This window comes from Mesorhizobium prunaredense, assembly GCF_900156895.1.
Classification (GTDB): Bacteria; Pseudomonadota; Alphaproteobacteria; order Rhizobiales; family Rhizobiaceae; genus Mesorhizobium; species Mesorhizobium prunaredense.
In genome coordinates this window covers 710,658-758,168 of the sequence record NZ_FTPD01000045.1, presented here as the reverse complement: position 1 = coordinate 758,168, position 47,511 = coordinate 710,658, and the positions used below count along the sequence as shown (strand labels likewise).

30 protein-coding genes (1 of these 30 cut by a window edge) are annotated in these 47,511 nt (G+C 63.8%); 3 read left to right on the top strand and 27 right to left on the bottom strand.

The genetic code is table 11. The features are described 5' to 3' along the window. Positions 1-461: 461 nt before the first annotated feature. Genes BQ8794_RS27325 through BQ8794_RS27315 form a run of 3 tightly spaced genes read right to left on the bottom strand, consistent with a single transcriptional unit; the run spans position 462 to position 5,532 of the window. The gene (locus BQ8794_RS27325) at positions 462-2,633 is read right to left on the bottom strand and encodes a WD40 repeat domain-containing protein (RefSeq protein WP_077381645.1); all 2,172 of its coding nucleotides are present in this window, start codon (positions 2,631-2,633) and stop codon (positions 462-464) included. Continuing rightward, positions 2,630-4,675, bottom strand: coding sequence for a caspase family protein (locus BQ8794_RS27320; protein WP_077381644.1), 2,046 nt, complete (start codon positions 4,673-4,675; stop codon positions 2,630-2,632). Before BQ8794_RS27320 ends, BQ8794_RS27325 begins: the two co-directional genes overlap by 4 nt. After that, positions 4,672-5,532 carry an alpha/beta fold hydrolase gene (locus BQ8794_RS27315; protein WP_077381643.1) on the bottom strand — a complete coding sequence of 287 codons (861 nt, stop codon included), beginning with the start codon at positions 5,530-5,532 and terminating at the stop codon, positions 4,672-4,674. Before BQ8794_RS27315 ends, BQ8794_RS27320 begins: the two co-directional genes overlap by 4 nt. Before the next feature lie 1,166 nt (positions 5,533-6,698). On the opposite strand from BQ8794_RS27315, the gene BQ8794_RS37475 reads away from it, so the two are divergent. Beyond that, positions 6,699-7,106: a DUF1937 family protein gene (locus BQ8794_RS37475; protein ID WP_077381642.1), complete on the top strand. Its 408-nt coding sequence runs from the start codon at positions 6,699-6,701 to the stop codon at positions 7,104-7,106. Here the strand turns inward: BQ8794_RS37475 and BQ8794_RS35180 are convergent. From BQ8794_RS35180 to BQ8794_RS27265, 10 genes are all read right to left on the bottom strand, one after another. Continuing rightward, positions 7,068-7,745 (bottom strand): hypothetical protein, encoded by a 678-nt coding sequence (locus BQ8794_RS35180; protein ID WP_143744699.1) that lies wholly within the window; start codon positions 7,743-7,745, stop codon positions 7,068-7,070. The two genes, BQ8794_RS37475 and BQ8794_RS35180, sit on opposite strands and share 39 nt — an antisense overlap. 1,229 nt (positions 7,746-8,974) lie before the next feature. Next, positions 8,975-9,838 carry a hydroxymethylglutaryl-CoA lyase gene (locus tag BQ8794_RS27305; protein WP_077381641.1) on the bottom strand — a complete coding sequence of 288 codons (864 nt, stop codon included), beginning with the start codon at positions 9,836-9,838 and terminating at the stop codon, positions 8,975-8,977. Then, positions 9,838-11,340: a sugar ABC transporter ATP-binding protein gene (locus tag BQ8794_RS27300; protein WP_077381640.1), complete on the bottom strand. Its 1,503-nt coding sequence runs from the start codon at positions 11,338-11,340 to the stop codon at positions 9,838-9,840. The genes BQ8794_RS27305 and BQ8794_RS27300 overlap by 1 nt, the downstream gene beginning before the upstream one ends. Continuing rightward, positions 11,337-12,479, bottom strand: a complete 1,143-nt coding sequence (locus BQ8794_RS27295; protein WP_077381639.1) for an SMP-30/gluconolactonase/LRE family protein — start codon at positions 12,477-12,479, stop codon at positions 11,337-11,339. Before BQ8794_RS27295 ends, BQ8794_RS27300 begins: the two co-directional genes overlap by 4 nt. Further along, positions 12,476-14,590 (bottom strand): ABC transporter permease, encoded by a 2,115-nt coding sequence (locus BQ8794_RS27290; RefSeq protein WP_077381638.1) that lies wholly within the window; start codon positions 14,588-14,590, stop codon positions 12,476-12,478. Before BQ8794_RS27290 ends, BQ8794_RS27295 begins: the two co-directional genes overlap by 4 nt. A gap of 71 nt (positions 14,591-14,661) precedes the next feature. Beyond that, positions 14,662-15,666 carry a sugar ABC transporter substrate-binding protein gene (locus tag BQ8794_RS27285; RefSeq protein ID WP_077381637.1) on the bottom strand — a complete coding sequence of 335 codons (1,005 nt, stop codon included), beginning with the start codon at positions 15,664-15,666 and terminating at the stop codon, positions 14,662-14,664. Positions 15,667-15,698: 32 nt separating this feature from the next. Beyond that, positions 15,699-16,673 (bottom strand): ABC transporter permease, encoded by a 975-nt coding sequence (locus BQ8794_RS27280; protein ID WP_077381727.1) that lies wholly within the window; start codon positions 16,671-16,673, stop codon positions 15,699-15,701. Positions 16,674-16,729: 56 nt separating this feature from the next. Then, the gene (locus BQ8794_RS27275) at positions 16,730-17,482 is read right to left on the bottom strand and encodes an enoyl-CoA hydratase/isomerase family protein (RefSeq protein WP_077381636.1); all 753 of its coding nucleotides are present in this window, start codon (positions 17,480-17,482) and stop codon (positions 16,730-16,732) included. Then, the gene (locus tag BQ8794_RS27270) at positions 17,483-18,721 is read right to left on the bottom strand and encodes a CaiB/BaiF CoA transferase family protein (protein ID WP_077381635.1); all 1,239 of its coding nucleotides are present in this window, start codon (positions 18,719-18,721) and stop codon (positions 17,483-17,485) included. Between the two features lie 129 nt (positions 18,722-18,850). Then, complete coding sequence (locus BQ8794_RS27265) at positions 18,851-20,170, bottom strand: hydroxymethylglutaryl-CoA reductase, degradative (RefSeq protein ID WP_077381634.1); 1,320 nt, start codon at positions 20,168-20,170, stop codon at positions 18,851-18,853. 118 nt (positions 20,171-20,288) lie between these two features. On the opposite strand from BQ8794_RS27265, the gene BQ8794_RS27260 reads away from it, so the two are divergent. Together BQ8794_RS27260 and BQ8794_RS27255 are read left to right on the top strand one after the other, a co-directional pair. Further along, positions 20,289-21,686: an aminotransferase-like domain-containing protein gene (locus BQ8794_RS27260; protein ID WP_077381726.1), complete on the top strand. Its 1,398-nt coding sequence runs from the start codon at positions 20,289-20,291 to the stop codon at positions 21,684-21,686. A 683-nt stretch (positions 21,687-22,369) separates the two neighbouring features. Then, the gene (locus BQ8794_RS27255) at positions 22,370-23,062 is read left to right on the top strand and encodes a LuxR C-terminal-related transcriptional regulator (protein WP_077381633.1); all 693 of its coding nucleotides are present in this window, start codon (positions 22,370-22,372) and stop codon (positions 23,060-23,062) included. A gap of 84 nt (positions 23,063-23,146) precedes the next feature. Here BQ8794_RS27255 and BQ8794_RS27250 read toward each other — a convergent pair whose 3' ends face one another. The 14 genes in view from BQ8794_RS27250 to BQ8794_RS27185 are tightly spaced (at most 39 nt apart) and all read right to left on the bottom strand, a layout consistent with a single transcriptional unit that may run on beyond the window. Then, complete coding sequence (locus BQ8794_RS27250; RefSeq protein WP_143744698.1) at positions 23,147-23,932, bottom strand: hypothetical protein; 786 nt, start codon at positions 23,930-23,932, stop codon at positions 23,147-23,149. 10 nt (positions 23,933-23,942) lie between these two features. Beyond that, positions 23,943-30,917: a hypothetical protein gene (locus BQ8794_RS27245; RefSeq protein WP_077381631.1), complete on the bottom strand. Its 6,975-nt coding sequence runs from the start codon at positions 30,915-30,917 to the stop codon at positions 23,943-23,945. Between the two features lie 2 nt (positions 30,918-30,919). After that, positions 30,920-33,049: an ATP-binding protein gene (locus tag BQ8794_RS27240; protein WP_077381630.1), complete on the bottom strand. Its 2,130-nt coding sequence runs from the start codon at positions 33,047-33,049 to the stop codon at positions 30,920-30,922. A 4-nt stretch (positions 33,050-33,053) separates the two neighbouring features. Next, entirely contained in the window at positions 33,054-34,904 is a 1,851-nt protein-coding gene (locus BQ8794_RS27235) for a hypothetical protein (protein ID WP_143744697.1), read from the bottom strand. A gap of 39 nt (positions 34,905-34,943) precedes the next feature. Next, a complete protein-coding gene (locus BQ8794_RS27230) occupies positions 34,944-35,168 on the bottom strand; it encodes a hypothetical protein (RefSeq protein ID WP_077381628.1) in 225 nt (74 codons plus the stop codon). Then, positions 35,168-35,413, bottom strand: coding sequence for a hypothetical protein (locus tag BQ8794_RS27225; RefSeq protein WP_077381627.1), 246 nt, complete (start codon positions 35,411-35,413; stop codon positions 35,168-35,170). The genes BQ8794_RS27230 and BQ8794_RS27225 overlap by 1 nt, the downstream gene beginning before the upstream one ends. 14 nt (positions 35,414-35,427) lie before the next feature. Then, complete coding sequence (locus BQ8794_RS27220) at positions 35,428-37,485, bottom strand: hypothetical protein (protein WP_077381626.1); 2,058 nt, start codon at positions 37,483-37,485, stop codon at positions 35,428-35,430. A 25-nt stretch (positions 37,486-37,510) separates the two neighbouring features. Continuing rightward, a complete protein-coding gene (locus BQ8794_RS27215) occupies positions 37,511-39,427 on the bottom strand; it encodes a hypothetical protein (protein ID WP_077381625.1) in 1,917 nt (638 codons plus the stop codon). After that, positions 39,424-42,015 (bottom strand): YncE family protein, encoded by a 2,592-nt coding sequence (locus tag BQ8794_RS35960; RefSeq protein WP_174654531.1) that lies wholly within the window; start codon positions 42,013-42,015, stop codon positions 39,424-39,426. The genes BQ8794_RS27215 and BQ8794_RS35960 overlap by 4 nt, the downstream gene beginning before the upstream one ends. A gap of 12 nt (positions 42,016-42,027) precedes the next feature. Continuing rightward, the gene (locus tag BQ8794_RS27205; protein ID WP_077381623.1) at positions 42,028-44,229 is read right to left on the bottom strand and encodes a phage tail protein; all 2,202 of its coding nucleotides are present in this window, start codon (positions 44,227-44,229) and stop codon (positions 42,028-42,030) included. Then, positions 44,229-46,241 carry a putative baseplate assembly protein gene (locus tag BQ8794_RS27200; protein WP_210189867.1) on the bottom strand — a complete coding sequence of 671 codons (2,013 nt, stop codon included), beginning with the start codon at positions 46,239-46,241 and terminating at the stop codon, positions 44,229-44,231. The genes BQ8794_RS27205 and BQ8794_RS27200 overlap by 1 nt, the downstream gene beginning before the upstream one ends. After that, positions 46,238-46,654 (bottom strand): GPW/gp25 family protein, encoded by a 417-nt coding sequence (locus BQ8794_RS27195; RefSeq protein WP_210189866.1) that lies wholly within the window; start codon positions 46,652-46,654, stop codon positions 46,238-46,240. Before BQ8794_RS27195 ends, BQ8794_RS27200 begins: the two co-directional genes overlap by 4 nt. Then, the gene (locus BQ8794_RS27190) at positions 46,651-47,412 is read right to left on the bottom strand and encodes a hypothetical protein (RefSeq protein WP_077381622.1); all 762 of its coding nucleotides are present in this window, start codon (positions 47,410-47,412) and stop codon (positions 46,651-46,653) included. The genes BQ8794_RS27195 and BQ8794_RS27190 overlap by 4 nt, the downstream gene beginning before the upstream one ends. 11 nt (positions 47,413-47,423) lie before the next feature. Further along, positions 47,424-47,511: the final stretch of a phage baseplate assembly protein V gene (locus tag BQ8794_RS27185; protein ID WP_077381621.1), read on the bottom strand. 428 nt of this gene lie beyond the right edge of the window; 88 of the gene's 516 nt are visible here — the last part of the coding sequence; its start codon lies off the right edge, out of view; it ends in the stop codon at positions 47,424-47,426.

Here is a 47,511-nt window from a genome sequence, read left to right as displayed (position 1 = left end):
CCCGCATCGAAAAACCTTCACCAATGCTGACATCTGGTGGCACTTTGCGCCGCAATGGTCGATGATAATCACTCGACACTAACGCATTCCCTTTATCGGCACGGCGGTTACTGGATAGAGTGATCTTGAGTGCTCGGCCTTTGGAGGCCGCATGACCGAAGAGACGAACACCAGGATCACCAGGCGCCTTGCTGCGATCCTCGCCGCCGACGTTGCCGGCTATCCTGGCCCGACTCGGACATACAAGCAAAGGGATGGGTCATGCCGTCCGTTGCCGATCGGCGGGTATTGGGAGGCCGCTTGGCAGCCTCACTTTGGTTTAGGTGGTCAAGCGCAAGATCAGCAACTTTGCGCGCAACCGTCACCAGCATGCCATTGGACCGCAGCCGACCAGCCGCCAGCGTAGCCGTCGTACTCGTGGTCCGCCGCGCACGCCACCCCGAAACACAACGCCATTGGGGTTAGGAGGTTGCCGCGCTCATCCTCAACAACACCATGCCGGGGCCGCTGACGGCGACAGTCACTGCGCCGTCCGTAGCCTCGTGGACTGCCATAGCGGCTATTTCAGTGCCAAACGGGACCTCCGAGACCTTACGGCCGGTGCGCGGGTTCCAGACTCTGACGGTCGCGAAGTGCGCGGTCACGAGCAACTCGCGGTCGCCTACGCGTACCCACGCGATCCCGTTGGCGGTGTTCGACATTTCCAGCGGGGGAAGCGTGAGCTCGCCTGACCGTAGGTCGTAGAGTCGGAGCCCGCCGGGGTCGAGTGCAGCCAGGACTTCGGCGCCGTCGAGGTGACAGACGGAGGCGTGCCTTGGCAATGTGCCCGGTAGGGGGTCGTAGAGAGGCTCGCCCGTCTCCGCGTCCAGCAGGTGCACACCGCGCTCGCCCTCGACGGCTAGGAGCGCGCGCCCCGGGGACGGCACAAGGCCGAGCCGGGTCGCTCCTCGCAGATGTGTGTGGACCATCACCGCGTCGTCTATTAGGTCGACGACGTGGACCGTACCCGACGAGTCGGCGGACGCCACGAGCGCTCGGTCGCCGATGACGTCGACGATGTGCCCCTGGCTCGCGGTGGTCTCGCCGCGCAGCACCGGCGCGTGTAGGTCGGGCAGATCCCAGATGGCGACCCGTCCACGATAAAGCGTGGTGAGGGTGCGTCGGCCTTCGACGGAGCCCAGTCGCACTTGCACACCGGGGGCGCGGCGCGTCTTGTATAGCTGCTCGTCGCCCGGCTCCACCGTGAATGTGTGGTAGGGGTTGCCCGATGCGCGGTCCCACAGCCGGACGGAACCGCCTTCGACTCCCGCGACGACGATGCCCGCGTCCAAGCCGACCGAGGGCAGCCATCCCTCGACGGCCACTCGGGCTGCCGACGGCCTCACCGGGTCCCAGAGCCTGGTGTTGCCGTCGAGACAGCCGGTGGCAAGCATCATCCTGCCCTCGACTTCAGCGAAGGCGACGTTCTCCACCGGTGCCGGATGCGGGAACGGCGCTCCGATCGGGGAGCTGCCGTGGGGATACCAGACCCGAGCGGTGCGGTCGCTGCTCCCGGTAGCAAGTAGCTGCGAGTGGCCGGTGGTCGTCAGCGCCACCGACCGCACCTCATCCCCATGGAGAAACGGCTCCGAGACGGGACGGCCGCTCAGCGCGTCCCAAACCCGAGCCGTTCCGTCCGCGGACCCCGCCGCCAGCAGTAGCCGGCCCTCGGCCCGCCCGAGGGTGACGGCATTGATCTCGCGACCAAGCGAGACCTCATGTGCCAATGGTGTGCCCGATGTAAGGTCATAAACCTGGATCTGTCCGTTGCCGTATCCGATCGCCACGTACAGCCGTCCGTCAGCCGCGGTGGCGAGGGCGGCGTCCCGCACCGGTGCATGTCCCTGCACCATGTGGACTTGATGGCCGCTGTCGAGCGATCGCACATGCAGCACACCGCTCGTCCCACCTGCGGCGAATACCCAAGCGCCGTCGAGTTCGCCCACTGCCAGGGCCCGGGGCCCCGGCTCGGGGATATCGATTGTGGTCACCTGTAGGCGTGTCACCGCGTCCCATACAATGACGCGTCCGCCATCGCAGGCTGCGACCAGGTACCCTGGTGTGCTCGCTATGACCAGCGTGCGCACCCGGTCGGGCGCCACCAGCGGTTCGCCGATCGCCTGTCCCGTTGCGGGGTCCCAGAGCCGGATCTGCCGTCCCCCCTCCAATGTCGCCAGCACGGGTACCCCCTGCGGACTTCCGACAGCGATTCGGAGTGGACCACGCGCGTTGGAAGCCACGATCGTTCCGCCCGACTGCCATTCGACCCAGAGCGGTTTCCAGGTGAGCCGTGACGTCGTGGGGCGATGTGGAGTTTCCCCACCACCCGCGGCCAAGTAGGCCACATCGAGCGCCACGGCGTTCGCGTCCAGGTCGTCCCAGGACCAACGGTGACGGACCGAGCGCCACGCGCTCAACAGCAGCCACTTGAGCGTGTTGGGCTCCGCCTCGGTTAGCCGCAGTAGGCTTGAGAGCCTCGCCTGATCGAGGTAGGGCAGCGTTTCAAGGTTCAGGACCTCGTCGAGTATGCCGCCTGCAGCCGCATGGGCCGCCAAGTGGCGGCGGGCGTACGGATGTGGCGGCCGGTGGATCATCCAGCCCCCCAGGTTGCGAGGGGCAGCAGGGTCAGGGCAATGCGTCGCTGAGCCTCCGCCTGATCCATTACGCCCGCCGTCCCGTCGCTATCTAGGGGCGCTCCCTCGGCGAGCACGCGGCGGAGTTCGTCATGGAACGGTCGATAGACAGTCAGGCCGTCCTCGATGTCGCGCACCAGGTAACCGCTCAGTCGGTGTCCGAGGAGCCAAGCGACGTCGCTGTCACCGTAGCTGGAGTTGGGCGCGATAGCTGATGCGAGGAGCGGCCAGATGCGTACGGGCACTCCGCGGCCGTTCGCGAGCGCGCAGGCTCGGAGCAGGATGGACGCGCGACGACGATCGCGGGCGTCATGCAGAGAGGTGCGCAGGTCGTTCGCGACGAGCTGAGCGGACCCTTGCGCGAGCACGACATCGAGCCGTGGGTCGCCTGCCGCGAGCGCCTCCGTGGATTCGGCGAGCGTCCGGGCGGTGAGTCCTGCCACGAGGTAGGAGCGGCCGGCCTCGCTCTCCACCGCCGCTGCGACCGAGGGAATCTGGGCGGGACCGTAGGGAGAACCGGGCTGCGCGAGCACTTGGCCCACGTATGCCCTCAGGTCGCCGGGGTCCCACCAGTCGTCCGCGTCGATCCGGATCTGCCGGGCCCCGAGCAGTCCTATGGTGACAGACGCGAGCTCGCGGGCCGGCTCGTCGGTCTGTTCACCGCCGCTCGAGCGCACCCCGAGCAGCAGGCGCAGGCTCGGGTGCCCCCGAGGATTTAGCCGCTCGAGCACGGTGCTCAGCACGGCGCTTGGATCCGAGGCCTCGTCGAGCGCGTCCACCACCAGGGTTAACGGCCGGTCCCGTCCGGCGATGACCGCACGGATGTTGTCGACCCAACCCTTGGCCGCCGTGGTGGCCTCCGGTCGCGGCCCCTGGACTCCAAGCACGCGGCCGATTTGCTGGGCGATCTGCTCAGACGTCTTGCCCGTCGCGAGAACGGCGATGTCGACGGCGCCCTCGGGCGGCACCGGTGTGGCGATCGCCAGCACATCCGCATGGTCGGCCCGGAATCCCGGGTCGCTGCAAGTGACTAGCCGCGCCAGGACCGAGGACTTGCCGCTGCCCGCGCGGCCGCTGACAACAAACGTCCCGGGTGGGCCGGTGGCGGCGTCGATGAGTTCCTGCATGACGACGGTCCGGCCCGTGAAGACGGGTCCGACCCCGGCCAGCACGGGCGCGCGAACCGCCCAGTGCGTCGTCATATCCTGCTTGAGGATCGCGAGGTCTCTGCGGGCGGGGTCGGTGACGACCTGTTCGAGCCCGCCCGGCTCGTAGCCGGGGTTTGGGAGACACACCGAGGGCTGGTAGGGCTGGGTGAGGATCAGCGGCTTCTGCAAGTCATGGTCGCGCAGATAGTTCACCACCGGCTTGATGAACCTGTACGGCTCAAGGTACTCATCCGCTCTCGCCACTGCGTCCGTGGAGTGGCGCAGGTGCTCGACGAACTCAGCCACCGCACCGCTGAAAGCCCCGAGTTTGGCGTCGACGCCCGCGTGCGCGCTGAGGATGACGAACCACCCTTCAGGCAGGTCGCGAGTCAGAACCGCTGGCAGGTTGTCCGCGAGTTGACCCGCCTGACAGACGTCGATGATGATCATCGCCTGAGTCAGTCCCTGATGGGCCGCCAGCCACCGAATCAGGTCGGCGGTCCGGAGAGCGTCCGCCAAGTCTAGCGGGTCGGTGTCGTGCAGAACGATAAAGTGGCCGTTATCCGTCGCTGTGATCCCGTGCCCCGTCACGTAGACCACGACGGCGTCGCCATCCGTGAACCGCCGCTGCTTGAGGATGCTGTGCTTGATCTGGTCGAGCGACGGGCGGTGCGCGAGAGCGGCGTACTCCTCAGCGTCGAACCTACGTGCACCGAGGGCCTGGTCGGTGAGCCACCCTCGGATGCTCGCGACCTCTTGGTCGACGTCCAGCGCCGCGAAGGTGCCGTTCGCCTCGTACACGTCGGTCGCGATGGCAATGAAGTACCGCCGCAGGATTTCGCTGTCGTCGATCATGAGAGGGCAACTGAAATGGCTTCGCCCGTCACCTTCTTGCCGAGGTAATGCAAGACGGCGTGAGCGCTCTTGCCATTGTCGACTGTCGCATCCTCGACTTCGGGCCAGTACTCCGCCAGTCCCCCCGCGAGCGAGACCGGGTCGCGGGGGTCGTAGATGTTGACCCAGCGGACCACGCCGGGTGGCAGATGCGGCAGGCGACGGAGCGCCGGCGGGCGAAGAGCCCCGCGGATGCTGCGCATGCCCAGCGGCGACCCGAGCGTGATCAGCGTATGGACACTGTGATCGGGAACCATGCACAGAGCCTCGAAAGCCACGATGCTGCCGAGCGAGTGGCCGACAAGCACGCGTGGACCGTCCGCGAGCAGCTCGCCCAGCCGGTCCAACACCCGCGCAGCGAGCGGGTCGTCGCGCTGGAACCGTCGTACCTGGACGAGATCACCGAAGAACAGAAGCTTTCCGGCGACGCCGAACCGGCGTTCGAGCAATGCGCCCAGGCGGGTCACGCTCCGCGGCAGCCCCTTGGTGGTACCAGGGATCTCAGGCTCAAGCGCCTCGTGGGGGTCGACGACCTCGTCCTGAACGCGTTCGAGGAAGGACACGAGGTCTGCGTCGAAGTTCTCGAAGTCCCCCGACTTGCCCGTGCCGGACCCGCCCGTGTCCAGTGCGCCCTTGTTGCCGTCCGTGTCCGTCAGAAAGAGATCGCCGTAGTACGCCAGATTGAGCGACGGCTTGGGAAAGTCGCGCCCGCGCGCCCGCTCGACTCCGTCGTTCAAGCCCGCCTGCCAGTCGGGCAGCATCTGGTTCCGGCCGCTCTGCTGCTGGCCGATGCCGTGTAGACCGAGCACGTCGACCATGCGCACTCCCATTCCCGTAACAGGTACAGTGTCCGTCCGTCGATCCGTGTTAGGAAAGACCTTAAACGCGGTGCCGTCAAGATCATGAGTGGTGACGAGTGTCATGGTCAGTGACTCGATGAACGCCTCGCGGATGCCCTCGTTTGCAAAAGCATCCGGCCTCGGTCGATTGCCGGTTCTTGTCAAACGTATGCCACATGGCGGAGATGCGAGGCATAGGCAGGTCAGCGACAGGATAGCACCGAGGTGGTGTCGCGGCGCAACTTTGACCTACAGCGTCGTTGACGGCAATGTCTGCTTCCAGGAAGCAGCAAAGCTGATTTCTACGGCCGACTTGCGGCGCAGTGCTGACCGGCGGTATCGGGCCCGATTCCGTACGGACAGCTTTCAGCGGCTAGGAAGGCAATTTCAGACGTTGAACCAAGCGGATAGGTCTGGGATTGACCCCATCGGTGACTTTCCCGTCCGCGTCGCGAATGATCACAATGTGCCGCATGTAGGCCCTTCGCTAGCGGCCGCGATTTCGCGAGACCGGCTTTTCGTTTCGGCGCTGATTGAGCGACGGCCTACATAGTGTCTGGAATCCGCGTGCCCATGCGCTTAGAGAGAACTGGCGCCACACGCCTTTTAGATCGATCTGGCGAAGCTCAGCGCGCCGACATCGTGAGAGCGAGATAGCGGCCGATCCCCGCAATACCCGGTCAGCCGCCGAAGAAACTAAGATCAACTTGCACGACTTCCATTTGGCGATGAGCGTCGTCGGCCTTTGGTCGAATTATGGACCACCGCCCCAGCGCAGCCAAATGCAGCAGCATATTTCAGAATCGCCTTTATGGAGGCGGCGACGACCGGTAGTTACGCATGGCGGTAGCTGATATCGCCCGCCCCTGGGAGTGAGCCGCGTCACCTTTTACCAGTACTTCCCTCAGGCGCGGGCCCGATGGATGAACCTAGCGAAGTGAACGGGGGGGAAGACGGGAGGGATCGGATCTCAACGGTAAGGTAGCGGGGAGATGCGAGAACCTTTTCATCGAAGGAGCTGGATGAAACCATAGTGTTGTCGCTGTGACTCTATTGCGCAATCTTTCGCAATACCGTCATTGCCGTGTAGCATAAGTCGGCTAATCAGACCGCTCCGTGCCACGTGGGCTCAAATAGGAATCAGAATGACAAGCCGTGGAAATCCCAAGAAAGTGTCAAGGCTCCTCTACCTTGCATGTCCATACACCCACCCAGACCCGTCAATTAGGAAAATGAGATTCGATGCTGCAACATCTGCCGCTGCCGCGCTGATCAAGTTGGGTTATGTCGTATATAGCCCGATCACGATGACCCATCCTATCGACCTCGTTCTTGCTGGCCAAGAAAACACATTGGGGTCGGACTATTGGGTGGAGTTTGACGAAACTTTCATGGATCGCTGCGATGAAATCGTCGTTTTGGAGATCGATGGGTGGCGCCAAAGTTCTGGCGTGCAGCGGGAGATTCAGCACTTCTTGACTAATGGGAAGCCCATTTGGTCGTTGTCAGCTGATCTAGAGATCAAAGACTATGGGACCGTAGCGGCCGTATAGTCCGGCAATAGTAAATAGACTTCCAGCTGTCAAAAGTCTCCTTGCCATCGAAAAACCTCGCACGCCACTACTATGATGTCGCTTATCATGTCGATACTGCCACAACCCAAGAAACACAAAGGTGCACAGGGCAAGGATTTCAAACTCCGTAAACTTTAAGCTGAGCAAGTAAATGCTTAAAAAATAGACCCCCCACACCAACGTAGAGACTGGTCCTCGGTCAAATCGCGGGTCATCGATAAAGCTCCTTGCGTAGACGCGGAGCATAAATCTTATGCCCGAGCTATGAGCTTGCGGCGTCGCGTAGGCAGAAGGGAATTCTATTACTGAAAGAACATCCCAGCAGAAATATAATAAAAAAATAACATTGAAAGTTGGAAGCCAAAATACTTTGTTTTCTGACGCCACCAATAAAAACATATACGTAAATACAAGCGCCACATCGATCGCGAATCTCCACCGATTTATAAGTGGCTTTTTGCTTATCGAGATGAGGTAGCCATCCCAGCTGAGTACGGTTGCATACAATGCGATGAGGACGATTGCTATTTGTTCAAACTCTGCCAAGTTAGGTGGTCTTGCTTCCTTAATCCAGTTTGCTCCCACCATTGTTGACCCGACGCCAATAATGATGGCCACTGCAAAGAGTCGCTTAACAAGATCTGCCCTGTTCGCAGCCCTTTCATCAGAGAAGATGCGTCATTTTTGATCCCCCCAAGATCACATCGGAAAAAAACTTCACGCCGCGACCATCCCACTCGAACCATCGGGGCCGATTCCTGTGCGTGTTCCCCATTGCTCATCACCTCTATGAGTGGTGACTGGATGGAATGGAGGCTCGGTTGGCGGCAATCAACTTGGCTTCAGGTGGCGCAACCACGACCTCCAGTGTGATCGCCGGCAAGGTCCGCTTTCAGGAAACTGCGAAGCCGATCTCAACGGCCGAGATGCGGCGCTGAGCTGTCATCGGCATCGCGCAATTCGAACTTCGCCGCGGTGGATCTTCACCTGTTCCCTGGTCGCGCGCACGCCAAGCTGCGCCATGGTTCGAAGGAATGTCCGTCCTTCCAAAACCGGCTTAAAAACCGGCTTAATTTTGAAAACTAAGCCGGCGAGAGCCGAGTCATGATCTCTGAAAGATTAGCAATTTCAATGGGTTGGAATGGCGCGCCCGAAGAGATTCGAACTCCTGACCCCCAGATTCGTAGTTTGGAGGTTTGGCGCATCCGCCGCCCTTCGACGCGTTCGCTCCACCCTGGGAGAGGGAGCGGCAGCGGACCCCTGCCCCAAGTTCGAGCCTCAGAAGTCGGTCCCGGCGAGGTGATTCGCGTCACCTTGGGTCGTACGCTGGCGTGCATGCCGCATACCCAGTCTACCTGAGGCGGGTTGCCGGACAAGACCCCGCAAATGATCAGGCGTTGGGCTGCCCTGGAGCGCCCTTTCGTGGAAACAGAAACAAAAGATCAGGTAAGGTTTCGTGTGCACGGGGTGTGCACGATACCCTCTAAGCAGTTGTTTTGTATAGATTGTCCGTCCAAACCATCATAGGTGCAATAGCAAGTTTATGATGTAATATATTCATTTCTTTATCTTTTTTATGTCTCAGCCCGTCCAGTACCCCGTGGGAACGACTGAGCAATTTTGCCTGAGACACCCATCAAAACGTAACCCAATTTACGATTATTCCGCCACAACTGAAAGCCGCTTAGCTATACCGACCTTCTAACTGCACACGTAGTGCACACGAAAGTAGTAAGGTTGGCCTCGCTTTGAGAGCGAACTTCGACAAGAGGTCCTTGTGTGATTGGACTGTAGACTCAATCTGCAAGGATGAGGCTGCCTGGCAGGCGCAAACTGGATCATCATATCTAGCAATCATGCCGCAGACTGAGTGCGAAATCCTCGGCAATCCGCAGTCCGACTGGGTCAATTCCGGTGCTGTAGCCACGTTTGTGGAGGTGCGAGACGATGGCTCCGGTAGCAACATTACCGGCAGCACCTGGCGCGTAGGGACAGCCGCCCAGCCCGCCGGCGGAGCTGTCGAACGTGGCTATCTTTCGTTCCAGCGCAACGTCGACATTCTCCAGGGCCTGCTTCGAGGTATCGTGAAAGTGGCAAGCTAGCATCGATGCCGGAATTTGCTCGAGAACGTGCTGCAGCATCATCCCCACCCGATCAGGCGAACCACGTCCGATCGTGTCTGCCACCGCGATCTCATAGCAACCGAGGTCGCGTAATCCGCACGACACCGCGGTAACCGCACCCGGCGCGATTGCGCCCTCATAGGGGCAATCAAGGGCACATGACACGTAGCCGCGTACCCGCAGGCCGTGTGCCTTTGCTATCCGCATCACGGGGATGAAACGCTGTATACTTTCAGCGATGGTGCAGTTGATGTTCTTGGACGCGAAACTTTCGGACGCGCTGGTAAAGACAGCCAGCTCTTCAGCTCCTGCGGCGATAGCGGCTTCGGCGCCCTTTTCATTGGGTACAAGGACCGACCGAACCAAATGTTCACCCTGGGGGGCCTGTCGCATCACCGCGTCATGGTCCGCCATTTGTAGCACCCACTTCGGTGAGACGAAAGCCGTGACCTCGATGCGCGACAGACCAGCATCCGCGAGAAGACGAATGAGGTTCAGTTTGTCGGCGGTTGAAACGATGCCTTTTTCATTCTGCAGGCCGTCGCGAGGACCAACCTCGACAATCGTGACCTTCCGATCGCCGCTCATCAATGTACGGCTGCGTACATGATCGTCTCCTCCGTCGCGATGCGGCGGTCCATTTCCTCAACGATCTTGCCCTGGCGGGCGATGAGGATCCTGTCGGAGAGGCTAAGGATCTCGGGCAGATAGGACGAGATCACCGCGACCGCGATGTTCTGGTCCGCAAGCTGGTTGATGAAGTCGTGGATTTCCGCAATCGCGCCGACGTCGACGCCGCGGGTGGGTTCGTCGAAGATGACGATCTTCGGCTTTTGCACCAGGGCCTTGGCGATCACAACCTTCTGCTGATTACCTCCGGAGAGCTCGATGACTTTCGCTTCCGGATCGATCGCTCGCACATTCAGCCGTTTGCGCCATTCCTCTGCGACGAACCGTGCTTGCTTCATCGATACAATGTTGAAGCCACCAAATGACTGTCCGCCGAGCTGCCCCATATAGATATTTTCGGCGATGCTCATCGTCTCGAAGAAGCCTTCAGCCTTCCGCTCCTCGGTGACATAGACGACACCGTCCCGCACGGCAGGCGCCGGAACCAAATAGCGTTTTGGCTTTCCGTCAATCTTTACTTCTCCGCCGTGGAAAAAATCGCGCTTCAGGACACCGCACACCACCTTCAGTGTTTCCGTGCGGCCTGAACCGACCAGGCCGAAGATGCCGGTGACCTGACCTGCGTAGAGGGAAAAGGAGGTGTTGCGGACCATATTGCCCATCGAGAGATTCTCGACCGAGAGCACTTTCGCGCCGCGTTTACGTGGCGCGCGCATGCGAGAGCCGCCACTGTAGATTTCATCCGTCAGTGTCCGGCCGACCATGGCCTGGATGATCTTCTGACGATCGAAGGCCGTTGCCTTGTCCGAGGCGACCAGCCGTCCATCCCTGAGAATCGTGATCCGATCCGCGACCATCAGCGCTTCTTCGAGCGCATGCGAAATGAAGATGATCGAGACCCCCTCGTCTTTCAGCTTCTTGATCAGCTTGAAGAAGTAGCTCTTTTCTTCCGGGGTCAGAGTTGCGGTCGGCTCGTCAAAGATGATGACCTTGGCCTTGTGATGTACGGCTCGCGCGATCTCGACCATCTGCTTCTGTGCGGCGCCGAGCGAGCCCACGATGGCGGAAGGATCCACGTGGAAGTTCAACGATTGAAGAAACTGCTGCGCGGAAATGTAGATGCCGCGAAGTCGGTTCAACGGCTTTTCTTTGCCGAGGTAGATGTTCTGCGCCACTGACATCGACGGGACCAAGCTATTTTCTTGGTAGACCATCGCAATGCCCTTCGCGAGCCCCTCGGCGGGGGTGGCGAGCTTCTCCTCCTGACCGTTGATGAACATCTTGCCGCGACTGAGCGGATACACGCCGGCGATGATCTTCGTCAGCGTCGACTTGCCGGCGCCGTTTTCCCCGAGCAATGCATGGATCTCACCAGCCTGAAGCTGGAAATCGACGTCCGCGAATGCAGGATTGCCCCGAAATTCTTTCGTTGCCCCCTGGAGTTCGACAATCGGGGTCATGCGGCGCTCCCAACCTGCGCGACGACATCGTCGGGCTCCGTCAGTGCCAGATGATCGATCGCAAGCACCTCTCCAAGACCCTTCGATGTCACAAACAGCCTGCCATCGGTCTCAACGCAGGACGTGATGCCGTGCCGGTTGCCGTCGGCCCGGCTATGGGCGCTCCATACCGGCTGGAAATCGTCATCGAGGCGGAGAAGCAGGCCGTACGATCGTGTCGGCGCCCATGGCTTGTGGATGCCCAGCCGGATCACGCTGCCCGCCTGCAGCGGCTCCTTGAAACTGCGTCCACTCGAAAGTGCCGGAGCAATCCAGTATTCGGGATCGATATTGGCCATCATTTCGCGGCGATAGCGGTTCTCCCGAAGCACGAACTCCTGCAACTGCGACCGCACCGCGAACAACGCCAGCCAGTAGCCGCCTTCTTGCGAGGATATGATCCGGCCGGGATAGGCAGGCAGATCAGGCAAGACGGTTTCGATGCCGCCGCCGTCTATTGCCAGGGCCAACAGGCGATGCTTCCACGCCTCCGCCACAACGAGCTTTCCCCCAGGCGCCGCGGCGATACCCGCCGGGAACCCGAGGCCGCCGCGTACCAGGTCGGCCTTATCCTGGATGAGATCTAGTCGCAGGACACTTCCGCTCCGTCCGAGACTGAGGAGGTCGCGGCTCCAGGCGGGTGCCAAATATGTGCTCGAGCCGTTGCACACCGCCAGCGTATCCTCGTCGAGGAATATCGCTGCCGTCGGGCAGTTGAGATTTTGGCCAGAGAGCTTCGCTGGCAGCCGCTTGCCATCGTGCCGACCGCCGGCAATCGCAATGCCCTTGCCGTCCAGCCCCACGGCAATGGCGGCCTGAGGTGAAGTGCAAAGGAATGTAATCTCGGCCTCGTAGCTGTTTCGAACCGACGTCCTTCCATCGCCGTGCAGTTCGATCACGCGGTTGCCTGACGAGAGCAAGGTATGCCCGTTGGCGCGAATTAGGTTGTCCGCGCCTTCGGCGCTTGAAACAGCGGCAACCTGCTCGAGATAATTGTTGGGCTTCAAGGCGCCATCCATCACGGGTACGGTGATCGAATGCTCGCCACGGCCGCCCATGAACCTGTCCACGATGTTGCGTATCCGGCTCGACCCGCTCATTTGTTCGCTCCCCAGTAGGCAACCTGGGACGTCCAGTTGGGATCGGCGTCGGGCAACCGAAGACGTCCGATCCGGTCGTTGTAGAGCCCTCCGAGATAGAGATGGCCCTTGTGCTCGCGCATCGAGGTCACCATGGGATGGTTCTTGCCGCCAAGATCCCAATAGGATTCAACGATCTCTCCGTTTGGCCTGAATTTGAGAACGCAGCCGGTGTTGATATTCGGGAAGAGCCACTGGTCACGGGCCACCCGCTTGGCCATCCGCTTGCGAAGCGATGGCATCCTCATCGCCAGGTCGAGCGCCGGCGAGCGCATCCCGACGAGAGCCACCCAGAAGCAACTGTCAGAGGCGCGGTTGATGTTGTCGGGATATCCCGGCAGGTTCGGAATCGTCACTTCGCAGGCGCCCTTCCTTGGGCCGTCGAACCAGTAGCGGCTGATCCGGCAACCCCAGGTCTCCGCGAAAAAGAACGATTGACCGTCGCCTGCCATGCAGACGCCGTTTGGGAACTGCAGATTCCGCAGGATCGTTTTAGTCGAGCGGTCCCGAGGGTCGAAGCAGATCAGCCGGCCGTTGCCACGGCTCTCCAGCGCGTCGGTTGCCCAGTCGTGCATGTCATAGCGGATCGTCGCCTCGGAGAAAAAGATGCGGCCGTCAGGCGCAATGTCGAGGTCGTCCGCCAGCTTGAGGCGAGAATCGTCGATAACCGAAAGCAACGTTCGGTTTGTTTCGTCGGTTAGTTTACGCACCGTGTGGTCCGGCGACACCTGATACAGGCCCATGCCACCGATGCAGACGTTCAGGTTCTCGGCCGCATCGAACGCCATGCCGAGCGGGTGGCCGCCGATATGGGCGAATATTTCCCATTGCTTGTAGTTAGGCGCCAGGAAACGGACGATGTCGCCATGCCGGTTGGGGCAATAGAGATTGTCATTACGGTCGAAAATGACGTCTTCCGGCCCTTCGATCTCTCCCTGTCCGATGAGCGACACATCCTTGAGCCGATCGTTGATCGCGTAAGGGCTGCCGGACCCTGCACCGGTTTCTGGAAGCTCCGACAGCCTGAAATAGGCTGGAGACACATAGACCTTGTTCAGGAGCTTGTGCCGGTTCTTCAGCCAACGGACGTCGATCGCGACGACGGCAAGCAAGACGATGCCAAGGATCATCGAACTGATGCCGCCGCTAATGCCGACGCGGACCATGCTGTCGGTCAGGATGAGCACGACGATCGCGCCGAGCACCGACTTGATGACCGAGCCCCGTCCTCCGCCGAGACTGTTGCCCCCGAGGACGGCTGCGGTCAGTGCCGCAATCTCCAGTCCGGCGCCCGTATCAGAGCCCGCACTTCCGAGGCGCGCAGCGAAGAAAACTCCAGCCAACGCCGTGAGCAGGCTCGACCAGACATAAGTGGTGAAAACGGTAAACTTGACCTTGAGACCGGCATTGTAGGCGGAACGGCGACTGCCGCCGACCGCGTTGATGTGCCATCCCGCGCGCGCCCGGGTGAGAATGACATGCCAGAGAGCGATGACGACGATCGCGACAAGAAACGAGAACGGAATGCCGAACACCAACCCGTCACCGATAAAGAACCAGAGGTCGGACTCCGGGAAAACCGCCGAAATCTCAACTGCGTAACGAAGAAGGATGATGTCAACGATCGATCGAATGATGATCAGCGTGACGAGCGTGGTCAGGAAAGCCCTGATGCGAAGGTAGCCGATCAGGAATCCGTTCACCGCACCACAGAGTCCGCCGACGGCCAGGGTGGTGGCAACCGTCGCCCAAACCGGCCAGCCCAGGATGTGTATGCATATCAAGGCCGTGATGTTAGCGAGCGCAAAGACGCTGCCGACCGACAGGTCGAGGCCGCCCGCGAGCAAGACGATGCCCATGGCGACGACGATCAGGGAGAATTCCGACAGCTGCCGCGAGGTTTCAGTCAAACTCGACAGCGTGAAAAAATTCGGGTTCTGAAGGAGAAAGAAGCTGATCGTCAGGATGGTCGCAAACACCGGAACGGCATTGTCGCTCCACCGCTTGGTCAGAACTTCGCCAAGCAATTTCTCTGGAAAATAGCGAAAATAGAGGCGCTCGATCGCTTCCATTACCGAACCTGACTTCAGATCTTGAGGAAAGAGGTCACCGTGGAGACACGGTGACCTCGCGCTATTGGAGGCTATTTTTTCAGCAGGTCGAGGTCCCAGCAGCTGTTGATCGTCATAGTTTCCTTGCTGATGATCTTGTTCGGCGTGTACAGGGCGAACTTCAGGGCACCCGCCGGCTCCTTTGATTGCAGCAGCACCTTGATGGTGTTGTTCAGATCGCGACCCTGGCCTTCGACGTCATAGGAGATGACCTCGTTGAAAGTCCCGTTTTCGACGCCCTGGCAGGCCGTCTTGTTGCCGCCGCCGGAGGTGATCAGGTAGATGTCCTTGCCGGATTCCTTGATCGCCGCGCCGGTCCCGGCGTCCATCACATCCCAGAAGCCGATAATGCCGCAGAGATCGAGATTCTGCTGGATCACGGTCTGTGCGATGCCGCGCGCCTTGGACTGGTCCCAGTCGCCAGTCTGGCTCGACACGATCTGGATGTCGTCATGGCTTTTCAGGGTCTCGCTGATCGCGTTGAGCTGATAGACGCTGGCCGCCGCCGTGGCCGGACCCTGGATCAATGCGATCTTGCCGCTCTTTCCACTGGCCTTGCCGCACTTCTCCACCATGCGGTTGGCCGCATACTGGCCAATGCCAAACCAGTCGGCGCCGACGAAGGCATCCGTCTGATAGCTCGACTTCATATTGACCTGGATCACCTTGATGCCGGAATCCTCGGCCTTCTTCAGCGTGCGGGCATACGACGCAACGTCGAAGTTCTGGACGATGATGATGTCGGGCTTCTCAGTGATGGCTTGCGTCAACGCACGCGTGCCGGTGTCCGTGCTCCAGTTGGCATCGCGGATATCAAGGGTATAGCCTAGCCGTGTTGCTTCCTTCTGCATGATCGCGGCCCAACCCTCAGGCAGGTCGAAGCTCATGGACATCGGCACGAAAACTACTTTCTTGCCTGCCAGTGACTCCAGCGTCGGTTGCCTTAGTTCATCGACCATGCCCTCCTGCGCATGTGCCGCGCCGAATGAGAGAATGCCCGCGATCGCCGCTGCCGCGGCATATTTCACTATTGTCATGATAGTTCCTCCCTTTTGAATGATCTTGAGCTTCAGATATCTCCCTGCTGCGATGTCTGTTCATCGCGAGGGTTGAGCAGTGCGTCGACGATCAAGGCGCACAGCAACACCGTGCTCTTCACGAGGTTCTGGACGGTGTAGGAGAAGTCGAGGATCGTCATGCCGTTGAGCAGAAGGCCGATCAGGACCGTCCCCACCAGCACATTGCGGACACCGCCGCGTCCACCGCTCAGACCGATGCCGCCCAAGATGACGACCAGAAGCACATCGTAGATCAGGGTCGAATTGACCATCCGCATATTCATGCTCGCGACGGACGCCGCCGTGACACAGCCCGCCAAGAACGCCATCACTCCGGAAAGCACGTACTGCAGGATGATGGTCGGTCGGACCGGGATCCCGGTTATCCGTGCGGTCGAGATGTTGTCGCCAATCGCATAGATGAAGCGGCCGAAACCGGTCCTGCGAAGGAACAGGTAGAGCGCCAAGGCTGAGATCGCGAAAAGCCAGATCGGAATCGGGATGCCAAGAAAGCTGCCGCGGCCTAGGAACAGGAACCAGTCGAGATTGTCGGGGACGTTGTTGACATCGAGCGTGGCAATCACTCCGCGCCCCAAGCCATAAACGATCGCCGAAACGGCGAGTGTCGCAAAGATCGCCGGGATTTCCACATAGGCGATCAGGAAGCCCATGATGATCGCGACAACGATGACCAGTGCGAGGCCAAGCACCAGGGCGGCTGAAAATGCATAACCCTGATTGGCCAGAACGATGGAAAACGTCAGCGAAACCGCCATGACGGCAACGAGCGAGAGATCCACTCCCCGGCCGATGACGACCACCGCCATGCCCAGGCTCAGCATGCCGAGCATGGCCACGTTGCGGATCAGATTCAGGATATTTGCCGAGCTGAGAAAGTTGTCGAGCGTCAATGAGAAGTAGGTGAAGAGCGCGATCGCGAGCAGGAACACGATCAATTCCTGTGTCAGCCCAATACGGCTGCCCATTTTCGCGCTTTTGCCCGTGCCGCTCGACGTCAGACTTTGCGGCGTGCTCTCCATGATCATTTACCCTTCCTGGAGAAGGCAGCGAGCCCGCGCTTGGCATCCTCGCTCGTAAAGGTCCGCTGCCCGAGCACGGCCTCCTGGCGAAATGCCTCGGCGAAAGGCATATCCTGCAGTGTAAGGGCTGCCTCCTTGATGGTCTGAACGGCGGCGGGACTGAGATTTGCGATGCGGTGCGCGATTTCGAGGGCTGTCGTCTCGACTGAATCGCTCTTTACGATGTGATTGATCACGCCCATTGCTGCCATCTCCGCGGCAGTAAAACGTCTCGCCGTCAGCATGATCTCCATCGCATGGGCGTAACCGATCTGCCGGACGAGACGGACCAATGTGCCGCCTGCCGGTACAAAACCCAGTGTCGCCTCAGGCAACTGGAAAATGGCATCCTGAGCCGCGATACGGATATCGGTGGCCAGCATGATCTCGAAGCCGCCGCCAAGGCACATGCCGCGTATCGCGCTCACGATGGGCTTGAAAAATCCGGGAACCTTCAGATGTGCTGGATCCCAGGCGGAAATGTCGAATGTATCCGCGGCAAGCGCAGGGATAGATTCAGTCAGGTCAGCGCCGACGCAGAACGCGCGCGCGCCGCTGCCGGCCAGGACGATTGCACGGACGCTGTCGTCGTCTTTGGCAGCTTTGAAAGCGCGGCCAAGATCTTCATACATCGCCAAGGTCAGCGCGTTGAGCTTTTCCGGCCGGTTGATCCGGATCGTTGTGACATGCCCATCTTGGGTCAGATCGATCGCCATCTAGATGGCCCCACCGGTCTTGAGCTCACTCACTTCCTGAAGTGAAAGACCGGCCAGTTCTGCCAGGATGAGGTCGTTGTGTTCGCCCGGCGCGGGGGCAGCCTGCGGCGCTTCCTCGACAGCACCCGAAAGCTTGATGGGCAGGCCAAACATGCCGATCAGCTTGCCGGCGATCGGAACATTGAGGATCATGTTGCGCGCCGCGATATGCGGATCTTCCACCACTTCGGCAATCGTCTTGATCGCGCTCAGAGGAACCTTGTCGCCTGCCATGTCTTCCAGTTCGGCCTTAGTATAGTGGCTAAACCACCGGTTAAGCAGAGGGTAGACCTTCGCTTCCGCGACGGCCGGGTCAAAGCGCTTCTCCATGGTGTCAATGGCCGGATCGACGGCCATGTCCGGTTCACCGAAAAGCGCGCAGGTGATCGCCCAGAACTTATCCGTGTAGCCGCCAAAAAAAACATAGCCATCCTTGCACGGGAATTGGCCATAGGGGCGAACAAACGGATGCTCATTGCCGAGCGGCGACGCGACCTCCTTTTTTGCCGTGTATCGGACGACGGCATTTTCCGTCAGCGTCAGCACCGAATCTTGCTGAGACACATCGACGATTTGCCCAAGGCCGGTTTTGTCGGCTTCCCGCAGCGCGGCGAGCGTCCCGATTGCCGCATAAAGAGAAGCGGCAAGATCACCGATGATCGTTCCCACGCGCACAGGCGGTCGGTCCGGATAACCGTTCATGGACCAGAGACCGCCGGCAGCTTGACCCGTATTGTCGTACGCAGGCTTGGATGCGTTCGGTCCGGTACGGCCGTAACCGCTGATTGCGGTGTAGATGAGCTTCGCATTTTCCTGCCGCAGGACCTCGTAGCCGAGTCCCAGCTTGTCCATCGTCCCCGGTCGAAAGTTTTCGACGAGAATGTCGGCGCGGCGCACCAGCTTCTTTAGAAGGGCGCTGCCGCCAGGCGATTTGAGGTTAAGGGTGATCCCAAGCTTGTTGCGATTGAACTGTGTAAAAAATGCGCTCAGTTGCTCGCCTTCGTCGCCAACGAAAGGGGGGAAAGTCCGCGCATAGTCCGGCTCATCTGGGTGCTCTACCTTGATGACCGTTGCGCCTAGGTCGGCAAACAGCATCGAACAGAAAGGGCCGGCCACGACGCGTGTGATGTCCAGAACGACAAGCCCGGCAAGCGGACCAGTTCGCGTCGGAATTCCATTATCACGAGGAGCTTCTGTCACTAATATCCTCCCAGAAAGTCAATCTGAGAGATATCTGCCGGCATTGAGGCGGACGCAATTGACCATCCGGAGCAACCGTCTCTGGGGTCGGGATGGATTAATGCAACTGAGAGGTTCCGCGGCATCGTCTCAGACCTTCTCGGCCCGTATCAGCTCCAGCACATCCTTAGCCCGATCGACGCGCACATCGTGATCTGCCGCCAGCGAGGCCGCGACCTTCTCGATCTCATCGCCTGTGGCCCCGGCAACGATTGCGATGTTGCGGGCATGTAGCGACATGTGGCCGCGCTGGATGCCCTCGGTGGCCAGTGCGCGTAATGCTCCCATATTCTGGGAAAGTCCAACCGCGACCGCTACTTCGGCCAGTTCTTGGGCGCTCTCGACACCGAGGATTTTGAGTGCGGCGCGGGCTGCCGGATGGGTCTTTGTCGCTCCGCCAACAAGGCCAAGAGCCATAGGCATTTCAAGTGTACCGACAAGATGTCCCTTGGCATCGATCTCCCAGGTTGACAATGAAGTATAGCGCCCGGAGCGCGAAGCCCACACATGTGCGCCCGCTTCTATGGCCCGCCAGTCATTGCCGGTGGCCACCACAATCGGATCGATACCGTTCATGATGCCCTTGTTGTGGGTGGCCGCGCGGTAGGGATCGACGATGGCAAGGGCGCATGCTTCGACGATGCCACGGGCGATGCGATCACCCGTGTACTCGTCAGTCTGAAGCGTCTCGGAGGCGACTGTCACCATTGCACGAGCGATGCGTAGATCGGCAAAGTTTGACAGAATGCGAAGACGCACCACGCCGCCGCTTATCGTTTCAATCATCGGCGCTACGGCTTCGGCCATCGTATTTACCGTGTTGGCGCCCATGGCGTCACGCACGTCGACGATCAGGTGGACGACAACCATGGGACCTGCAGTTGTCTGATCGAAGACGTGGACTTCGATATCGCGGCACCCTCCACCAAGCGAGATCAGAACCTTGTCCTTGACATTTGCTGCAGCAATTATCGCCTCCCGTTCCTTCAGGATGCGAGCGCGCGCACCGTGCGGATCGCGCACTTCAAGCACCTGCACCTGCGCCCGCATGATTGGCCCAGTGCTCGAGGTGAAGAAGCCACCGCTCTTGCGGGCAAGCCGAGCCATGTAAGACGCTGCGGCGACCACCGACGGCTCTTCAACCGCCATGGGGATCAGATAGTCACGGCCGTTGATTGTGAAATTGGTGGCAACGCCGATCGGCAGTTCGAACGTCCCAATGACGTTCTCTATCATGCCGTCGGCAAGCGCAATTGGGAGGCCGCCACCGGCAAAAACGTTGCGCTCGGTATCGGTCAGCGACACGACATCGCCAACACGGTCGAGTCTCGCCGCCGGCGAAAGATTGCGCAGATTCTCGAGGCGAGAATTTATGGCGGAACGCGTCCCGCCCTTTTCGTTCCCGGTCACAGGCCCCTCCCAAGCGATGTGTCATTTTTCTTCTTGAAACAAGAATGATCATTGTTACCATCTCGCGAAAGGTACAGATCAGAGAATTTGTCTGAATCTGTACCCATTGGAGGTGACGTTGAGGGCGACAGAACCAAGCTGGAAATCCGGCGCGACCCTTGCGGAGAATGTCGCGGCGCGGCTGGTCGAGGAGATTGCAGCGGGCAACCGTTCACCGGGAAGCAAGCTACCCTCAATCAGGAACGCGGCCCGCGAATACGGCGTCTCCAAGAACACCATTGTCGAGGCCTACGACAGGTTGGCGGCATCTGGTCATGTTGCGCCAAAGGCACGGTCCGGATTCATAGTCAGCAACGCTGCACAGACGAACGGAATGAGGCCAAAACACGTCTCGGAAGCCGTTGATATCGCGTCGCTTCTCAATGCGCAGTTAGAGGAGAGTTTTGAGATCCGCGTTGGCGACGGGCGTCCACCCCCAGCATGGACAGAGGAGTCAGAAATCCGACGCCATCTTGGTTTTCTCGGGCGTGGCCCCTCACCGGGCGCGGATGGCTATGGGTCTGCTTGGGGTTTCCCACCTCTACGGCAGCAGATTGCCCGGCGGTTGGTGAACCAGCACATTCAAGCGACTGAAAAGGAAATCTTGCTGACGTTCGGCGCCAATCACGCGCTCGACCTCGTCGTTCGGGCGTTCTTGGCGCCCGGCGACGTCGTGCTCGTCGACGAGCCCGGATATTACCCGCTCTTCGCCAAGCTCAAACTGGCCCAGGTGCGGGTCATTGGCGTCCGGCGCCTGCCTGACGGGCCAGACGTTGAGGACTTCACGGCTAAGGTCTCAGCGGAGCGGCCAAAACTGTTCTTCACGCAGTCAATTGGCCACAATCCGACCGGCGGCTCGATCAGTCTGTCTGTCGCGCACTCAATCCTCACCGCTGCGGCGAAACACAACGTTACCATCGTTGAGGACGATCCTTTTGCGGACCTCTCACTCGTTTCGCCCAATCGGCTTGCAACGCTCGACCAGCTCAACCATGTGATTTCGATCGGGACATTTTCCAAGACGCTATCTGCAAGTCTGCGGTCAGGTCATATCGCGGGCCGTGCCGACAAGATCGCTGCACTTGCAGAACTGAAGATGCTGACAACGGTGAACAGCTCCGGCCACGTCGAGCGGCTCTTACACCGACTGACATCCGAAGGTCACTATGACCGCCACCTCAAGCGCCTCGCACAGCGCATAGAGGCGGCCGCAACTCGCGTCCACGCAGCTCTCAGCCGGAACGGCTATTCCATCTTCGCCGGCAATGGAGGTGGCTACTATCTTTATCTCATGCTGCCCGAAGGTGTCGATGACATTGAACTGGCCCGACTGGGGGCCAAGGAAAGCATTTTCATAGCGCCTGGGAGCGTCTTTTGTATCGACAAAAAAAGTCCAATGGCGGCTGGCATCCGGATAAATGTGTCACGGGCGGAAGACGAGAGGTTTTTTGACTTTCTATTGAGAAAGCTTTCTTAGTTCGCACCCGGATGCTTCTCATCCGTGACCGTAAGGATCCGCGCCACAAGAGCGGAAACAATCAGCGTATTCCGCTCTTCGCTGCATCTGGCTATGACGCATGGGAGCCGGAGGCTTGAGCTTTGAGCCGGACATTCGGAGGACTTGCTCGACTTCGCCAAGCTGCTGGTCGGTCACGGTCCGCACCGTGGCAGACGTTAAGCCGTCACCGGAGAGCCCTGTATTGTCAAGCCGGCGCAGCCTTGCTACCTCATGAAAATGACGACAGGACAAGAGGTTGAAGCGAACTGCTTGACCATGGGTAGATCTCGTTTGCTCTAAACCTCCCGGCGGCCATGCATTCATCTTTCGACCGCAGGTTTCAATTATGGTCGGAAACGGCATTCCGTTACGGAAAGCAATTGACCAAAAAGGCCATCCGATCGATATTATGTCCCTTTCATGTTCCGCTTTCGCGTAGTCCAGGCTTCTTATTTGATAGTTGATGTTGAAGTCTTTTCGACGTGGGGCGGCGCAGCGACGATACAAAGAATTGATATCAATGCGCAGGGGACGGCGCAGACGCATGCCCGCAGGACAATTTTGGATCCGGCGTGGACATTTTATGTTTGGGGATGGGACTGGTTTGAGTGAGCAGCGTGCATCCGCAAGGGTGCTTCGCATTTGATTTGCGAGAGATTCTCATGAAAACGCCCGGTCCGCGTGATCCTTCGGTTTCGATCAAAGTCTTTGTTCTAAGTGACGTCCTGCTCTACCGCGAAGGCCTTTCCAGACAGCTGGAAAGAGACCGCCGCGTCGACCTGATCGGTTCCGGCCCTCCTCTCCCCGACATCCTAGACGCCCTCGCCTTCGACGGTCCGGGCGTTGTCGTCATGGACCTGTCGATGCCGGACAGCCTGGCGATCGCACGCCGCATCCGCGAGCGCCAGCCGGACGTCAGGGTCGTGGCCTTCGCCGTCTCTGACCTGAGCGACGAGGTCGCCGCATGCGCCCGCGCCGGCGTCTGCGGCTACATACCCAAGGAAGGGACCGTCGAGGACATCATCCTCTCCGTCATCCACGCCGTAAGGGGGGAACTCTATTGTTCGCCGCAATTCGCGGCGCTGTTGCTGGCACAGGTCGCCAAGTCCGAGGTTGCCAAGCCGGCTCTCGACATGGCCGGACGGCTGACGCTGCGCGAACGCGAAATCATCCGGCTGATGGGGCGCAGCCTGAGCAACAAGGAGATCGGCCGCACGCTCGGCATCAGCGGGGCCACGGTGAAGAACCATGTTCACAACATCCTGGAAAAGCTGGCCCTGCGCCGACGGTCGCAGGTTCCTGCCGCCTTGAGCGGCGGTTACAGACTGACGGAACCCGGCCAACCGCCGGCCTGAGCCGCTCAGCCGCCATCGCCGTCGGGCAGGCGGTGCCCGGATAGTTCGGCGCGGCCGCATCTGCCTCGGCAACGGCCTGCGGCCCTATCCCTTGCCCATGAGGTTCAGGAACAGGGTCCTGACCTGACTGGCGTCGATATCGCCGCCGGCGAGCAGCCTGTGCAGCCTTGCCTGAAAATCGCGCCGCATGGCGGCGATGCCGGCATCCGCACCGTCGCCAGGGCCTGCGCTCGGCGGCAAGCCCTTGGCGAAATCGTGGGATGCCTGGCGCAGCGCCAGGAGCATGCGCCGATCCGCCTGGCTGACCCCACCCCTGCTCGCCTGCGGAACGCGTGCTGCGAACGCCAGCGGCGCCAGGTCGGCGAGCCGTAGCTGTCCGATCGCCAGCATGGCCGTCATCCTTACCCGCCAGTCGGGGTCTTGCAGGCCGGCGCGGATCATTGCGCGCACCGGCATCGCATTGGCTTGGCCATAGACGGCGACCGCCGCCTGGAGCCTGTGCCAGCGGCCACTGGCGTGCTCCGTCCTCTCTTGCCGACGGACGGTCGATGGTGCCGCCATCACACCGGCGACAAGGTCCTCGATGGAGCCGATGCTCTTTCCGCCCAGTTCGGCTGCCAGGGTTCCGGCCAGCTCCGCCGCGTCTTCGCCGCGGATTTCCAGCCAGGCGATGGCTTGGTCTTTGTCGCGGCGATAGTCCACCTCGCGGTCGTCGCCGTCGGCACCGGACCAAGTGGCGAGCGAGGGCCGGCCCTCGCCGTCGACCTCGACGCTGCCAAGGTCCGGGTCGCGGGACAGGCCGCGGCGCTCGATCGCTGCGGTGACATCGGCGAATGCCGCCTGCCCCAGACTGATGATCTGCTCTCGCATCCGCATCGCTCTATCTGATGATCCTTATACCAAAGCCCTTGTGCGAAGCCGGGATGGTCTGGATGTTTCCCGCGGCACTGGTGACCTTCAATTCGACGCCGTTCCTTGCCAGGACGTCGACGAAGGCTTTCTGCTTGGCCGGACTGTTGAAATCGGCCTCCTTCCAGTTCTTGGTCAGGCCGGTCAATTCGCTCGCGCACTTCTCGTATGCGTCGATGGCTCGGCGGGTCTTGGGATCGAGCGGATAGCCGGCGGCTTCGGCGGCCTGTTCGATCGTCCTGAAGGCCTTGGCGTCGGCAGTCATGTTCTTGGCGAGATTGGTAGTCAGCGGCGCCAGCGCCTCGGCCGGCAGATTCCTGGAGCGATGTGACTTGTCGTCGATCACCCAAATCTTTCCGTCCTCGCGGAAGCCGACAAGATCAGTACCGGCCTGCTTCGGATTGAGCGTGCGTTCTCCGGTCTTGAGGTTGACGTCGACGGGATCCTTGAGGAAACGCAAATCGGAGGGCAGGTTGGTCTTGGCCACGCTGCGCGCCGAACGCCGCTGTCCCAGTTCGAAGCTGGCGGTCATCTCGGCGAGGGCGGGACGCAGCTGCGTGATGACGGCACCCTGCTTGCCTCGCAGATAGGTGACGAATCCGGAGCGGCTTGGCGCCTTGCCCTTGAGGTTCCTATTGTAGGCGTCCCAATGGTCCTTCAAGGTCAGCATGGCTCCGCCGCCGGCACCCGTGTCGGGTCCTGCATTGAGGCGCAGCCGGTCGATGTCGGCCCAGGGCCCCAGTATGTACTTGTCCTTGGCGACCATGTCGCGCAGCACCGGGTCCTCGATATGGGCCAGCGTATCTTCGCGAATGCGCCGGCGCAGCGTGCCCGCGCCCTCCATCGCCTTGTAACGGGCCTTGCCCATCTCCGGGACGGCTCGCCGCAGTGCCTCGATCTCGCCCTTGCTCATGCCCGCCTTGGCAAGCTCGTTGGCCAATCCAACGACCGCCTTGCCGTTCTTGTGAAGAGGCGGCCCACCGTCGAGCGCACGTTTCTGGCTGGATTGCGTTTCCGTCGATATGAGATGGTCCAGACCTTCGGGATCGATCTTCTTGGCCTTGAGGTAGGCGTCGTGAGCAGCGCGGTCCGTCTTGGCCAGGGTCTTCAGGGCATTGGTCTCGTAGCCGCTCCGCGGCTTGGTATGCTTTGCCAGCGCGATCTCCTCGCGCGTCGGCGGCGGATTTTTTTTGGACGCGGTGCTTGGAAAGACTTCGTCGAGGTTGGCGGCGAGATGATCGATCGAGTCGATGATCTCCTGTTTCGTCGGATCCGCAGGCGCGCCTTTCTTTCTCCGCGGCCGCCCCTCGGCGGCCACGTGACCGACCGATTCCGCCGTCGAACCCAGGCCAAGACGTCCTTCGGCGTCATGGAACTGCCGTTCCAGATACACGATGTCGGCCTCGATCTCGGCTCGGGCGCGCGGGTCGGCGCCTTCCCTGGCCAGCCGGCCTATGCGCTGCTCGATGATGCCGGGCAGTTTCTGCAATTCGAGCGCCGCCTCGAAATGACCCTTGCTGAGCGGCGAGACGATATCGGCACCGAGACGCAGTTGCACGCGCTGGATCGCCACCCGCAGCCTGCCGAGCAGGCCGGTATATTTGCGCATCGTGTCGATGACGCCGACATGTTTCTGAATGTCGATGGCGCGGGCGTTCGGCCCCACCTCGACCCTGACGCCGCGAATGTGGCCGTTGGGATGATAGTCGGGCACCACGCGCACGGTATCGTGCGCAAGCTTCGGATTGACCTCCACCGGCACCCGGTTGCGCAGCCGCGGCGGCAGCGCATCGCCCGGCATGATCGTGCGGCCGGCGGTTCCCGGCGCCACCAGGTCGCGCAACTTCTGCGCATGAACGGCAGCGGCATTGGCCGGCGCGCCTTCGCGCATGATGAGCGACACCTGGCCGTCCTTGACATGGACCATGGCATCGCCGCCCTTGCCCTTGTTGAGAGCCCGGAACTCGGCTTCGGGAACCCGCAAAACCGGCACGTCGGCGAAGCCCTTGCGCTCCGCCGGCGGAATGTTCTTCAGCATCTCACGCCGCGCGTCCTTGAGAAACTTCTGCGTTTCCGTGGCGCGCTGCGATTCGACCGCCTGCTTGACCTCCATATGGGCGACGAAGTCGGAATGCGGCTTGCCGGGGTTCTGCTTCTGCCAGGACTTGAACTCCGCCAGCCGGACGCCGACCGGCGTGGAGGACGGCGGATGAACCGTCAGAGCATGGCCGAGGCCGAAGCGCAGCGCCCTGCTGCCGGCGCTCATGCCGAGCCCCTGCACTAGGTTCTCGCCGGCGCCGCGCAGCGTGCCCTTGGAGATGTTGACCAGCGGATTGCCGTTGCGCCAGTTGTTCTCGTCGGCGAGGTTGGCGGTCAATGCCGTAGGCAATGCGGTCAGGAATTCCTGCGGCTGCTCCTTGACGATGCCCTCGATCAACCCCGCCCCACCCTTGAGGATGCGCATGGCGAGGCCTTCCTCGCCTGCCTTCTTTCCGAATGAGGCAATGGCGCGGCCCAACGCCTTGCCGAGGCTCGCCTTGACCGAAGTCGCCATGAACTGCTTGCCCTCGGCCATCGCCATCTTGAGCAGGTTGCCACCCTTGAAGGCGCCGAGCGTCGCCATGGTGACGATGAGGTCGACAGCGCCGACGGCAAGGTCGGTGGCGATCTCGCCGGCGCCGTAGTCGGATCCCTTGATCGCCGCCTTGATCGCCATGGAGCCGAGCGTGCCGACGATCGAGCCGGCGATGGCGATGACGGCCGGCAGTGCCGCGCCGCCGGTCACGATGCTGACGATGACGCCGGCGATGATGGCGATGGCGCCGACGACATAGGAGAATATCTGCGAGGCCATGTCGGCGATGGAATCGACGGCTGCTCGCTGCGCCTCGATGGCCTCCTTGGCGTTTTCCATGCGCAGTTCGAATTCGAGGCTGAGCTGCTCGCGCCGTTGCGGCGAAAGATTGGGATCCTTCATCTCGGCCTCGAGCGCGTCGAGCCGGGCGAGCTGGTTCTTGGTCCAGACCGATTCTTCCTTCGACGCCCAGGCGCCTACCGCTCCGACCGCCTCCTCGTCGGCCTTGCTGCGCCGGCGCAGCTCGTCGATCTGCTCGGCGACGGTTTCCGGCATGCCGTATTTGTACTGGTCGAGCAGGTCGCGTTCCTCACGGCCGCTGGTGTCGCCGCTGATCGCGTGATCAAGCGTTTCGCCGTTGTGATCGTGCTTCCAGCGCTCGTTGGCTTCGGCGAGTTCGGCCTTGGTCATGCCGCCTATCGTCGTGCGCAGCTCGTCAACGTCGGTGCCAAGGCCCTCGATGGAATAGCGGATACGGTTGTAGTTGAACTGCTTGCGCAGTTGGGCCGGCGGATCGGTCGAACGCATCAGCTTGTTCTGCGCGCGGGCCTGGTCGCGATCGGCGCCCGACATGTTGTTCTCGATCACCTGGTCGAGCGTGGCGCCGTATTTCCCCTGCATCAGCTGGTCGAGCGCCGCCGATTTGCCCTGCGCCGAGACCAGTGCCTTGCCCTCGATCTCCGCAGTCATCTTCTGTTCGAGTTCCAGCCGCTTGTTCTGCACCTCCTCCCAGGTTTTCGGCTTCAGCGTCTTGGTCTTGTCCTTGGCGGCGGCCTCGACGGAATCCCTGTAGAACTTGTCGACCTCGCGCTTGATGCCGGCGCGCCGCTCCGGCCCCTCGTCCAGCTGCGTCTCGAACAGAGCCCGGTCATATTGCGAGCGCAGCACCCGGTTGATGACGTCGTCGTCGGCATAGACGCCCTCGCGCTCTACCTGCAGCTTGGCGGCGTCGGCAGCCGTCATGTTGTTGTCGGCAAGCGCATTGTTGAGATCGCGTTCGCCGCGCGTGGCGCCGAAGCGCAGGCCGCCGCGCAGCGCGCCCTGGTCGCTGCGGTATTGCGGGACGTCCTTGAACTTCTCGTTGAAGCTGATCTCGATCTCGGCGTTGCGCGCCTGGATTTCTGCTTCGTATTCGCTTGAGGTCCATTCCTCGGCCTTCGCCTGCGCCTTCACCTCCTCGCGCACCTGGTCGTAGACGGCGTGGACGCCTTCCTGGTCAGGAATGCCGCTCCAGGTCTGGCGCATGGCGGCATCGAGCGCATAGACATTGCCCTCCTTCTTGTCGCCCTTGGCCAGCGAACGCGCCTGCTTCAACTCGCTGCCGGACAGGTCGCCGGCCAGCGCGGCGTCCAGGCTCTCGCCATGCAGTTCGAGATATTTCGCCTCGACCGCCGCGCGTCGCTCCGCCGGCATCGCCCGCAGCGTGTCCATGATCAGCTTCTCGTCGGTGCCGGCGCCCTGTATGGCGTAGTAGATCGATGAGACGTCGGCGAGCACCGGATCGCCCTTCATCAGGTCCTTGGCGTGCCGCCAGTCCGCGCCCGACATCTCGCTGTCGAGATCGCCGTAGAGCGTATGGCCCTCATGCGCCTGCTCGTAATGCGTCTTGACCAGTTCGACCTGCAACTCGTCGAGGCCGGTCAGCGCCTTGAAGATCTCGTCCTCGTCGGTGCCGATCTTGGCTTCGCCGTACTTCCAGATGCGGTTGGAGATGTTGGCGGCGTGGAAGCCGGACGACTTGGTGCGGATAATGAGTTCGAGGTTCTCGAAGTCGTCGGCCGGCAGCGAGCGGTTCTGCGCCATCGGCAGCAGCTTGGCGATGACGGCTTCCTGCACCTCCTTCTTGCGCATCTCTGCGACGCGGCGGCGCATGGAGACCGCCATCTGCTCGATCGGATCGCGCCCGGCGGTCTCGTAGATGAAGCGGCGGCGCACCGAATCGGTGTTTTCCAGATAGTCGGCGACACCCTTCCTGCCGCCTTCTTCGGCTATGCTCTTAAGCTTCTCCTTGTCCTTGGCGTCCTTGTGCTCCTTCAGCGCAGCATCCTCGGCAGCGATCTGGGCCTGGCTGAGCTCATTGATGGTGGCTAGGTCGCGCTGCAGCTCAAGCCTGGCCAGCCTGGTTTCAACGCCGGCCCAGGTGGTCGCGGTTTCATGCACGTCTTGCGCCCAACGGTCGAGCTGGCCGGCCGTCTCCTGCCACCAGCTTTCGGTGGTCAGGTTCTGCGCCGTCGCCCAGTTCTTCAACTCGGCATAGGCGTTGCCGCCGGCGGTCTCGACCTGCTTGATGAAGCCGTCGATGCTGGTCTTGGCATCCTGCTTCAGCGCGTCGACCGCCTTGCGCACCAGGCCGGACTGCTCGCGCGCCCAGCGATTGCTGGCGGCGATGGCCAGCCTTGTCTGCTTCTCCTTGGCGAAATCCGCCGTCACGCTGGCGGGCGACGGCGCCCCCTGCGGCCTCAGCACCAGTTCGTCGGCCATGGCGGCGCGGCGGTAGGCCTCAGCGTATTTCTCTGCGGCATCGTCCAGCGCGGTGTTGCGGTCCTTCAGCGTCAGTCGATAGCGCGCAATGGCTTCGCCGACCTTGTCCTGGATGCGCTGGATGGCGCCCTGAACCTGATCCCTGGCGGTCGGCTTCGGCGGCTTGGCCATCCTGGCTGCCTTGGCCTTGGCATCTTTCGAGGCCGCCTGCGCGGCTGCCTGGGCCTTGGCCTGCTTGGCCAGGGCAGCGGCCGCCGCGTCGTCGGCGGCCTTGTCGGCAGCGCCGCGCGCCGCGCGATCCGCAGCCTGGCGTGCGTTTTCGACCTGCTGGCGGCGCAGTGCGACGGCGTCGTCCAGTGTCTGGCCAGCAACCCCGAGCTGCGCCGCCAGCGGATCGACAGCCTGCCTGAGCGAGCCGGCGAGCGAGGGAATCTGGTCCTCGCCGAGTTTCGGCAAGCGTTTTTCGACGATGCCGCCCGGATAGGTTTCGATTTCCGTCTTGATGAGGGAAAGCATCTCCTTAGCCTGCCCGTCCAGATCCGACATGAAACGGGCAAGCACGGCGGTGAAGATCTTCTGCTGCGCCGATCCAACAGTAGACGGCGGCAACGGCTCCGAATGGATGACGATGGGCGTCGGCGCCACCGGCGGCACCGTCACCGCCGCAACGGCTGAGTCCGCCGGCTTCAGGATACCCTCCCTGATGTCGCGCAACTTCTTGATCTGGTCGCGTACCTCATTCGCTTCCTTCTCCGGAAGCTTCTTCGCTGCCTCTTCGGTAAGCTGGGCGTTTGCCATCGCCGGCTCGCCGAGCAGGATCATGCGCATCTCGGCCTGGCTGAGCCGCTTGCCGGTGACATCCGGCATGTGATGGCCGGGGCTCTCCTTGACCTCGGGCATGGCCTGCTCGGGCAAGACGAGGTTGGCGGCCTTCCCGATCTCCTCGGTCGCCTTGGGGATCGGATCCGGCGCGGTCGGCTGCGGCAGCACGTTTTCCGGCACCGGCGGCTTGCCGGCCTTGCGCTGTAGCGCCTGCGGGCTGGCCGCGCGCGGCTGCGCCGACGGCGGCGGAAAGGATGGCGGCTGCCGCTGCACCGCGCTGCCGCCCGGCGGCATCTGGCCAGCGATCTGCCCAGCGCGGGCGGTCGCCGCGTCGGGACTGGCGGCCCCGCCGCCGGCAGCCGGTTCGGCCGGCCATTCCCCCGCAGCCGACGCCGGCTGCGCCGGCGCGCCGCCGGCGAGCTTGCCCGCTGCCGGCTTGCCCGGCTTCTGGGCCTCGGTCGGCTCCGGCTTGGTCTCGTCCTTGGCGTCCTCCACCGCGGCGTCGGCCTTGGCCTTCGTCTCTTCGGCGGCGGCCGCCTTCGCCTTGTCCTGCCCCTCCTGTCTGGCGGCGGCGCGCAGGTTCTGCACAGCGGCATTGCCGGCGCTGGGCTGCAGGCCGGCGGCCGCCTGCGGCGTCATGCGCGCGCCCTGGGTCATCAGCGGCGATACCGGGCCGCTCTTCGCCCACAACTCGCTGTGACGGACCTCGGCAAGCACGCTGGCATCGTCGGGCGCCGGCGTCCGCGCGGCGCGGGGCACGACCGGCAGAGCGCGGACCGTCTGGTTCATCGTCAGCCGTCCTGCGCAGCGACAAGCAGGCCGTAGGCGTCGCCGAAATCGTCGCGGGTGGGCGGTCGGCCGAGCTTTTCCAGCTCGACGGCAACGGCCTGCAAGGCATGACGCTGGCAGACCGGCAGGTCCTCGGCCGCCGCCAGATAGGCGCTGGCCAGGGCAACGTTGCGAATGCTGCCGCCGGTCAGTTCGAAACGCGTCGCCAGCGCGTCAAGGTCGAGGTCGGACGCCAGGGGCGTCTGCTCGGGAAAGGCCCGCGCCCACAATTGCCGGCGCATGCGGACATCGGGCAAGGGGAAATGCACGATATGCCGCAGCCGGCGCGAAAACGCGTCGTCCATGTTGCCGGCGAGGTTGGTGGCCAGCACGACCAGCCCCTCATAAGCCTCGATGCGTTGCAGCAGATAGGCGACGCTGAGATTGGCGTAGCGGTCATGCGCGTCCTTCACCTCAGTGCGTTTGGAGAACAGCACGTCCGCCTCGTCGAAGAAGACGACGGCATTGCTGACCTCCATGGCTGCGAACATGCGCTCGAGGTTCTTCTCGGTCTCGCCGATATACTTGTCGACCATGGCGGAAAGATCGACGCGGTAAAGATCGAGGCCGATCGCGGCGGCGATCAGCGACGCGGCCATGGTCTTGCCGGTGCCGCTGGCGCCACTGAACAGCACGAGATTGTTGTGACCGGCGGCAGCCTTGCCGGCAAAACTCCAGTCGTGCAGGACGCGCGGCGCGTGGTCAAGTTCGGCGCAGATCTGGCGCAGGCGCGCTGCCTGGCGCTCTGGCAGCACCAGATCGTCCCAGCGCCAGTGCGGCCGCACCAGCCGCGCCAGCGAAGGCACCTCGGCCCGCGTGGCACGGCGGGCGGCGTCGGCGATGTCCCGGAAGTCAAGCGGCCGCTGCGGATCGAGCGACGCCGCGACCGCGGCCATGGCGTCCGGACCGCAACGAAGCGCCAGCCCAAGCCTCGACGGCAGTACCGGATCATGCGGGCGGGCCGCGGCCTCGAAGGCCGATCGCCACCAATGCCCGCGCTGCAGCATGGTGGGCGCCGGCATGGCGATTTCGACCAGCTGCGTGCCGCGTGCGAAATTCCGCGCAACGACGGTGCCGGGCGCCGGAGCGACGAAGGCCGTAGCGCCGGCCTGCACCGCGGCTGCAATCGTGGCCTCATGACGCCGGTCGGCAGCAGCCTCGCGCGTTGTCGCCAGCAGCACCGCGTCGCAAAGCAGCGCCTCGCGCGCCAGCAGCCGGCCGAGCTCCTGCGCCGGCAGCAAGGCAGCGGCGGGATGTGACAAGTCGGCCTCGATCAGCTTCAATCCCAGCCGACTGCTGGCCGCATGGGTGAGCTGCCGCTGGCCGCTGTCGGGCGGGCCGTCGAGCAGCACGGCGCTTGTCGGCCATTCCTTGCCCAGACCGGAAGCGATCTGCTCCAGCAGCGCGTCGGGCCGCCATGGCACCAGCGGCGGCCCCATGACTGCCGTGAAGGCCGCCAACCGCTCATCGGCACCGCGATCAGCCCCCAGCAGGGCAAAGGCCAGCCGCTCATCCATGGCCAGGCCACGGCCGACCAGAGGCCGGCCCGCATCGGCGGAAGCCATCCGCAGGAGATCGCAGCGAAACAGCGGTGACTGCGCCGAGAAACAGGCGAGCCATTCGAACCGCTGCTGCTGCGTCGATGCCAACAGCGCCAGCGCAAGGCCCGGTGTCGGCAGTTTGCGTGAGACGTCGTTATGCGCATAGGCGAACAGGGTCTCGTAGCGCGGCTCGATCGCCGAGGCGGCTGCCATCAACAGGCAGCCGCGCTCGAAATCGTCGAGACCGAACTGCCTGGCCAGGGCGAGCAGCGGCATTTCCAGGTCGCCCTGGCCCAGCCTGGCGTCGATGAAGGTCCGCTTGGCGGCGATGCGATGATCATGCTCGTGGCCCGTCTGCTCGGCACCGGCCAGCCGCGCTGCGACTTCGGCGTCGGTGATGTAGAGCCCGCGCAGCGGGTCTTCGTTGAACTGGCCGGTCGCCCGCAGCCAGGCGACATGACGAGCGAGCAGCAGGTCCAGCCAGGCCAGTTCGTCGGCCAGATGCTCGCCGGCACGCCGGTAGCCCGGAATCGGCGCGGGAGCCAGCAGCATGGCGTCAGCCCCCCGCCATGTTCAACAGGATCGAGCGGCCGTCGGCGAGCCGGTAGACGGTGCCGCCGAGGCCGGTCATGCGCCAGATGAAGTCGAATGGCACCGAGGAGAGATCGACCTCGGCATCGGCATGGCTGCCGGACGGGTTGATGCGAAGACGCCCGACGCCGTGGACGGCGTTGCGGCCGAGATAGGCGGCGCTGCTCAGGGTCAGGCCCGGCAGACGCCGGCCGACGTCGGCATAGGCGGCGCGGGCGAAGAGCATGAGCGAAAGGTCGACGGCGTCCGGGTCGCGCCCGCCGGCAAGATAGTCGAGATCCGGCCCGGCCGGGCGCAGATTTTCCAGCGCCCGTGCGGCGGCGGCCAATGTTTCGGTCCTCGGACCGGGTCGTTCCGTGAACAAGACATGCGTTGAATTGGCGATGGGCGTAGCCTCCCACCGGCGTAAGGCTGCCGGCAGCTCCTCCATCATCTCCCCCGGCACCAGCACCGAGGCGATTTCGGCGTCGGGCAAGGGCAGCGACTGCGCGCCACGCGCCGCGTGGTACCAGTCCTGCGTCAACGCATCCTGCAGGATCGAGACATCGCCGACCCGCTGCACCACCAGATGCAGCGGCCGCGCCGGGCGCAGGCCGGTCAGCGTCGCGAACAATGCCTGCTGAACGGCGGCCGCATTGTCGGCGAACAATGCCGGTGCCGCCATTTCATCCGGCTCGTGCAGGGTCAGCCAACGCAGCGCCTCGTCGTCCTCGGCCCCCGGCTGGTTCAGACCGGACAGTGCCACCGCCAGCGCCTGCCGGCGCGCGCTGGCCAGCCCGGCCGGGCAGCCCGCGGTGAAGACCGGGTCCAGTCCCAATTCGATGACCGAGCGCCAGAGCAGGAAAACGCCGGCGCGTGGCGTGACAATGCCGTCCACGTCGATGGCCCGCGCGGCGTGACTGCGCTTGCGGCCAGGTTTCGCGCGCCCCGCCAGCTGTTTCAGTAGTGACTGCAGGCGGCCGCCCGTGGGAACGTCCGTACTGCGCGCAGCTGCGGATAAATCAGCCGGAACCGCGCGCCGGTCCCGTCCCTCCGGTCTGTCTGACGCGCGACCTCCTGTTCGAAGACGGCCGGCGACGAAACGCAGTCCCGCCATCAGCACCGGTGCCGGGAGCCCGGTTGCGATGCCGATCCGCACCATCGCCTCCAGCATGGCCTTTGGGCCACCCAGAGCCACGGGCGGATCGAAGCCGACGAGGCTTTCGCAGATCCTCACCAGAACCGGCATGTCCGGCATGGCCTTGTTCGGTTCGGCCACGATGGCCAGGATGCGGTCGGCATCGGCAACGCCGAGCCCGGCGAGAAAACGCGGCAACCCGCCGCGTTCGGCGATGCGGACCAGAATGTCGAACGAAATCCCGGGTTCCTTTTCCAGGACCATGCGGACGGCCGCCCCCACCGGCAGCGGGTGCAGAGGGGCGAAAGCGCCATAATACCAGCGGTCCCAGGTTTTGCCGTCGACCAGGTCGGCAAGGAACTGCGCCAGATAGGCGGCGCGGTCCGGGAAGCGGATGGCAATGTCCGAACACTCGCCGGACAAGACGCGCAGCAGCACCGCGCGCAACTGCTCGGCCAGCGCATCGGCGACAAGGCCTGGCTCCCAGCTGCGGCCGCCGGCCAGATCGAAGTCCAGCCGCCGGATGATCCAGACCGCCGGCCCGCCGCTGTCGCAGATCGGCCCCAGCGCACTGGACAGCGACGCGGCGACCTCCTTCGCCAAAGTGCCGGCGGGATCGCTGGCCGGCCCGAGCTGGGCGGCCTGCGCATAAGAAATGCGCGTCTCCAGATTCAGCCGCCCGAGGCTGAGGCGAGACACGGCTGCATATGCGGCATCGGGCGGCATGGCGCGGCCAGCCTAGTGCGTGCCGGCGTCGTTCGGGTCGCCGCTGCCCGACAGTTCCTCGAGCACCTGGATGGCGCCGCCGATACGCAGGAGCGTGTCTCGGGTCTTGGCGCGCTCGGCATCGAGCATGTCGAGCCGGCGCTGCCCTTCCGCCCATTCGGTGCGCAGTTCGGCGAGCCGCGCCGCGAGGTCGACCGCACCGGCTTCGATCGTCTTTTGCGCGATGTGCTGGTTCATCAGATGATTCCCTTCTCGATGGCGAGCTTGATCTTGGCGATCTCCTCCTGGGTGAGAAACAGGCGCGTGGATTGCCGCGCCGCTTCCTTTTCCTTCTTGCTCAACGGCACGATCTTGCTCTTGTGGATGCGATAGTTCGTCGGGTTGGCCTCGAAGTCCTCCGGCGGCTCGACCTCCTTGAAGCCGGCGGGGATTGAGGCGCCATCCGGGAGCCGCATCAGTGCCTTGTCTCGAATGAGCCACATCGCATCAGTCCCTTTCAGCCGTAGAAGACAGCCACGAAGGTGAAGAAGAAAAGGTGGCCGTCGGAGTCGCCCACCTCGCATTTGATCGGAAAGATCGCTGTCGAGCCGGCTAGGGTCTTGGTGCCGTCCCAGCTGACCGCCCAGCGCGCATCGGTGGCCGTATGCTGGTTGCCGATATCGGATAGCGCCACGGTGATGTGCGCATCGGAGATGTTGGCCACGCGGCCGGTGGATACGAATAGCTGGATGGTGTCGGTGCCGCCGGTTGTCCTGTTGAGGAAATACTTGCCGGTGACGATATCGATCGCGGGCGGCACTCTGCTGCCGCGCACGTAGAGATCGCCAGCGACACGCACGTCGCCATTGTTCTGGACAGCGAATTTCTCCTGGAAGCCGGCGCCGGTCACCGGACCGACGGTCAGGCGATCGTCGCCGACATCGTCGTCGCCGATGACGATGCGCAGGTCGTTGCGGTTGGGCGCATTGGTGATGCGCATCATCTCCAGCGGGTCGGTATTGGTGTCACCGGCGCCGGTGAGGAATTCCAGCTTGCTGCCCCACAGGCTGACGGTCGAGCGGCTGGTCACGCCGCCCATCACCGACAGCCGGCTGGCACCGTCCAGCCACATTGCCAGCGCGCCGCCGCCGGGATCGAAATGGCCCATGCCATGACCGCCGCCGCGATACCAGGCGAAGTCCGACCATGAGCGCTGATAGAGCGTCAGGTCCTGCACGCCGATGCCGAAGGCCTGGCCGTTGGCGACGACGTTGAGGAACTGGCGGAAATCGTTGCGGAAATGCAGGCTGCCCTGCCCGGACAGCCGCATCAGTTGCGCTCCGCCGGCGCCCGGGTCGCCATTGGCGTCGCTGTGCTCGCCGTTGAGATGCCAGTAGAAATCACCGCCGGTGCGGAAATAGGTGGCGCCACCCTGCACGCCGATACCGTAGGGGGCGATGGCGTTGTCGTCGGTGCCCCACAGGTCGATATGCTGGCGGGTCAGTGCGCCGAAGCGCAGCCGGCCGGTCGGAATGTCGACCTTGTCGTCGCCGCGCACGCCGAGCACGACCTTCTCCGTGGCCATGGACGTCGGCATCGGCCCCGGACCGATGGTCAGCCGCGTGTTCTTGGCCGGATTGTCACCGATATGGATGCGCAGGTCGCCGCCACTGCCGATCGGCGCGGGCAGCCGCTGCAGCCACAGCGGCACCGTCTCGTCGGAGCCGCCTGCCGATTGCAGCGACAGCTTGCCGCCATGCAGGAAGACATCCTTCTTGGCGACGATCCGGCCGTTTACCTGCAGCCGGCCGTCGACGGTGGCGAAATCCACGAGGTCGACATCCACGGCGGCGGTGCGCGGCGCGATCCGCAACGCCCCGCTTTCAGAAAGCAGGGCGCCGCCGACGAAGCCGGCGTAGCGACGGCCCTCGGCCAGCATACCGGCAGCGGCCGGGCGGAACTTGCGCACCGTGCCGTCCCAATGGCACATGCCGAGCCGTACCAGCCAGCGCGCTTGCCGTTCATTGTCCGGAAAATCCTGGTAGGGGATGGATTCATCGGCGGGAATGATGGTGTCGTCCGGCCCGGCAACGGCTGGCGCCACCGCATTCTTGCCGTCGACGACGATCTCGTCATGGCTGGGATCGATGGAGCCAACGGCGAAACGATAGGTTTCGCGTACGCGGGCATAGCTCTCGGCGTCGGTGCAGGGCGCGAAGCCGCCGGTCGCAGTCTGCGCCGCCTGCTCGTCATAGCCGATCCACAGCTCCAGATGCCGGTCGGTGTTGTAGGCGGCGAACAGCTCGCCGTCGATGCGCACCGGCTCCAGCACGACGATGTCGCGGCCATAGCCGTCGACACAGATGCCCGGCAAGACATAGACGTCGACGAACGGCGCGTCACCCTCACGCGCCCGCTCGACGACGTTCAGGCCGGTAATGATGCCCGCTGTATGTGGCCCCAGATTGTGGCGCCGCCGCATGTCGCGGTGATAGGCCTGCTGGGCGATGAGATCCTCGGCTCCGAGATACTGGAACTGGAAGTAATTCAGTCTCTCGATCGGTTCGGCTGTCATCGCATAACCCTCCTGTCGCCCCGGCTCACTTCTGCCGTTTCAGCGCGCGGACCTCGTTGCGCAGTTGCTTCAGTTCAGAGCGCAGACTGTCCAGCTCGGCGTTGGCTGGCGCGGCCGTTGCCGGCGTCACAGCCACCACCCGGTCGCCGCGCTTGTGTACGACGACGCTGTCGCCCGGCTGCACCAGCGGATGCCTCAGCATGGCGCCGACCAGCCTGTCGGCGTCCGCTTCGTCGACCTCGCGTTCCTCCACGCTGATGTTGGCCGCCTTGAAGCGGTCGCGCGCGCCCTTGACAGAGCCGCCTGCCTCGCCGGCGGCGACCAGCCCGTGATAAAGGCTGCCCAAAAGCCGGCCGGCGAAGGACGTCGGATCGACCGTCTTCGCGATCCGCTCGATGTAGAGTTTCGGCAGCGCGAAATTGTTGCCGACGATGGCCTGGCGCAGCCGGCCGGTCGGGTCGATGGCGTCGAGGGCCGGCATCAGGTCGTTGACCAGCGGCGAGTTGCGCCGCAAAAGCTCCGGCCGGCAGCACAGCCAGGCCAGCACCTTGCCGATCAGCGGCAGCACCGGCACCAGCGACATCCAGTAGAAGGTCGACGGGAAGGCGCCGGCGTAGCGGCGGCAGGAATGGTTGCAGATGCGCAGGATCTTGTCGCCCTTGACCGTCACGCAGGCGATCTCGACCCTGTCGTCGCAGGGGTCGTCGTCGCATTGCGGGATGAAGGCGTGGCAGATGCAGTCGATCATCAGCTGCAGCCATACGGCCAGGAGATCGCGTAGCGCCTCGCGTCCCTGCTCCGTGTATTGTTTCGGGTTCCGCTCATCCTCGACCGTTGGCGCCGGCAGGATGATCGTGCCCGCCGCCACCCGCATCTGGCAGCGCACCGGATTGTCGTCGTCGGCGAGAAGGTCCATGACGATCTTGCGGAAGCGCACCACCGCGACATGAATTTCCGACGCCGGCACGCCCGGTGTCGCGCCGGCGAACAACGCGATCAGGATCGCCGTCTGGCGCTGGTCGAGCGCGGTCAGCGGCTGGATCTTGGCCGATAGGCAGGCGACGATGCGGCCGAGCAGGCTGTCCTCCGGGATCAGCGCCTTCAGCACCGAGGCGGCGTAGTCGACCTGGCGGTCATCGCCCGGCCGGCGCTCGAACAGCGTCGGCTGGCAGCCATGCGGCGATTCGACGATGCCGACATCGAAGCATTCGAGCAGCCGGCGCGGCGCGCAGCTGTTGTTGGCGGTCAGCGCGCTGGCGGAGCTGCGCCATTGCAATGTCTTCGCGACCGCGCCCTGCGATTTCGAGCCGCCGCAGCCACAACCGCAATCGCCGTTGCTTTTCGATTTGCCGCCGCAGCCGCAACCGCCGGCACTCTTGGACTTGCCGCCGCAGCCGCAACTTCCGCCGCCGGCGGATTTGCCGCCGCCGCAACCGCAGCCGCAGGACTGCGCCGGGCCGGGCATGGACGTGGCCAGCGCCCGCACATAGGAGGCTTCGACCTCCTTGTACTTAAGCGAGATGCACCAATGCGTCTCGATGTCCTTGCAGCCGGGGTCGGGCGGCGGCGCCCACGGGTCGCAATCTCCGGTCTTCGATTTCCGGGAATCGCGGCATTCGCGGATCGCCTTGACGACATCGAAGCGGGTGTCCTCGGCGACGACAATGTCCTCGCCGCAAGGGTCGATGGCGTAGCCCGAGCGGATGGTGACCGATCCCTCGCAATCGTCGCAGACAACTTCCAGCCCGCACACCACGCCCCAGCCGTGCAGATAGCGGTTGTGCAGCCGGTTCTTGCCCTTGATGTAGGTTTCGAGGCTGGACAGATCGGCGGCGCTGAGCACCTGGCCCGAAGCGAACAGCGGCTGCTCGAACGGCCTCAGCCCGCGGCAGGTCGGACAGCAGCAGCCGCTTCCATGATGGGTGGAGACATCCTGTTTCATTGATCTTCCTCCGGCGGCCTGCCGTCTCGATTGATGGTGAACCAGCTCAGGAACCGTCCGCCCTCGACGCGGTCGCCGGTCGGGCAGCGGCGGCGCTCGGGATCGGGGTCGGTGAGGCCGAAGCCGAAATGATTGGCGTCGAGCGCGGGATGCACCTTGCGTTTCTCGCCGGGATTGCCGGGATCGGCGACCTCGATCATCTTCTCGCCGAGGATGAAGTTGCCCTCGAGCACGACGCGATAGCGTCCTTGTGGCAGTGGAATCGGCCCGCCGATGAATTCGCCGTCGGCATCGCAGGCCCGGAAACGCACCCCGGTCACGATGTTTCCGGGCACGAGCGGGATATCCTCCTCCGGAACGTCGAACTCCTCGCCGCATCTGGCCTCAATCTTGAGCCCGCTGGCGCGGCCGACGACCTGGCAGTAGCAGCGCGTGAAAATGCGCCTGCGCCCGACCTCGTGCCCTTCCGGCATATGCTGGAAAAGCAGCTGCACGGTCTGCAGGTTCAGCGTCTCGGCAAGGATCGGCCGTTCCGGATCGAAGGCGATGACGATGCCCTGCCTGTCGAGGATGTTGCCGTCTTCGGCGATATAGCCGCCATGCGGCCAGTTGATGCCGACGATGCGCGGATAGTCGTCGCGCAGACCCTCGCCATCTTTGCCGTCACGACCATCCTGACCGTCACGCCCGGGAAGCCCGTCGGCGCCATCCCGGCCGGGGGCGCCGTCGGCACCGTCTTGGCCGTCTTCGCCTGGGTCGCCCTTGTCGCCTTTCGGCCCTTGCGGTCCTTCCGTGCCGCCACCGCCCCCGCATTCGCAGTCGAGCAGGCAGCGTATCGCCTCCGTCAGAACCGACGTCGACGGCAACAGCCGCCGGCCTGTGACATTGTCGATCCTCGCCGTGGTCAGCGGATCGTTGAAGCGGTAGTCGACGATCGTCGCCAGGACGATCTCGTCGCCATCCTCGCAAGCCGGGCAACCTTCGAGTGACTTGAGCAAGATGTCGCCGCAACTGTCGCCGCAGATCTCAAAGATGGCGACGCCGCCCGGAATGCGCGGATCGGCTGCCGCCGGGCTGCCGTCGAAGGCCAGGTAGAGATGCCGGCCGGAGGCGTCCGCGACCACCTGCTGCGGCGACAGGCCGGCCGGTTCGGCGGCGCTGATCCAGGGCGACTGGTTAGCGGCGCGCCGGTCGACGGAGATGATCTGCGCGGCACCCTTTCCATCCGCGGCCTCCGACAGGAGATAGAGCCATTTGCCGCCCAACGAAAAGGCGAGCGCCACCGGTTTTGCGACAAGGCCGGCCATTGCCGCGCCGACCGGCACGACGCGGTCGGCGGCCGCAGCCGCCTCGGGCAGCGCCTTGAACAGATGGACCGTGGATGCCGCGCGGTCGGCAACGGCGAGCAGGTCGCTGTTGTCGCGCTGCGACACGGCGATCGCCGAGAGCCGAGCGGTGCCGCCGGTACCGACATCGAGCGCCACGGTGGTCATGTCGGCGAGCTTGACCGCGATGATCTTGGCGGCATCGCCGGCAGCGACGTAGACGAAATTGCCGAGGGGGCCGATGGCGAGTGCCACCGGCTTGTCGGCGACGGCTATGGATGCCGGCGCGCTCGGCGCCGCCGTGACGATATCGGCCTTCCACACCAAAACTTCGTCGTTTTCCGGGTTCGCCGCCAGGAGCCGGCCGTCGGCCAGGGCCAGCAGCCGCACTTCGCCAGCAGCCGCGTCGGTGATCTTGATATCGGGCGGTGGCACGGCGGCAAGGTTGGCCGTATCGAGCACACGCAGCACCGCGTCGCCGCCGGCATCGGGATGAAGCACGCAGAAGAGATGGGCGCCGTCGGCGGAGACGGCGACGTCGACACCGGCGTGGTCGACAAACGACACCGACGCCTGGATGCTCTTGTTTTCGGTGTCGAGCGCGACCAGCATCGCCGGGCTCTCACCGGTCAGCACATAGAGCCGTTTCGAGCCCTCATGCAGCGCCAGCCGCTTGGCATGGTCGATGTTGTTGGTGCATTCCCAGTCGAGCTGCCTGACCTCGACGGGAAGGTCCTGCGGCGGCCGGTCGAGCAGCGCGGCGAAGGAGAAGCCTTCGAGGATCTTGCTCGGCAGGCAGGCCGCCTCGCCGCTGCCGCAGCCCTCGAACACCGCCGGCACAGGGTCGGTCGGACATTCGGCGTAGCGGATGGCCAGTTCAAGCCGGTGTGGCTTGTCGTCGGGCGGCACGTTCTTGCCGTTCTTGTGCGTCCAGGCCTCCAGGAAGGCGGCACGGAAATCGAACATGGCATTGTGGCGGACCAGGATCTCGCGGCCGCAGCAGTCGATGGCGGCACCGGCGGTGACGATGACGTATTGCGGGCGGCAATCGGGGTTTGGATGCTCCAGCACCTTCAGCCCGCAGACCGTGCCCCAGCCATGCAGAAGCTGGTTGTGGCGGCGATCCTTGCCCATGAAATAGGCCTGCTCGTCGACGAAATCCTGCGCCGACATGATCTTGCCGTCGAACAGTGTGTTGCGCGCCATTTGCGGGATTTCGCATTCGGGGCAGCCGTCTCGATCGGTGACGCATACGTGTTTCATGAGCCTACCCTCTCACTCCAGTATCGTGTCGCGGCCGATGCGCAGGCCGGGGTTCAGCGCGAACGGACGCCGCGGTCCGTCAAGCAGGATTTCCCCGCCCGGCGTCGCCTCGTCGATGCGGACCGGCTTGGTGTCGCGGCCGAGTACGGTGTTGACGCCGAGCACCAGATCGCAGCCGATGACGAAGCGCGGCCGCATCAGCCGCACGTCGATCTCGACATGGGCGGGCTTGGCCATCTCGACGATGGCTTCGAGCGCCGCCAGATCGGCATCGGCGAAGCCGCTGCCGGCCGGCACGTAGAGCGTGGCGCGGTGGGCGAAGGCATCGAACGGATCGGTCAGCGGATCGCCACCGTCGATGAGCGCGAAGGTGCCGATCTCGGAATAGGCGTCGAGCTGCAGGCGGCGCACGATTTCCGGCCCCCACAGCGCCGCCGTGTCGCCGAGCGCCCCCTCGTCCAGGGAGAGCCAGCGGCGCAGCCGGAAATGCTCGATCACCTGCGGTTCGGTGCCGGTGTAGAGCGCGACATGGAGCTTCAGGCCCTTGACCGTGCCGCGTAGCCTGAACAGCGCCGGCGCCTCGGCGACCAGCCTGCGTCGGCGGTCCACCGACCAGTTGCGGTCGAGCGCGAGGCCGATCCAGCCACCCAACCAGTCGAGGAAGTCGGCGCCAGCCTCGCCCCTTTCCGCCGCCGGCGTGGCGAGCGGGTCGAAATAGGCCGGCAGCGTCTCCAGCGGCTCCAGCGCCCCGGCGCGGGCGCGGTCGAATATCTCGATGAAGCGGGCGAAGAAATCGGCGCTTTCCGCCCCTTCCGAAAACACCGCCGGCAGGTACCGGGCGGAGGTCTCGCGCGGCCAGCGCACGCTGGCCGCGTTCACCGCCGGTGTCGCCGCGCCGTCGCCCTCGAAGACGAGGCGCAGCCACAGGAAGCGGCCGGGCCGGCTGCGCACCGCGCATTCGAAGCGTCCCGCCATGTGGCCCGAGACCGGCGAAAGCGTCCATTGGTCCTGCGTCAGGGCATCGACCTCGGCCGGCGTCAGGTCGAAATGGCTGGTGGCGGTAGCGATCGACAGCCGGGTGCCGAATGGCGTCGCCGCGTCGATCTCGACCGTGTCCCAGACACAGCCGGACAGGCCGGAATCCAGCGTCTGGCTGTTGAAGAGGCCGGCCGTCTCGTAACGCGTGCCGTCGGCGCGCATTAGGCAGGGGCTGCGCGGATCGCCGAAGATGGCATTGCCGGACGCATCGAAAGCGAGCAGCGGACATCCCGCCGGCACCAGCCGCACGCGTTCGGGCGGCAGGCATTGGCCGGCGCAGGAGCGGCGCACGCGGCAGACATCGCCGGACACACGATCGGAAATCCAGATCGTGCCGTCTTCGTCCACCGCCAGCACCGGCTTGACGAAGCGGCCGGCGATGGCGTCAGCTGTATCAACGCGCTCGACGATATGGCCGTCCCGGTCGATGATCGCGACCGCCGCCTTGCCGTCCTCGACGACGTAGAGCCAGCCGTCGCGGTCCGCCGTCATCACCGTCGGGGCGGCCAGCGCCGGCTGCGCCTCGAATGCACCGTCGAAGGAGCGGAGATAGCGCAGGCGCGCCCCGAACAAATGGATCAGCCCGTGCCGGCTGTCGGTGACGGCGACGCGACCGTCAGGCAGCATGGCCATGCCGGCCGGCATCCAGGCATCCGCCGGGAACGACTGGGCGCCGGTTGGCACGCCGGTCGGCGGGTCGAGCTCGGGCTTGGGCCGGATGGCGACAGGCCGGCCGTCGCGCCAGGCGAACGCGCCCAGATGGCCACGCAGCCGCCAGTCGGCCGACGACCACGCCTCGATGCGGCGGTTGCCGGCGTCGAGCACCAGCAGATCGCCGCGGCAATCGACCAGCAGGCCGACCGGATCGCGGCCGCCAACGGCGCCGCCGGCGCCCGGCAGGCAGGCGACGGGGACGAAGGTTTCCGAGCAGGCGTCGTAGACGAGGATCGTGCCACTGCGCCGGTCGAGCAGATAGATTTCGCCGGCGCGGCCGATCGCGACGGTGACCGGCAGGGACAGGCCGCCGAAACTGCCAGACGGCGAGCCGAGCGGCGCGGCGCTGACCGGCAGGGTCGAGAGCCTCAGCGCGCCGCTCGCCTGCGACACGTGGTCGAGAACGGCGGCGCGCCAGCCGGCGCGGGCATCCATGCGGAAGGCGGGAGCCGGCGTGCCCATCAGCGGCCTCCGTCCTGCGCGGCGAGGATGGTGAGGTCATGGCCCTCGGCATAGACCAGTTCGCCCGGACACAGCGGTATGTCGCGGCAGAAGGGCGCGGCGTCACCGTCGACGCTCATGGTGAGCTGGCCGTCGGCGATGCGCAGCACGCCGGGCGTGTCCAGGATCAGCCGATAGACATCGGAGAAGAAGACCGTGCCGCCGAACGGCCAGCCGAGCCCGTCAGGCCCGCCGGTGAGCGGGTGCAGGAAGCTGTTCAGCCGATCTTCAAGATTGCGCCTGAGCTCGGTGAAATCGGCGTTGCGGGCGGCCAGGACATCGGCGCCGACGCGGATCAACCGATAGACCGGCGCGCGCACATGCACCTCCGTCGTCATCAGCCGGTACTTGTCCAGATGCGCGCAGACGGTGGCGAGCGTGGTCGCGTTCGGCATCGGATTGGGCACGTCGCCATCCGGCACGACGATGACGGTGACGGCACCGGGAATCTTGGCGCCGGGAAAACGCGGATGCGTCAGCGGCAGCGCCTTGGCGCGCATGACGCCGGCTTCTAGCGCCCGTACCTCGAAATCCTCGCAGGTCACGGCGCGGCAATTGCTCTTGATCTCGGCGGCGGCACGCAGCTTGGTGGCGGCGACGCTTTCCTCCTCGCTACCGCCTTCGGCCGGGAACGGGTTGGTGGCGCTCTCGATGCCGGGCAGGAAGGTCTGGATCTCGGTGACGGTCTCGGCCGGCAGCATGCCGCGCCGGCCGCCGCCGGTCAGGTAATGGCGCGCGATGATGTTGCCGCCGCCTGCGGGCGGCGCAAAGGCGAGCGGGATGCGTGCGTGGACGCCGTTGCCGAACAGGATGGCGCCGAGATTGCGGTTCAGCACATAATGCGGGTCATCGGGGCCGGAGCCGTAAAAGTCGTCGACCTCCTGCCAGGTGGCGAACCCCTGGCCCTCGTCGATCTCGAGCCGCAGGCTCTTGATGAGAACACGGCGGCCATAGGCGCCGTCGACCCATTCCTCTTCGACGGCCGGCAGGACCGGGCGGTCCTGCAGCGCAAAGGTCTGGTCCGGGCGGCCGTCGCTGGCGCCGACGATCTCGTCGCGGCTGGTCGCCGCCTGCATCGCCGGCACGGTGTTGATGAGGATGGCGTCGAGCCGCGGCGACCGCTCGTAGTTCGGCACCTCCAGCCGGCAGCGCAGCCAGTAGAGCGGCGTCACCACGTCGCCGAGCTTGGCGAGGCGCGCCGAGGCGCCTGGTCCGCGCAGCGTGATGTGGCCGTCGCGCAGGAAGCTCTGCGTCTCGTCGCGGATCAGTGTCAGCGGCTGCCAGCGCACCAGATCCCAATATTCCCAGTGGAGCTTTGCTGGTGGCTGGATGGCGGCCAGGCCTTCCGTCGGACCTTCGCAACGCAGCGGCGCCGGCGGCTGGCGGTCGTCGGCCATGCGCACCGTCAGATCGATGGTTCCGGCAGTCAGGTTCGCCTGCGAGGCAAAGCCCAGCATCAGCGCCGCACCGTCGCGCGCATTGGCGCCGAACGGATAGAACCACTGGCCACCGGTCGCCGCCTTGGTGGTCTCGACCGAATGACCGAAGCCGTCATAGGCCTGCACTGCGGCCAGCGTGGCGCCGAGCACGGTGAGCGGGCGGATCGTCTCGAAGACGATCGGGCCCACCGCGTCGGCGGGCGCCGCCACCTGCGTGCCCTGCGGCACGAACATTTCCGGCACGTCGGTGCGGGCCGGCGCGAAGCTGATCTCGGTGCGGCTGGCGGAGGCCGGGCGCCGTTCGATGCCGACCATCTGCAGGAACTTGATGTAGGCGCGCTCCGGCACCTGGTTGAGACGCCACAGCGTCAGCTCCGTCGTCCAGGCGAACAGCTTGGCGATCGCCATGCCGGGATCGCTGTCGTTGTGGTCGGTCCATTCCGGCGCATAGCGCGGGATCAGCGTCCTGATCTCGGTCACCAGGTCGGCGAAGCGGCGGTCGTCCAGGTCGGGAGCGGCGAGCGGCATGGTCATTCACCCTGCTGTTCGCCGACATAGAAGGGATAAACGAGGTTGCCGAGGGCATGGCTGGCCTTCAGCCGGTAGTCGATCTCGATCAGAAGCGTGCTCGGGCTCTCGCCCTCGACGACGCGGATGTCGATCAGGTCGATGCGCATCTCCCATTCGAGCAGCGCCATGCGCACCTGATGCGCGATGGAAGCGCGATTGGCCGGCGTGTTGTCGGTGAAGACGTAGTCGTGGATGCCGCAACCGAAGCGCGGATTGAGCTGCATCTCACCGCGCGCCGTGGACAGGATGATCCAGATGGCGCGCTGCACATTGGCCTCGCCCGCGATCCAGTCGAAGCCGCCGCGCGCATTGACCATCGGCGGAAAGCCGAAGCCGTTGCCGAGGAAGGCTCGCGTCTGGTTGCCGGCGACGGTCACGGCAGCGTCTCCAGGATGCTTTCGATGTTGATGACGACGTCCTCCAGATCCTGGATGGTCTGGGCGAGCGCGGCGCTGTCCTCCGCATTGCCGAGGCCAGGAATCTCCAGCTTGATGCCAGCGATATCGAGGAAAGGCTGAACCAGCCCGATGACGTTGATGACCGGCTCCATCGACTGCTGCGAATGCTCAGCCGAGCGCTGCGCATTCTTCTTGGCGCAGTTCAGCGTGCGCACCAGTTCGGTATTGCCGAGCGCCTCGGCCTCGCCGATCTTGAGCTCGATGCCCTGCATGATCGCCAGGATGGTCTTCAACTGGCCGATCAGGCACTTGATCAGCTTGATGATCAGCAGCAAAAGATCCTTCAGGAAGCCGAATATCCGCCCGCCCGGCACGATCATCAGCAGGCAGTCCTTGAGCCCATCCACGGCCTTGATGAAGTCCGGCAGCGCCTCAGCCGCCTTGATCGGGTTGGGCGGCACCAGCGCCTGGATCAGCGTGGTGAGCGGCTTGATGACGCCCAGCACCTTCAGCAGGCACTCGATCGAGGCGAGGAACGGCGCGATCTGCAGCAGCAGGTTGGCGCTCAGCGAGCAGTCGTTCGGTATGCCCTTGCTCAAGTCCGCTATGGCCGTGAAGGTGCCGCCGTTGGGCAGCCGCACCTTCAGCGGCTGCGGCTTGGGCAGCGCCAGCGCGTCGCAATCCGGCAGCTCGAACAGCTGCTGCAGATTGACCGAAAGGGGGATTTCGCGCCGCATCTCGACTGTCCTCAGATCGGCGTGTTGATGGGCGAGACGTTGCGGCGCCAGCCAGGACCCAGCAGCGAGATCATCGGCGCCTCGATCTCGATCAGCGCC

Excerpts from the sequence above, each read along its gene's own strand:
- BQ8794_RS27325 (WP_077381645.1), bottom strand. The coding sequence starts at position 2,633 with ATGATCCACCGGCCGCCACATCCGTACGCCCGCCGCCACTTGGCGGCC.
- BQ8794_RS27320 (WP_077381644.1), bottom strand. The coding sequence starts at position 4,675 with ATGATCGACGACAGCGAAATCCTGCGGCGGTACTTCATTGCCATCGCG.
- BQ8794_RS27315 (WP_077381643.1), bottom strand. The coding sequence starts at position 5,532 with ATGGTCGACGTGCTCGGTCTACACGGCATCGGCCAGCAGCAGAGCGGC.
- BQ8794_RS37475 (WP_077381642.1), top strand. The coding sequence starts at position 6,699 with ATGACAAGCCGTGGAAATCCCAAGAAAGTGTCAAGGCTCCTCTACCTT.
- BQ8794_RS27305 (WP_077381641.1), bottom strand. The coding sequence starts at position 9,838 with ATGAGCGGCGATCGGAAGGTCACGATTGTCGAGGTTGGTCCTCGCGAC.
- BQ8794_RS27300 (WP_077381640.1), bottom strand. The coding sequence starts at position 11,340 with ATGACCCCGATTGTCGAACTCCAGGGGGCAACGAAAGAATTTCGGGGC.
- BQ8794_RS27295 (WP_077381639.1), bottom strand. The coding sequence starts at position 12,479 with ATGAGCGGGTCGAGCCGGATACGCAACATCGTGGACAGGTTCATGGGC.
- BQ8794_RS27290 (WP_077381638.1), bottom strand. The coding sequence starts at position 14,590 with ATGGAAGCGATCGAGCGCCTCTATTTTCGCTATTTTCCAGAGAAATTG.
- BQ8794_RS27285 (WP_077381637.1), bottom strand. The coding sequence starts at position 15,666 with ATGACAATAGTGAAATATGCCGCGGCAGCGGCGATCGCGGGCATTCTC.
- BQ8794_RS27280 (WP_077381727.1), bottom strand. The coding sequence starts at position 16,673 with ATGGGCAGCCGTATTGGGCTGACACAGGAATTGATCGTGTTCCTGCTC.
- BQ8794_RS27275 (WP_077381636.1), bottom strand. The coding sequence starts at position 17,482 with ATGGCGATCGATCTGACCCAAGATGGGCATGTCACAACGATCCGGATC.
- BQ8794_RS27255 (WP_077381633.1), top strand. The coding sequence starts at position 22,370 with ATGAAAACGCCCGGTCCGCGTGATCCTTCGGTTTCGATCAAAGTCTTT.
- BQ8794_RS27250 (WP_143744698.1), bottom strand. The coding sequence starts at position 23,932 with ATGCGAGAGCAGATCATCAGTCTGGGGCAGGCGGCATTCGCCGATGTC.
- BQ8794_RS27245 (WP_077381631.1), bottom strand. The coding sequence starts at position 30,917 with ATGAACCAGACGGTCCGCGCTCTGCCGGTCGTGCCCCGCGCCGCGCGG.
- BQ8794_RS27240 (WP_077381630.1), bottom strand. The coding sequence starts at position 33,049 with ATGCTGCTGGCTCCCGCGCCGATTCCGGGCTACCGGCGTGCCGGCGAG.
- BQ8794_RS27230 (WP_077381628.1), bottom strand. The coding sequence starts at position 35,168 with ATGAACCAGCACATCGCGCAAAAGACGATCGAAGCCGGTGCGGTCGAC.
- BQ8794_RS27225 (WP_077381627.1), bottom strand. The coding sequence starts at position 35,413 with ATGTGGCTCATTCGAGACAAGGCACTGATGCGGCTCCCGGATGGCGCC.
- BQ8794_RS27220 (WP_077381626.1), bottom strand. The coding sequence starts at position 37,485 with ATGACAGCCGAACCGATCGAGAGACTGAATTACTTCCAGTTCCAGTAT.
- BQ8794_RS27215 (WP_077381625.1), bottom strand. The coding sequence starts at position 39,427 with ATGAAACAGGATGTCTCCACCCATCATGGAAGCGGCTGCTGCTGTCCG.
- BQ8794_RS35960 (WP_174654531.1), bottom strand. The coding sequence starts at position 42,015 with ATGAAACACGTATGCGTCACCGATCGAGACGGCTGCCCCGAATGCGAA.
- BQ8794_RS27205 (WP_077381623.1), bottom strand. The coding sequence starts at position 44,229 with ATGGGCACGCCGGCTCCCGCCTTCCGCATGGATGCCCGCGCCGGCTGG.
- BQ8794_RS27200 (WP_210189867.1), bottom strand. The coding sequence starts at position 46,241 with ATGACCATGCCGCTCGCCGCTCCCGACCTGGACGACCGCCGCTTCGCC.
- BQ8794_RS27190 (WP_077381622.1), bottom strand. The coding sequence starts at position 47,412 with ATGCGGCGCGAAATCCCCCTTTCGGTCAATCTGCAGCAGCTGTTCGAG.